We start from the raw sequence: 56,816 nt of genomic DNA, 5'->3' as shown, positions 1-56,816 counted from the left end.
GTTTGAATCGAAAGGATGGATGAAGAGATGACTACAAAAGAAGCACTGCTCCCTTCTGGCTGGCCTCGTCCCAAGGGCTATGCGAATGGCGTCGCCGCGAGCGGCCGCATGGTGTTCATCGCCGGCATGATCGGCTGGGATGGGCAGAGCGTCTTTCACACCGACGACTTTGCGGGGCAGGTGCGGCAGGCGCTGCAGAACGTGGTCGACGTGCTGGCGGCGGGCGGCGGCAAGCCGGAGCACATCGTGCGCATGACCTGGTATGTGAAGAACAAGAAGGAATACCTGGCCGAAGGGCGGGAGGTGGGGCAGGCTTACCGGGACGTGATCGGCTCGTTCGACATTGCGATGACGGCGGTGGAGGTGGCCGATCTCATTGAAGATCGGGCGAAGGTGGAGATTGAGTGCACTGCTGTGGTGCCTGGGTGAGAGGGGGGCCTCTCACGGGCTCTCCCTTTTGAGTTTTTTTGCGCTGTTTTTTGCTTGCTTATTTGCTTGCGTTTGCTGGGTGGTTGGGGGCGGAGGCCGGGACTGCCCCCGGCGGGGCAATCACTTTTTGCTTGCGCGCAAAAAGTAATCAAAAACGCGCTTTGAAGTCCTCCGGCGGAACTCGCTGCGTTCCTTCGTCACTCCGCTCGGACAACCGCCGGAAATCAGTTTGGAAGAGGTGGTTGCGGCACTTTGCTTCGCTCGTGCCGGGGTGTTTGTGGAGTTGGGTTGGGCGCAAATGCCCACTGCTCTTTTGAGTGACGTTGATCCAGCAAGCAAATCAAGAATTGCGCAGCGCTGGCACCCCAGCATCTCGCGAAGTCGCGAGATGCGCGGCACGAGCGCAGCGACGTGCCGAACATTCCTCTTGGCTAAACACTGACTCGCGGCGGTTGCCCGAGCGGAGCGACGCAGTCGCGCAGCGAGTTCTGCCGCGGGTATTCAAAACGCATTTTTGGTGACTTTTTGGGCAAGACCAAAAAGTTACTCCGCCGCTGGGCGGAACTCCCGGCCTCTGCCCCTCGCACCGCAGCAACGGCAAAGCCCAAGCCCAAGGAAAACCCACTTCCGCTTTTAGAAGTCGAGCAAACTGAACCCCACCGAGAACACGTTGCGCTTGAAGTTGTAGTCGATCAGGCTATCGCCATAGCCACTGAACAGCGACGCGTGCAGACGCAGATTGCTCTTGCCGCCAAGCCAGCCCTCGCCGAGGGTGTGCATCCAGTCGATGCGCCCCGAGCCCTTGCCGTGGCCGTTGAGGGAGCCGCGAGCGGTGAGGCCCAGATAGTTGCGCTGATTGACGTTCCAGCCCAGACGCAGTTCGCCGCGGCCGATGTAGTTCTGGATGTGCGGATTGTTGTCGTCGTCGGCGCTTTCGCGGATGCGCTTCCAGAGCTTGGCGTCGACCGTCACGCGGTTGGGCAGCTCGAAGCCGGTCATCACGTAGTAGCGGTTCCAGCTGCGCGAGAGCGGGTCGCCCTGGCCGTTGGATTGGTGCGCAAGGCCCACTCCGGTGTAGCGCCAGCGCCAGCCCATGGGCAGCTCGGCGGTGGTGGGGTAGACGTACATGATCTCGGGTTCGTGGTCCGTGTTGCGGAACGGGCGGGAGATCTTGGAGTTGAACAGCTGCCACGAGGATTGCTGCGTGTAGCCGAGCCAGAGCGAGTCGCGGTACTTGGAGTTGCCGCGGGTGAGCAGGCCCGACGCGAGCTTGGTGCGCACCGAGAACTGCAGGCGCATTTCCTGCTTTTGGTACTGGCGCTCGAAGCTGGCGCTGTTGACCGGGTTGCCCGACGTGGGCTGGCGGTTGATCTCGTCGGCACCCGAGGCCATGACGGAGACCGGGCGGTAGCCGCGGAAGCTGAAGGCGCCGCAGTCGGTGCCTTCCTCGAGTTCCCAGAAGCGCGAGACTTCGGAGAACGATGCGTCCCGGCAGCCGCCGTTGGGCTGGACTGCGGGTTGCGCTTCGGCGGTGAGCTCGGCGGGTGGGCGCAATGTGCCTTGAGCTTGAGCCTGGGCTTGTGCGCCGCTTGCGGGCGCGCTCGATGTCGCGACGGCGTTTTCGGGCGCGGCCGGGCCGATGCTGTCGGCCGCTGGCTGGGCCTTGGCCCATTGGTCGAAGCAGGCAAGACGCGCGGCGCCATCGGACTGCGCGGTGCATTGACGCCAGGCGGATTCGGAGGTGTCGCTGGATTGGGCCTGCGACAGCGCGGGCAGCGAGCCGCACAGCAGGGCTGCAGCGGCGGCGGAGGCACGGAGGATGGTGTGTGACATGCAGGTCATGCGTGAAGGAGGGGTGGGGTGGGCGCGGTGGAGGTGGAGGTCGAGGTCGCTGTGGATGTGGGTGCAGGGGTGAGGGAGGCCAGCCACGCGCCGATGATCATTGTGCGGCGGACTTGCGCATGGTGAACTGGAGGCTGCGGTCGTCGCTGCCCGCCCATTCACCACGGATGAGGCGCGCGCAGCTGCCTTCCGCCACGGTGCCGTACCAGTTGCCGCTGACGCTCTTGCCGTCGCGTGATTCTTCCATGGTGAGCTCGCCCTTGTTCACGTCGCCGACCACGATGGATTTGAACTCCGGCCGCTGGATGCTGCCCTTGACGGTGCCTTCCCATTCGGGATGCCGGCCGAGCTCGATGGTGATCGGGCCGGGCTCGCCGTCCATCTGCACGCTCCAGCGGCCGAGCAGCTCGGGCTGCTCCATCTGCTGCGCGGTCGGGCATGCGGGGCGGGGGCCGTAGGGGCTGGCGCAGGCGGTCAGCAAGGTGGTGGTGATCGCCACGATGGCAAACGTCGTGAAGGAGGCTCTTTGCATGTCGTCCGGTTCAGTCTGATTCGGTGGAGTGTTTCAGGTGTTGGCGTCGGGCGCGATCTGCGCCTTGCGGGCGAATTCTTCGCGCAGCGCACGCAGTTTGGCGCGCGGGTCTTCGCGGGCGGTGGACGCGTCGAGGCCCATCTCCGCGATGAAGCGGCTGGGCTGGGTGGTCACCATGTCGCGGCCCTTCTTGCGGCGCTTGGTCCAGCTCACCGCCAGCGTGCGCTGCGCGCGCGTGATGCCGACGTACATCAGACGGCGCTCCTCCTGCAGGCGCTGCGCGGTCTCGTCGCTGACCTTTTGCTGCTTGCCGTCGTCATCGTCGAGCTTGAACGGCAGCATGCCTTCGGTGACGCCCGCGAGCACCACATGCGGCCACTCGAGTCCCTTGGAGGCGTGCAGCGTGGAGAGCACGACCATGTCCTGCTCCTGTTCGCGCTCGCTGATGGTGGAGAGCAGGGCGATGTTCTTGGTCACTTCGAGCAGGCTCTTGGTCTCGGTCTGCATCGTCGTGCCGGCCGCGTCCTCGATCTTGCCGCCCGCGCGCTGCACCATCCAGTCGCAGAACTCGAGCACGTTGCTCCAGCGCGCGGCGGCCACGGTCTCGCTGTCCTCGCTGTCGTAGAGGTGCTGCTCGTAGCCGATCTCCTTGAGCCAGTCCATCATGAAGGCGCGCGACGCATCCGTGCCCAGGGTGTGGCGGGCGCGGTATTCCAGATCGTTGACGTAGCGGCCGAACTCGAGCAGGCTCTCGTGCGCCTTGCGCGGCAGCATGGCCTCGAGCATGTGGTTGAACAGCGAGCCGAACATGCTGAGCTTGTGCTGCGCCGAGAACTCTCCGAGCTTGCCGAGCGTGGTGTGGCCGATGCCGCGCTTGGGCGTGGTGATGGCGCGCAGGAACGCGGGGTCGTCGTCGCTGTTGATCCACAGGCGGAACCAGGCGCACAGGTCCTTGATCTCCGCGCGGTCGAAGAAGCTCGTGCCGCCCGAGACCTTGTAGGGAATGTTGGCCTTGCGCAGGGCCTTCTCGATGGGCTTGGCCTGGTGGTTGGCGCGGTAGAGCACCGCAAAATCCTTCCAGGCGGGCTGCGGATTGTGGGAGGCGCGCAGGCTCTGGATGCGGGCGACGGTGCGCTCGGCCTCATGCTCCTCGGTGTCACAGTCGACGATCCGCACCGGCTCGCCTTCGCCGAGTTCCGAGAACAGCGTCTTCGGAAACAGTTTGGGATTGGGCTGGATCACGTTGTTGGCCGCGCGCAGGATGGCCGAGGTCGAGCGGTAGTTCTGCTCGAGCTTGATGAGCTTGAGGTTCGGGTAGTCGATGGGCAGCTTTTTCAGGTTGTCCAGCGTCGCTCCGCGCCAGCCGTAGATGGACTGGTCGTCGTCACCCACGGCAGTGAAGTGCGCGCGCTCGCCGACCAGCATCTTGAGCAGCTCGTACTGCGTGGCGTTCGTGTCCTGGTACTCGTCCACCAGCACGTGGCCGAGCAGCCGCTGCCACTTCTCGCGCACTTCCGGGTGGTGCTTGAGCAGGCGCATCGGCATGCCGATGAGGTCGTCGAAATCCACGCTCTGGTAGGCGGTGAGCCGCTCCTCGTAGCGCTGCATGATGAGCGCGATGCTGCGGTCGTTGTCGTCCTGCGCCATGGCGAGGGCCTTGCGGGCGTCCCAGCCATTGTTCTTCCAGCCGCTGATGGTCCATTGCCACTGGCGCGCGGTCGCCACGTCGGTGGTGCCGCCCGCGCAGTCCTTGAGGATGCCCGTCACGTCGTCCTGGTCAAGGATGCTGAACTGCGGCTTCAAGCCGAGCGCATGCCCGTCCTCGCGCACCATGCGCACACCCAGCGCGTGGAAGGTGCAGACCAGCACGTCCTTGGCCTGTCTGCCGATCAGCCCGGTGGCGCGCTCGCGCATTTCGGCGGCGGCCTTGTTCGTGAAAGTGATGGCGGCAATGCGCTTGGGTGCGAGACCGTTCTCGATGAGCTTGCCGATCTTGTGCGTGATCACCCGTGTTTTGCCCGAGCCGGCACCGGCCAGCACGAGGCAGGGACCTTCGGTGTAGTGGACGGCTTGGAGCTGAGCCAGATTGAGTCCAGCGGACATGGTGAGGGCGATGCAAGGGAAATGAGGGAGAAATGCCGCAGACGCGAGGCGAGAGGCCTTGTCTGCGGCTGCGGATTGGAGCGGTGAATCATAGCGATCAGCGCAAGTCCCTGTTGCTCACGAAATCGGTAGTAATTCTCAATAACTAAACCCCGTTTGATGCAAGCGTCTTTACCACGCGGTAAGAAACATTGGGTAACATTCATCGCCGCGCAGATCGTGCAATCGGGCTAGGCACGGAACAAGCCTCGCAAAACGGCATCCAACCAGTCAATTTGCGACTGTAGGCTGTGGAATTTGCCGACGAATGGATGTCTATTCCTTGCTTTATGGGCCTTCTTCTAGCGAAATCATTGGGGTTGCAATGATTTTGATGGCGCATAAATGGTAAACAAACGTCAGCTACACGTAAGACAGTGGCAACGAGGTGTTAGCGGGTATTAATGAAGCTTACATCGTCGATATAATTTTTTCATTGCCACGGTTTACGGGTGGAACAAGAAATGAAACAAAACATTGCAGGGGTAGCTCCAGATCTCCTTGCTCCGGCGTATCTGGATAGATTCGTCGCTCTTTTCGGAGTCGCTGCGCGCAAGTCGCTGATCGAGTGGGAACGTGCGTCCACCGGTGAGGCGCAGCTTGCGCTGCTGGATGCTTCTTCTCGCGGCGAGGTTGTGCCGGCCTCCACGCCGTGCGTGATCTACATCGGTCAGTCTTCGAGCGTCGCCGAGAAGTCGCGGGCCGGACGCTGGGTGTCGCATCTGCCGGCGGAATTCACGGTCTCGGATCTCATTGACGCGCTCGATCGCGCGGCGGTGTTTCTGATGGACTGGACCGCGCGCCAGAAGATGGCTGCGGCCAAGGTGGCCGCCGTCGTGGAAGCCGCGGCTCCTGCGGAACAGGACGGCCCGGACGATCAGTACCAGCTCACGAGCTGGGTGTCGCTTGATGCGCCCTACAACACGGGTGCGTGCGTGCGCGCCATGGCGCTGCTCACGCGCGCGCCCATCAATATTCGCCAGCTCTGCGGACACAGCGGGCTCGATCAGGACACCGCGCGTGCGCTGATCACCAGCCTCAACCGCCGTGGCGTGCTGCGCCACACGGCCCACAAGACGGCTGTGGCGATGTCCAGCAACGCGGCTCAGGAGCAGGTCAATCGTGGCCGCCCTGTGCGCGTGGGGCTGATCCAGCGCCTGACGCGCTGGGTTCGAATCGGAGGTCGAAACTAAGTGGTAATGGATTCTCTTCCCCGAATCGCTCTCGTAGGGGCGATGGGTATCGGCAAGACGACGGCGCTGCGCTCCCTGTGCGGCGACAAGATGGTTTCTTCGGATGTGGTGAACCTGGACCGCGCAAGCAATGCCAAGGAGTTCACCACGGTCGGCACGGAGTTCGGTGAAATCGACCTCGGCGACGGCGAGCGCGTGCAGGTCTGCGGTTGCCCCGGGCAGGAGCGCTTTTCCTTCGTGCGCCAATGGATTCTTTCGGTTTCCATGGGCATCTTCATCATGGTGGACGTCAACGACCCGGCCGCCGTGCAGGAGGCGACGTATCTGCTTCAGGGCGTCGCCGCACTGGAGCAGCAGCCCGTGGTGCTGATTCTCAACGCCCGCCCGGCACCTGCCGCGGCGGTCGACGTGTTTGCCGCCGCGCTCACCAAGGCGGGGCATGGCGTGGTGCCGGTGTTGCAGGCCGACCCGCGCGACCGCAATCAAATGCTCGACGCCATCGGTGTGCTGGCGTCGATGTTGTCTCTGCAAAGTGAGGAATGATGAGCAAAGCGTCCACCGTGGTCCCTCCGCTGGTAGCGGTAACGGGACGGCAGATTCTTGACAGTGTTTTCACCCCCTTCCCGGAAATTCAGATCGCGCTGCTGTCCACGCCTGACGGCTTCGTGATCGCCTCCCATGGCGATCTGCACGACAAGGATGGCTCGCAGATGGCCGCCATGGCGGGCTCCATGATGGCCATGGCGCGTGCCGTGGCCGCTGAGATCGGCCACAGCGGCACGCGTCGCCTGACGTTTGAAACAGACGATGGAACGGCGATCTTTCAGAGCGTTTCCAGCGAGTTTCCTTGCATCCTGTGTCTGGTTGTGAGGAAGGAAGCCGTGCTTGGTCGCGCGCTCTGGGCGGTCGCTGAAGCTAGTTCACAAATGGCTGAGCGTTTGCACGTTTGACATGGATCAGAAAGTATGCAAACGTTACACCACTCGAATCATTTCTGAGTTGAGCGTTTGAATTTGTGATGGTTTGAGTGAGTTTGAGTGTCCCGAGCGCAAGGAGTGAGGGCACGGCCCGGTGCGCATGGATCCCATTTCTGAAGTATCTGTACAAAGAGGTAAAACACATGGCTAGCATTCAAGAATCTCTGTCCCAACTCATGACGATCGACGGCGCACAGTGCGCTGCGGTGGTCGACAGCGGCAGCGGCATGTTGCTGGGCAGCATCGGCTCCGGCGTTGACCTGGAACTGGCTGCTGCGGGCAATACCGAAGTGGTCCGAGCCAAGCTCAAGACCATGAAGTCGCTGAACCTGAACGACCGCATCGACGACATCCTGATCACCCTGGGCAAGGCCTATCACATCATTCGTCCGCTGCAAAAGCACGAAGGTCTCTTCGTCTACCTGGTGCTGGACAAGTCCAAGTCCAATTTGGCGCTGGCCCGCCGCAAGGTGCAGGACGTCGAGCAGGCGCTGGCCGTCTGAACGGACGCCTTGCCAGAGGCGCTTTCCGCCTTTGCCCGCACCCGCGTTGGTTGCACGATGCGGGCAGAGAACGCAGCCATCGCTGTACACATTTCCCGGTTTGAACGCATTGAGCAGAGGACCGGATTTTGGAACCCGCGCCAGACAGCGCGGGTTTTTTCATTTTCCGGCCCGTGGTTCGGCTGCGCGCACGCGAAAGTCCGGCTGCGGCGACAATGCATCGCATCGTGCTGTCTGTCTTTTCCGTCACCTTTCCCTTCTTCGCTCTGGTGCTGTGCGGCTTTCTGGCCACGCGCGGCAAGGTGCTGCCGCTGTCGGCCATCAGCGGGCTCAATACCTTCGTCCTGTACTTCGCGCTGCCGTGCATGCTGTATCGCTTTGGCGCGCAAACACCGATCCGCCAGCTGCTCGACCCGGCCGTCGCGGGCGTCTACCTGCTGTGCGGCCTGATCCTCGTCGCCGCCACCATCGCCCTCACCAAGCGCGGCAACATCGGCTGGAACGACGCTGCCTTCGGCGCCCTGGTCGTGGCCTTCCCGAACACCGGCTTCATGGGCGTGCCGTTGTTAGTCGCGCTGCTAGGCGACCAGAGCGCCGGCCCGGTGATTCTCACCATGGCCATCGACATGATCATCACCACCTCCCTGTGCATAGCGCTGTCGCGCCTCGACGGCGCCGACGCGCAGGGCGCAGCCACGGCCGTCAAGAACGCCCTGCGCGGCATGGCGACCAATCCCATGCCTTGGTCGATTGCCCTGGGCGCGCTGGCCTCGGCGGTCGGCTGGCAACTCCCAGCCCCGGTGGACAAAACCATCGCCATGCTCGCCGGTGCCGCCTCTCCCGTGGCCCTGTTCACGATCGGCGCGGTGCTTGCCCGTTCACAGATGAACGCGCACGAGCAGGTGCCCGCATCGCAATACGTGCCGCTCGCGTTGGCCAAGCTGCTCGTGCATCCGCTGCTGATCTGGCTGGTGTGCCAGGCGGCGATTGCGCTTGGCGTGGCGCTCTCGCCGTTCACGGTGACGGTGCTGGTGTTGCTGGCGGCGTTGCCCAGTGCCAGCAATGTGGCGTTGTTGGTGGAGCGGTTTGGGGCGCACGGGGGGCGGGTGGCGCGGGTCATCCTTGTGTCGACGGTGTTGGCGTTTGTTTCTTTTTCTTTGGCTGTGGCTTTGATGGCCTGATTTTTGGGGTTTTTTGGGCTTTTCTCTTTGTTTGAGGGCGGAGGCCGGGACTGCCCCCGGCGGGGCAATCACTTTTTGCTTGCGCGCAAAAAGTAATCCAAAACGCGCTTTGAAGTCCTCCGGTGGAACTCGCTTTGCGCTGCGCGCTCCGCTCGGACAACCGCCGGAAATCAGTTTGAAGAGGAATGTGCGGCACGTCGCTGCGCTTGTGCCGGGGTGATCGCAGAGTTGGGTTGGGCACTACATGCCCGCTGCTCTTTTGAAGGACGTTGATCCCGCAAGCAAATCAAAAATCGCGCAGCGCTGGCACCCCAGCATCTCGCGAAGTCGCGAGATGCCCGGCACGAGCGCAGCGACGTGCCGCAAATACCTCTTATTGAAGCACTGACTCGCGGCGGTTGTTCGAACGGAGCGACGCAGGAGCGAAGTGAGTTCTGCCGCGGGTATTGAAAAACGCATTTTTGGTAACTTTTTGGGCAAGACCAAAAAGTTACTCCGCCGCCGGGCGGAACTCCCGGCCTCCGCCACCAACGCCCCTGCAGAAGCAAGAAAAGGAGAGGGAGTTCAATACTCCCAGAACATGCGTTGCAGTTCTGACGTACTCACCCCCTTGGTCAACGCCAACATAGTCAAAATACGCGCCTTCTCAGGCCGCATATCATGCGCCACCACCCAGTCGTACTTGTCATCCGGCTGCTCCGCGTTGCGGAGGACAAAGCCGTACGGCACACGCGACGAGCGCACGATCAGCACGCCCTTGCCGCGCGCGTCCTGCAGCGGTTTGACCATGCGGTCGGCCACCGAGCCGTTGCCGGTGCCGGCGTGGACGATCGCCTTGGCGCCCGCGTCGACCAGCGCGTTGACCGTCGTTGGCTGGACGCTGCCGTAGGCATAGACGATGTCGACCTGAGGCAGCTTGTCGATGCTGTCGATGTTGAATTCCGATTGCGTCGTGTGGCGCTTGGCGGGGGCTCGGAACCAGTAGTTCCTGCCTTCGACGACCATGCCGAGCGGACCCCATTGGCTGGTGAATGCGCCGGTCTTGATGTTGATGTCCTTGTTCACGTCGCGCGCGGTCTGGATTTCGTCGTTCATGGTGACGAAGACGCCCTTGCCCTTGGAGTCCTTGGCGCCCGCGACGCTCACGGCGTTGACCAGGTTCAGCGCGCCGTCGGCGGACAGCGCGGTGCCGGGGCGCATGGAGCCGACCACCACGATGGGCTTGTCGGTCTGCACCGTGAGGCTGAGGAAATAGGCGGTCTCGGCCAGCGTATCGGTGCCGTGCGTGATGACGATGCCGTCCACGTCGCCCTGCTTGGCAAGGGCGGACACGCGCTTGGCCAGGGTCAGCAGGTTGTCGTTGGTGAAGCTTTCCGAGGCGATCTGGAAGACCTGCTCGCCCTTGACGTTGGCGACGTTGGCGAGCTCGGGCAGGCCGGCCAGCAGTTTGTCCACAGGCACCTTGGCGGCGGAGTAGGTGGCGCTGTTCATCGCCGATGCGCCGGCACCGGCGATCGTGCCGCCGGTGGCGAGCACCACGACGTTGGGCTTGGCGGCCTTGGCTGCGGCGGCGGTGGCTGCCGAGGATGCCCCGGACGAGGCGTCCTGCGCGAAGCTCGCCGACGGCAGCGTGGCGAGGCTGCCCAGAAGGGAGACAGCAACGGCAACGGCAGCGGCGGAAACGGATTTGCGAAACGATTGGATAACCATGTTTGCTCCAGAAAAGGGGAAGACGCGGCACCTGACATGCGTGGAGGACCGTGCGGACCTTGCGGGCCGTGCGCCGCGAGCCTCGGACGATGCGCCCGGCGGCGCGGGCGCAGCAATGGTGCATACCCTGACGCATCCTCGTCCCCAAACGATGCTCCACTCCATCCACCGAGGGGGATTCCGAGGGAGCGCGCAGTCCGGATCCGAGCGGGTGAACTGTTGCGGGCTCGCATCATTTGTCAGCGCAAGGAGCGCGGCGGAAGCAGGAGTCATGTGCAAGTGCACATTCCTTCGGCATGATTGCTTTGATCTATTAATTGTTTAATTTTGGTTGCAATTTTTGCACCGGTCCTGGGAGAGGGAGAGCAATGGACAATCTGGTTTATCCGCGCGAGAAAACGCTGGGCAGGATCACGCTGGTGCTGGGCATCATCGTCTGGATTCTGCTGATCGTGGGCACCCTGGGCGTGGCCCTGATCTACGTGCTGTTCGGCTTCATCGGCTATCTGTTCGCCCAGTCGGCGCTGATCGCCTGGCTGCGCGGCACCGGCGTGAGGCTGTCCGAGGAGCAGTTGCCGGTGCTCTACGCGCAGTACATCGCCTGCTGCGACAAGCTGGGCATCAAGGAGCCGCCAGAGGCCTATCTGCTGCAGGGCGACGGCATGATGAACGCCTTCGCGACGCGCTTTCTCGGGCGCGAGTTCGTGATCGTGCTGTCGGACACCGTGGACGCGATGAACGACCTGCCCGATGGCGTGAACTTCTATTTCGGCCACGAACTCGGTCACATCAAGCAGGGCCACCTGACCGGCCACATCTGGCGTGCGCCGGTGCTGTGGCTGCCGCTGATCGGTGCGGCCTATGCGCGCGCCAAGGAATACACCTGCGACATGCATGGCCGCGCCTGCTGCACCTCCGCCGAAGTGGCCGCGCGTGCGATGTCGGTGCTGGCTGCGGGCTCCGACAAGTGGCGCCACGTGAATCTGGTGACCTACGCGCGCCAGACCATGACCAACCGCGGCTTCTTCGCCGATCTGCACGAGCTGATCAGCGGCTACCCGTGGCTCACCAAGCGCGTGGCGCGCATTCTCAACCCCGAGATCAAGATGCCGGGCCGCAACCCGTTTTCGTACGTCTTCGCGTTCTTCATCCCCTATGCCGGACGTGTGGGCGGCGGAGCGGCAGGGCTGGTGATCCTGATGATGATCGTCGCCGTGATCGGCATGGCCGCCGCAGCGGCGATCCCCGCCTATCACGAGTACCGGGGACGCGCCGAACTGACCAGCGAATGGACGAATTCCACGGCCGCCCGCATGGCGCTCGGCGAGTACTACATCAGCAAGGAAGAAGTGCCCGACACGCTCGAAGACGCGGGCATCTCCGACAGCCAGGCAGCAGGTTTCGACTACGACTCCAACTCCATGAGCCTGAGCAAGACAACCTCCCTCGGCACCTTCACGCTCGTGCCATCCGAACAGGACGGCGAGGTGCTGTGGCACTGCTACGGCGAAGGCAAGCGCATCCAGAAGGCGCTGCCCAAGAGCTGCAAGCCGGAAGGCGAGGAAGAGTGACGCGATGATTGCACCGCTCGCTGTGAGAGAGGCCGCCTAGCCATGGGATACAACCGCGCGCAGCCCGGCAATCGCCGACAGCCTGGAGCGTCGCAGGACGATATTGCCGCGTGCGAGGTGTTGGTCGGGCTGTCATTGCCGCAGTGGTTGCGCAGTCGCCTTGCCGACGAAAACGGTTGGGAAGTTGATGACCGGCTCGGTGCAACGCGGGATACTTGGCGGTTTTTACCGGTACTTGATCGCAGTGACCGCAAGCGCCGTTCGCGCACCGCCGAAGACATTGGCTGGCATACGCAACAACTGCGCAAGTGCGCCGACCTGCCGCAGGGCGCAGTGGTCGTCGCGCGAGCGTGGTCTCCTGCCAAGCGGCTGATCCTGCTGCCTGATCCTGAGCAGCCGCAGCGATTGGGCGCCGCACTGTGGTCACAGAATGGCGAAGCCATGCCACTGCCGACGCCCGTCGATCCGGCAGCTTTGGGCAGGCAACCTGAACCTGGCGCCGGGTCGCGATTGAGGCCACGCAGTGAGTTGCCGGTGTTTCGGTATCACCCCGATCCGGTAGCGAGTGGTTCGATCGAGCAAAACAATACATTGGTCTGTCCTTGCTGCGAAATGCGAACGGGCTGGGTCTACGTGAGTGAGCCTTACGGTCCGGGCAGGCAGCCTCCCCATCTGTGCCCCTGGTGCATTGCGGACGGTAGCGCAGCACGCAAGTACGGCTCCTCGTTCGCTGGCGATATCGAAGGTGTCGTTCCTCCTGCGGTCGCGCAGGAAGTGGACCGCTGCACGCCGGGATTCATCGCCTGGCAGACGGAACGTTGGCTCACGCATTGCGGAGATGCGGCGGCATTCATCGGCCCCGTGGGGTGGGATACTCTTCAGCAATTTCCTGATGCCCAAGCCTCGGTCCTGAACGACGGTTGCAGCGAGTCAACGTTGCCGCTCATCACCAGAGAGGGTGATCTGACGGCCTATCTGTTCAAATGCCTGCATTGCGGCACGCATCTGGCCTATGCCGACGCGTGCTGATGCGTTGCAAGGTCCGACATTCGACTGGGCGGACATTTTCTTCAGGAAGTCAGGAGGCTGTGCATGACGCAACCGATCTCGGCCGAGGCCTTTCACGCTCGCATCTGGGAGATTCTGGAGCCGGTCGATTCGACCTGCTTTGAAGTCGTGGCGGCGCCGGCGCCCAGTGCGCAGGCGGTGGCGGCACTGGAGGCGTCCGTCGGCTTTCCGTTGCCACCGGCGTTTGCCGGGTTCTGTCAGCGCAACAACGGTCTGTGCGTGATGGCAAGGGATGAATTCTGGCCGCAGGCCAAGGAGTTCGCCGTGGGCCCCGCATGGACGTTCTGGCGCGGGCTGGTGCTGTTGGGTATCGACGCGCCGGACCTGCCGGAATGGGCCTCGATCTCGGCGCAGCACAAGCGGCTCGTGGAAGACGAAGTGACCACGGTGATTCCGCTGTTGAAGATCGTTGGGGACGGCAACCGTGTCTGGGGCATGGACTCTGCAGGCGTCATGGTGGAGGTCCTGGATTTTGAGGATCCGACACCTCTGACGGGCGATCTTCTGGAGATCTATGCCGAGCAGATCACGGAGCTCATCCAGCGCCAGCAGGACATGATGCAGCGCATCGCCAAGCGCTGAGTCGCTGTCGCAATCTCGCCGCAATGGCATGGCAATGACATCGCATTTGCATCGCAGTCACATGGCAATCGGCAGCGCATCTCAGTTTGATTTCAAATTTTCCCGAGGAGCTATGACATGACCGTCGAACGACAGGATCCCGCCATGCGGCAAGCCATTCAGCGCGCGCAGCAGAGCTTTCCCTTTTTCTGGCGCGAGCTGTCCTGGGAGTATCGGCGCATCATTCCGGGGCTGGAGTTCGCGGCCATCAAGCTGCCGTTTGCGGTGAGCGCTGAGGCGCAGGCCACGCAGGGCGCGCCCGCGGTGGAGCACATGTGGGTGGGCGACGTGCAGTTCGACGGGCATATGCTGAGCGGTTCGCTGCTCAACGATGCGAATTTCATTCCCGAACTGCAGAGCGGCGCGGATGTGTCTGCACCGCTGGCCGATCTGGAGGACTGGATGTACACGAGCACGGGCGTGCTTTGCGGCGGCTTCACCGTGCAGGCGATCCGCGCGGCCATGTCCCCGGCGGAGCGGGCCGAGCATGACGCGGCCTGGGGGCAGCCGTTTCCCGATCCTGCGCTCTGCAACATCACGCCGTATGAAGTGCCCGCGCCCAAACCGCCCAGCGGTCTGAGCCGCCTTTGGAAGAAGGCCGCCGCCCCCGGCGGGCTGCCGTTTGATGAGGCGCTGAAGCAGGTGCGCGAGAAGGAGCACCCGATGAGCGAGAACATGCGCGAGCGCTATGCCTCGGATTTGGAGCAGCAGCCCGACATGGTCAACGCGGTGCTGGACGATGGCTGGACGCTGCTGCAGCGCGACGCGCTCGCGGGCAATCTGGCGCCTGTCCAGGTGCTGCGGCAGCTCGGTGCGGATGCGCACAACCAGCGCACGCCGCAGGGCGACAGCGCGCTCGATCTGGCGCAGCGCATGGGGTGGACGCGCGTGGTCGAGGCGCTGCGCTGAGGTGGGTGGCTGAAGGTTTTCAGATGGCCTGCGGATCCACATCGACCAGCCAGCGGATCACGGCCTTGTGCTCCGGGCGTGCGGCGTGCAAGACCTCTTGCCACGCGGCGAGAAAGTGCTGCAGCGCGCTGCGGTTGGTGCTCTCGATGAGCATCTGGGCGCGCTCCACATTGGCCACGCGCTGCACCGCCATCGGCACGGGCGGGAACAGAAAGACGTGCTCGATGCCGGGCAACTGCCGCTCGCGCGCGGCCTCGCTCACCGCGTTCAGAAAAGCCTGCGCGGCCTCCTGGGTGCGCGCATCCGCCCGCACCAGCGCCTGATAGGCAAAGGGCGGCATGCCCGCGTCGGCGCGCTCCTGCAGCTGCTCGGAGGCGAAGCGCGGATAGTCGTGTTTGCGCAGCGCGGCGTAGAGACTGTGCTCGGCGTGCCAGGTCTGTATCCACATCTCGGGCGGATTGCCACCCTGCGCGGCGACGTAGTGGGCGTCGCGCCCGGCCCGGCCTGCGGCCTGCATGAGCAGCGCGAACAGCCGCTCTGGCGCGCGGAAGTCGCTTGAGAACAGCGCGCCATCGGGCTGCACGGCGGCCACCAGCGTGATGCGGCGAAAGTCGTGCCCCTTGGCGACCATCTGCGTGCCCACGAGCACGTCGACCTCGCCGCTGTGCACGGCGGCGAGTTGCTCTTCCAGCGCGCCCTTGGCCTTGGTGGTGTCGGCGTCGATGCGCGCCACGCGGGCGGCGCGGCGCTCGGGCGTGATCACGTTGCGCAGCAGGGCGGCAAGCTGTTCTTCGAGCTGTTCGGTGCCGCGCCCCATCGGCGAGATGTCCACATTGCCGCAGCTCGGGCAGGCATGGGGCACGCGCTGGGTGAAGCCGCAGTGGTGGCAGCGCAGTGTGCGGTCGATCTTGTGGAACACCTGATGCGCGCTGCAGTGCGGGCAGTCGCTCTTCCAGCCGCAGTCCTTGCAATGCAGCACCGGCGCGAAACCTCTGCGGTTGAGCAGCACGAGGCACTGCTCGCCGCGCTCGACGCGCTCGGTGATCGCCCGCAGCAGAGGCGGCGAGAACACCGCGCCGCGTGGCTGCTGGCTCATGTCGACCAGACGCACGCGCGGCAGCTCGGCCGCACCGATGCGGCTGGGCATGTTGAGCCGCAGATAACGCCCTCCCTGCGGGTCCTGTGCGCTCGGTGGGCGGCTGGCGTGCCAGCTCTCGAGCGATGGCGTGGCGCTGCCCAGAATCACCTTGGCGTTCTGCTCGCGCGCGCGCCACACCGCCAGATCGCGGGCGGAGTAGCGGGCGCCTTCCTGCTGCTTGTAGCTGGCGTCGTGTTCTTCGTCCACGACGATGAGCGCGAGGCCCGGCATGCTCGCGAACACCGCCATGCGGGTGCCGAGCACGATGCGCGCCTCGCCCGTGTGCGCGGCCAGCCAGCTCTTGAGGCGCTGCGGGTTCGTCATGCCGCTGTGCATGGAAACCACGGCCGATTCGCCGTAGATGGGCGCAAAGCGTTCGAGAAAACGCGCTTCCAGCTGGGGCGTGAGATTGATTTCCGGCACCATCACCAGCGCCTGGGCCTGCGGGTTGGCGGCCAGCACCTGTTGCACGCTGTGCAGATAGACCTCGGTCTTGCCGCTGCCCGTGCTGCCGTAGAGCAGGAACGGACCGGGCTCGCTCGCGATCTGCCGGGTGGCCTGCCACTGTTCGTCGGACAACTGAAGCGATGGCGGCGCGGAGGACTCGTTCGCGCTCTGGTCGGCGTGTCTGTCGGCGCTCTTGTCCGCCTTGGCCTTGCGCTTGATGCGCCGCGCCATCTGCTCGGGCGTCAGGTCGCGCAGTTGTGGAGGCAGGGCGGCCAGCGCCACCTCGCCGAGGGCGCGCTGGTAGTAGCGCGCGGTGAAGGCCGTCAGCCGTCGCCAGCTTTCGTTCAATGGCGTGATGCCGCCCAGCACCCCGGTGATGGCGCGCGCCCGCACGCCCTCAGGCAGGGTGGTCGTGCTGCCCGCAGGGGCGTCCCAGACCACGCCGAGGACTTCGCGGCGACCGAGCGGCACGCGCACCAGCGTGCCCGGCACGAGCTGCACCGGGCTCAGGTAGGACAGCGGCTCCGACACGCTGCTGTGCGCGGGCGTGGCCACCGCGACCCAGAGCGCGTGGTGCGCGGGCGTGTCAGGGGCGAGGGAGGGGTTGTCGTCTGCTGTCTCGATGGTCATGAGGCCGTCATTGCGGGAGCGCGGCGGCGGGAGGTCGCCGTCCGGAATCGCAGGGGTCGATCATGCGCCATTTCAGGGGCGCCATGGTGGAAACACCGATTTTCCACAATCGAAAGTCAATTCTGTGGATAAGTTTGTTAACTACTGGCGAGCGGTTTCCATTGCGCTCAATTGTCAGGTGCTGCGTATACACGTTGACACCAATTGAGAAGTCAAAAAACATCAATGAAATCAAGCGTCTGTATGGGGTTGCAAGCATGGCGTCCAGATGCGTTGAGGCCCTTCGCGCAACCCGTCTCGCTCGCCCAAACATGTGCACAACTGCGATGTCAAGGCCTGTGGAAGCTTGAAAACTGTGCTAGCGGACGCGGATGAATCGGGATTTTGCTTTCGATTTAAGCGCTAAGTGGTTGATTTTTGGTGGAAAAGCAGTCGTACTTCGAATTTCTGTGGATAACTTTGTTGATATCGAAGCTTGGGCCCTTGCTGGGCGTGGCTATGGCGTCGATTGAGGGAGGTTTCGAGGCGACTTGGAAAAGAAAAAAGCTGTTGAAAATCAACAGCTTGAAAAGTCATCCGAAGGTGGCATCCGGGCCTGTGCAGATTGGTGCAACAAGTTGTTTTTAAAACTCCGTACCACGAAATTTGTGCATAAGTACATGACCGGACGCACGAAGCGCCCGGTTCTGTGGCAGGAATCAGCCTGCCTTTGCGAGGGCGGACTGGCGCATCGCGCGGGAATGGCCGTGCACGGCCTCCACGAGCGCGGCGACATGCTCCGGCGGCGTGAACTGGCTGATGCCGTGGCCCAGATTGAAGATATGCGTCGGGCCGGTGGTGGACTTGTCCACATGGGGCGTGCCGAAGCTCTCGAGCACCGCCTTGACCTGCGTGGCGATCTGCGCGGGTGGCGCAAACAGCACGTTCGGGTCGATGTTGCCCTGCAGCGCCTTGCTGTCGCCGACGATGGCGCGTGCCTTGCCGAGGTTGGCGGTCCAGTCCAGACCCAGCACCTCGCAGTCCAGCGGCTTCATGTCGTCAAGCCAGATGCCGCCGCCCTTGGTGAACACGATGCGCGGCACGTCCGTGCCGTCCACGCCGGTGCGCTTCAATTGCGAGAGCACGCGCTTGGTGTAGCTGAGGCTGAACTCCTGAAATGCCCCGTCGGCGAGCACGCCGCCCCAGCTGTCGAAGATCATCACGGCCTGCGCGCCCGCGTCGATCTGGGCGTTGAGGTACGCAGCCACGCTGTCCGCGTTGATCTCGAGGATGCGGTGCATCAGGTCGGGGCGCGAATACATCAGTGACTTGACCGTGCGGTAGTCGTCGCTGCCCTTGCCCTCGACCATGTAGCAGGCCAGCGTCCAGGGGCTGCCCGAGAAGCCGATCAGCGGCACGCGACCCTTGAGCGCGTGGCGGATGCTGGTGACGGCGTCAAACACATAGCGCAGCTTGTCCATGTCCGGCACGGCGAGCTCGGCCACGGCGGCCTCGTCGCGCACGACCTTGGCAAAGCGCGGGCCTTCGCCCTCGGCGAACGACAGGCCAAGGCCCATGGCGTCAGGAACGGTCAGGATGTCGGAAAACAGAATCGCCGCGTCGAGCGGGAAGCGTTCCAGCGGCTGCAGCGTCACCTCGGTCGCATAGTCGACATTGGTGGCCAGACCCATGAAGCTGCCTGCCTTGGCGCGCGTCGCCTTGTACTCCGGCAGGTAGCGGCCGGCCTGGCGCATCAGCCACAGCGGGGTGTAGTCGGTGGCCTGACGACGGCAGGCACGCAGGAACTGGTCGTTGGAGAGGGAAGGAAAACTCATGCGGGGATTGTCGCAGGGTGTGACGGCCATGGGGCGCGAATGCCCCGCGCACCGGCATTCAGATCATGAAAGTCTTGACTACAGTCATGTCCTCCGGTCACTGACACGAGGCAGGCATCTGTTCCGATCCGTCCGGCCCCGATGTGGGGGCACAGTGGGAACTCATTCATTCAACAATGAATTCAACTCGACAAAGGAGCTCGACATGAAGAAGGAACAAGTCACCGGCCGCGTGGAAGAAGCCAAGGGCGCGATCAAGGAAACCGTGGGCAAGGTCACGGGCAACACCAAGATGCAGGTGGAAGGCAACATTGAAAAGAACCTGGGCAAGGCAGAAGCCGCCGCCGGGGATCTGGCCAACAAGGTCGAGAAAACCTTGAAGAAGTGATTGCAGCACACCAAGCCCGCCGAGCGATGAGCACGGCGGGCTTTTTTCATTGAGAAGTCAGGTGGGAGCGCGAACGCTTCGCAGACGCTGGACGAAGTCGCTGCACGGTTCGCCGGGAACGGCTCCAAGCGCACGCGCTGCCGCGTTCACATGCTGGATCACGCCGTCCTCCAGCGTGCTCTGCGCATCGCCGATGCGCGCGCTGGTGTGGCTCACGGTGCAGGCCGCCAGTTGATGCAGCTGCAGCAGCGCCAGGCCGGCGATGCCGGCGTCGTCCTTGCCAATCCCCGCATCATTGAACACGCTGAGCAGCGGCCGCGCCGCCACCGCATAGCGTGCGGCGGACAGGCCACCGTGCGATCCGCTGACGGCGATGCAGCCTGCGTCGAGCACATTCAATTCGGTGATCGAGTGCACCACGCGAAGCGTTGGTGCGACGGGGCTGCTGTCTGGGTTCATGCGGATGTGTTCCTGCGGTTTGCCGGTTCAGCGCTGTGATCGGGTCAGCGCCTGATCAATGTCCCAGAGGATGTCCTCCACATCCTCGATGCCCACCGACAACCGCACCATGTCGGGCGACACGCCTGCCTTCTGCAGCTCTTCTTGCGTCAGTTGCCGGTGCGTGGTCGATGCCGGATGAATCACCAGCGTCTTCGCGTCGCCGATGTTGGCGAGATGGCTCAGGAACTCGCAGGCGTCGATGAACTTCTCGCCCGCCGCCGCGCCGCCCTTCACGCCGAACGTGAGAATGCCCGAGGCACCCGGTTGCCCGTCCACGCTGCGGAACTGCTTTTTCGCCAATTCAAACCAAGGCGAATCGGCAAGACCCGGATAGTTCACCCACGCGACCAGCGGATGCGCCTGCAGAAACTGCGCCACCTTCAGCGTGTTGCGGCAGTGCTCGCGCATGCGCAGATGCAGCGTCTCCGCGCCCTGCAGCAGCTGCCAGGCGTTCATCGGCGAGAGCACGCCGCCAAAGGTGCGGTTGACTTCCATGCGCGCCTTCATGGTGTAGCCGAAGTCGCCGAAGGTCTCGTAGAACTTGACGCCGTGATAGGCGCGGCTGGGCTCCACCATCTCGGGGAACTTGCCATTGTCCCATGGAAATTTTCCGCCCTCGACGATCACGCCGCCCATCGTCGTGCCGTGGCCACCGATGTATTTGGTGGCGCTGTGCACCACGATGTCCGCGCCGAACGCGAGCGGGTTGCACAGGTACGGGCTGGCGACGGTGTTGTCGATCACGAGCGGCACGCCGTGCGCGTGGGCCACTTTTGCAATCGCGGCGATGTCGATCACGTTGACGAGCGGATTGCCGATGGTCTCCGCGTAGACGGCGCGCGTGTTGGGCTGCATCGCGCGCGTGAAATTGTCGGGGTCGGCAGGGTCGACGAAGGTGGTCGTGATGCCCATGCGCGCAAAGCCCACACCGAGCTGGCCGACCGTGCCGCCGTACAGCGTGCTGGCCGCGACGATGTGGTCGCCATTTTTCAGAATCGCGAGCAGCGCCGCCATCTGCGCGGCCATGCCGCTCGCGCAGGCCATCGCGGCGCGGCCGTTTTCAAGGCTCGCGATGCGTTCCTCAAACACCGCGACCGTCGGGTTGCTGATGCGGCTGTAGACGTTGCCGAAGGTCTGCAGATTGAACAGGCTCGATGCGTGCTCTGCGTTGTCGAAAACGAAGCTGGTGGTCTGGTGGATCGGCGTGGCGCGCGCGCCGGTCACGGGATCGGGCTGCGCGCCCGCGTGGATGGCTCGCGTGCCGAAGCCGAATTCGCGGTCGCCGTTCTGATGTGTGGAATCTGTCATGGAGAGCTGGCTGTTCGATCAATACGGCAGTTGTTGAAGACGCTTGGCGGAGATGACCTTGGTGTTCACGCCCATCCAGCCGAGTCCGCCGAACAGACGCGCGTGTTCGATCTTCACGCAGCGGTTCTGAATCACCTGCAAGCCTGCCGCCTCGGCCTTCAGGCCCGCAGGTTCATTGAAAACGCCGAGCTGCAGCCACAGGCATTTCGCGCCGATGGCGATGGCCTCGTCGGCAATGGGCGGGATGTCCTCGCTCTTGCGAAAGCAATCCACCATGTCGATCTTCACGCTCTGCAGGTGCAGCGCGGCAGCCGCTTCTGTGACGCTCGCGTAGGCCTTCTCGCCAAGGATCTCGCCGCCTTCCTTGGCCACCAGCGGGTTCACGGGAATGATGCGAAATCCATGCGCCTGCATGTACTTGGCGGCGAAGTGGCTGGGACGATTCCATTGCGGTGACAGGCCCACAACGGCAAGGGTATGGCAGCGCGCTAGCACATCGCGCAGCGTGCTGACGGTATCGGGAGTTTGAAGCATGATGGCCCGAGTGTAGGGCGCGCAGGAGTCTGTATGTATCGGGTGCGTTACCGAGATGGAACCATCGAGCCACGACCGTTACTCATTGTCTGAGCGGGCATGCGTGTGGATGCGTCGTGCCTTGTGCTACGAGAGGACCAAGAGGAGGCAGCAATGATGAGGAACATGTGGCGATGGTTGACCGCGCTGTGCGTGGTCGCGCTGATGACGGCGTGCGGAGGGGGGGGCGGATCGGGTTCCGGCGAAAAAGCGAAGACCACGATGATGGTCTACCTTGTGGCATCGAATCTGGAAGAGTCCGGGGTTGAAGATCTGGAAAACATGCTGAAGGCGCGCGCCAGCAACGATGTGAACGTGGTGCTGGAAATCGGTGGCGGCGAAACCGCGGGCACCTTCGCGGGTATCGACATGACGCGCTTGAGCCGCTATCACCTGCAGCCCAAGAGCGGTGGCAATGGCTGGTCGATCGAACGGCTGCCGGAGTCGCAACAGCCGGCGCAGACAGCGATGAACCAGCCGGATACGCTGCGCGATTTCATCCGTTGGGCTGCAGAGCAATACCCGGCGCAGCAATACGCATTGACGCTGTGGGACCACGGCGGTGGCCCGGTGCATGGCTTTGGTCAGGACGACGCGCTGGGTGGCGGCAAGATCATGCCGCTCAACGACATCGTCTCGGCGATCAAGCAGGCCGGTGTGCATTTCGAGTTGATTGGCTTTGATGCCTGCCTGATGGCGAGTGTGGAAGTGGCCTCGATGCTCGCGCCGCATGCGAACTATCTGGTGGCTTCGGAAGAGGTCACCACGGGGTGGCAATGGACCGATGTGGTGAATCACATGGTCGATCACCCCTCCTCAACGGGCGCCGATCTGGGCAAGGCCATTGTCGAGAGCTACAAGACGTTCGACAGAACGGGCAAGCTGAGTTTCACCGCCTACTCGGTCACCGATCTGCAGCGCGTGAATGCGTTGGTCGCGGTGCTGGAGAAGGCCTCGGCCAGCCTGCAGCAGTCGTTGCAGAACGGTGGACTGAATGCATGGTGGACGATCGCGCTGGCGCGCCGTGAAGCCGAAGATTTTCAATCCAACATCTTCAGCACCACGTCCGATCTGGTGGATGCGAAATCGCTGGTGCACGAGCTGGGCGACGTCAACATGCTCTCGTCCGCGCTGGTGTCAGAGTTCGACGCGGCGCTGGCTGCGGCAGTAGTGCATCTGGACGGTGGCGAAGATGATGCGAGCGGTCTGATGATGTATTTCCCGCGCTACTCCATGCTGAACACAGAGATGCAGGAGAAGTTCAGCGGTCTCGCTTTCGCGGGCAGCAACTACCGCGCGTTCGTCAATGCCTATATGAACTTTGCGCGCAGCAGCGATCTGCCGAGTGTGAAGGTGTCCGATACGGTGATGGCAGAGGGGGTGGCAACAGCCGATGTGAGCGTGAGCGTGGGGCAGACCAAGGCGGCAGCAGATGCATCGAAGCGCGGTTTCGACCTCGGCTATTCGGTGTTGATCAAGGACGGCGTGGCGCTGGCCATGCGCGAGGCAGAGGTGCAGGGCAATCAAGTGAGGCTGGAGGACAGCCAACGTTGGCCGACGCTCAACGGGCAACTCGTGACGTTGCTGCCGGAGGACAGCGACGCAGGCAAGACGTTCATGATTCCCATCGCCTACCAGCCGGAAGGGGCGTCGCGCATACTCACTGGATCGCTGTATGCCATTCAGGAGGACGATGGCGGGCTGCATGTTCGCTTTGCCACGCTGTCGCAAAACGCCGCCGGAACGGGCATGTTGGAGGTCGAGCCGGGTCTGGAGCTCTATCCGCTGCGCTTCAACTATCTGACCAACACGCTTGTCAAAACCGAGAAGCCACTGGTTGTGCCCGAAGGCGACTGGATCGTGCAGAGCACCACGATTGCCGAGCCCGGTTATGTGATGCATCTCGGCGTGACAGATCTGACAGGCACGCTGCAATGGTCGGTAAACGGTGTGAATCTGCAGTGAGTCTCCGAGAGCTTGTTGACGATCTCCACACAGTCTTGCAGGCGCGGCCTCGGGCGGTCTGCCGCGTTGCAAATCCTCGCAATGGCACGAGCCATTGCTGCGGTTTGCGCCTTGCAGCCCATCCCGATCCGCACCCTGCAAGCCTCGCGATGAGATCGTAAACACGCTCTGAGCACTCAAACGAAGCACCGCGAACCGCGCTGGCTCCTTGTCAAGGGGCGGCGCGGTTCGCTTTTGTGTGTCTGGGTCGCGTAAAACGCCGATGCTGAGCATTGTGCGATTCAAAGAAAAACCGCCTCGTTGCAGCGAGGCGTTTGGTGATTGGCAGATAAGGAGATGGGTAAGGATGCCGATCAGCGATCAGTTGGACGATTGAAGGCGCCGCGTGAGTGCGCTCACCAGTTCGGCTTGTGACTCCAGCTCGAAGAGTGTCACATTGGTCGGACCGGCGGACATCCAGCTTGGCCGCGTAGTGTTGGGCGGAAGGAAAGTGATGTTGTCATCATCGTCTTCCCCATCCACCGGCAGCGCATTCACGGGGCGGTTCTGATCCGCAACGCGGTGAGCTGCGTCGTCCCCCTTTCAAATCGAATTTGCACTACGCCACTTGCGAGCCAGCCGAGGCTGGCCTGAAGCGCGTATTGCGGCGCCTCTTTTCGGTGTGAAAGTTGCGGCTCAAGCTCATGTCGCCCTCATCCGCGTCGCTGAAATTGTTCCAGAAATTGGCCAGTGGGTCGTCGATTGCCTTGGATGTGCGGGATTGCACTTGTGCGATGTCTTCGGTGCTTGCGAATTTTTGGAAACGCCCTGCGGGCCCTCACGCACGACCATGCGATCGCGGCGCGCTGCGCCTGGCGTTGTGAACGGCCGGATCGACGGCGGCCAGCGCGAGCAAAGGATTCATCCTCGCACGCTGCACAACGGCGGTCATGGCGACCACGCCAATCGGGGCGCTTTATGCAGTGGACGACCTCAATAAAAAACCGCCTCGTTGCGGCGAGGCGGTCAGTAGTTCATTGCCAATGGCGGATCAGCTTGAAGTTTTGAGGCGGTTGCTCAGTTCCTTCACCAACGCGGTCTGAGCCTCCAAATCCGCGAACAGGACGTTGATGGGCCTGTTGGTACTCGGGCGGACCCCGGGAGTTCCTCCCGTACCGACATTCGGCCCGAATGTGACGTTGTTGTCGTCATCTTCCTCGATGGGGTCAGGGGTGACGACGGGGATGCGCCCGGGTTTCAGGGGCTTGAAGCTGAATTCCTCTTCTCCGATCGGTGAAGCGCCCCTGCCGATGTTGGGTCTGAACGTGTCGTTGTCTTCTTCCTCGATGGGGGCAGGGGGGATGAAGGGCATGCGCCCGGGTTTCAGGGGAAGATCGAAGATGAGTTCCTCTTCTTCGATCGGTGAAGCGCCCCTGCCGGTGTTGGGTCCGAATGTGACGTTGTCATCGTCGTCTTCTTCGGACAGCAGGCTTGGGGCAGCGCTTGCCGTTTTTGCCGTGCTGTCCAGCTTATCGTAGTTTGGCGGGTGTATAGGTGCGTGCCGAGGGCCGAGTTGTCTATCGGGCACACGCATGGCCGTGTCGTAGTCATTGGCGATGGCTCGCTTGCTGATTTCGACGAAATCGTTCAGCTTGGCCATTGCCTTGTCGCGCTCGGGGCCTTCTGGCATTTTTTGGATATCACGGCGAATGTCGTTCGCCGTTCCCCCGAGATACTGCTCGCTGGAACGGCGAACGTACGTGAGTGCATCTTTCTTGGAGTTGAACATCTGCCCCAAACTCATACCGTCTTCGTTCGTATCACTGAAGTCGTTCCAGAAATTGGCCAGTTGGTCATCGATGGCCGTGCCTTCTGTGGAGGCGATTTCCGCCTTGGCGACCAGACCCTGGAGCTGATTCAGCGCTCCCTTTAGTTCTTCGCCCATGCGCTGACTGAGCAGCGCCTCGGACGCGATGGTGACTCTGGGTTTGTTGCTGGTGCCGCTGACGCCGGTGCTGTCGGCGGGCTGCAGCGTGCCATAGGTTGGTGTGGAGATGGACATGCTCATGATGATGCGCTCCTTGGGTGAAAGAAGAATGGATCGAGGCGCTCAGATCATCTGGCGCGTGCGGCGTGCCTGGGTGGCCGCGGGATTGGACGATGGCTTGCTGCCATGCATGCTGCGCGCCTTGATGTCGTCGCGGATGCGCGCCATTTCTGCTTGCACGTTGGCCTCCACCTGCGCGATGTCCTCGGCGCTGAGTTGGCTTTCCAGCTGGGCGCGATGCTCTTGCGGGGAGCCTTGGCCGCTGTGTGCGTGGGCTGATGCAGCGGCATCGAGCACCTGCTGTGCGTCGGCGATGATCTGCCGGGCTTCGTTCAGTATTTCGTCGGAACGGGTTTGCTGATTCACGTCTGGCTCCTTGAAGTGCATCAATGCTTGAAAGGTGATTCAGACTGGTGAGTAACGCGAAGGCCGTCCGGGTTCCGAAATTTCAGAAAATGTTGGAATACGGCCGCTGCCCGTGTTTGCGCTCACATGCGCACTGTCCATCGCAAAGCACAAGGTGTGCCAACGGCTGACGGTGATCGATCAGCGCCGTGCCCATGCCGCTGCGCTCATGCAGCAATGGCCGTGCGCTGCGGGCTGGAGTAGACAGCCACGCGGTCTCGGCCGCCGCGCTTGGCGCGGTACATGGCCGCGTCGGCCGCCTCGACCATGGGTTCCCAGCGCGCGCCGGAGGCGGGCACTTCGGAGTGGATGCCCACGCTCACGGTGACGTTGAGCTTTTCGCCCGAGGGCAGGATCAGGGGCGTGTTGCGGATCGCGCGGGACAGGCGCTGGGCGGCGACCAGCGCCTCGTGCGGCAGCGAGTCGGGCAGCACCAGCACGAATTCCTCCCCGCCGTAGCGCGAAACCACATCCTTGCCGCGCGACTGCTGCTGCAGCACGCGCGCGACGAGCTGGATCACCTGATCGCCCACGAGGTGCCCGTGCAGGTCGTTGACTCGCTTGAAGTGGTCAATGTCCATGACCATCACCGACAGCGGCTTGTCATTGCGCGCGGCGGTTTCGATGGCCTGGGTCAAGCCGCGGACCAGCGCGGCGCGGTTGTTCAGCTGGGTGAGCGGGTCGAGCAGGGCCTTATGCCGCTCGAGTGCGGACTGGCGGTCGCGCAGCATGATGAGAAAGCCGATGGAGCTCACCACGAGCTTGAGAAACAGCACCAGACACAGTGCCCACATGGCGATCAGGCTGGCGAGCGGCATGTCAGCGCTCATCTCGGGGGCAGGGCGGTCCTTGATGAAGACCAGAGGCACGATCGCCAGGATCTGGCCGAAGACGGATGCGGTGACCAGCGTCCAGCCGATGCCGGGCGTGTTCGGGCGTATGCGGTAGAGCACCTGCAGCGTGGACGCTGTCTGCAGCACGGTGATGACGGTCTGCATGCGGTTGAAGCCGGGCAGGTCGCTGGGCAGGTAGATGACGGCCAGCATCATCGAGCCCGCCACCGGCAGCAGCATCGTCGCCCAGTCGCGCGGCCAGTGGGTGCTCTGGCGAAAGCGCTGCAGCGCGATGGTGAAGGCCGCGATCGCGACGCTGATGAGGATCTTGGCGGTGACCTGCAGAAACGTCACGCCGAGCTTGCTCTGCAGCGCGAAGCAGGTGTAGGCGAGGCCGCACATCAGCGTGCTGAGCACCGCCTGCGACATGCCCTGGCGCCAGTGCTGGCGGCCGAGAATCCACATCACCCACGACACGGTGAACGCGGCCAGCGCGGTCATGCCGAAGGCGGTGAGGAAGTCGGGCCGGAAGGAGTTCATCTGCAACAATTTGTTTGTCGATGCAGTTTAGCTTTTAACGGGAACCTTGCCTATGCAGGCTCCGCCGCGCCCCCGTGGAATGAGGGTGCAGTGCGGTTTTGCCAACAGGGGCGCGTCCTCGCTTCAGCAGGCGGCTTGCTGCCTGTGCTTCAGGTGCCAGCCCCAGAGCAGACCCGCCACGGCCGCGCAGGCCGAGCCGAGCAGCACGCCGAGCTTGGCCTCGTTCAGCTGCGCCGCGTCGGCGAATGCGAGCGTGGCGATGAAGATCGCCATGGTGAAGCCGATGCCTGCGAGCAGCCCTGCCAGCAGCAGGTGCGACCAGCCCATGCCCGCTGGCAGCACGCACAGCCGCAGGCGCACCGCGAGCCAGCTCACCAGCAGCACGCCGACGGGCTTGCCGAGCAGCAGGGCGAGCGCCACCGCGAGCATCAGCGGCTGTCCTGACGAGGGCTCTGCCGCATCCACCGGCGCAGCCTCGCCCAGCAGCGTCACGCCCGCATTGGCCAGTGCGAACAACGGCATGATGGCGAACGTCACCCAAGGATGCAGCGACGCGGCCACGCGCTCGACGGGCGCGGCGCTTTCGCGGCCCGCGAGCATGTGGACCGGGGTGATCAGGCCGAGCAGCACGCCCGCGAGCGTCGGGTGCGCGCCGGTCTGCCAGATGCCCCACCACAGCAGGGCACCGGGCAGCACGTAGAACCAGGCGCGACGGATGCCGAGCGACTGCAGGCCGTAGACCCCGAGCAGGCCAAGCGCCGCAAACGCCAGCATTTCCCACTGCAGGCTGCCCGAGTAGAACAGCGCGATGATGAGCACCGCGACGAGGTCGTCGATGATCGCGAGCGTCAGCAGAAACACGCGCAGTGCAGGCGGAAGACCGCGTCCAAGCAGCGCGAGCACGCCGACGGCGAAGGCGATGTCGGTGGCGGTGGGAATCGCCCAGCCGTTGCTGAAACCGCCCGCAGGCACGAGCGCCAGATAGGCCAGGGCGGGCACGGCCACGCCGCCGAGCGCGGCGAGCATGGGCAGCAGCGCCTGGCGCGGATCGGCGAGCGCACCGTTGTGCAGCTCGCGCCGGATCTCCATGCCGACGATGAGAAAGAACACCGTCATCAGCACGTCGTTGACCCAGAAGTGCAGGCTTTGGGAGAACTGCAGCGGGCCCAGCGAAAAGCCGAGATCCGCGTGCCAGAGCGCGTGGTACGACGCCTGCGCGGGAGAGTTGGCCCAGACGAGCGCAGCGGCGGCGGCCAGAAGCAGCACCACGCCGCCAGCGGCGTCGGAATGCATGATGCGGGCGAGTCTTGCCGCGATGTGGTCGGTAACGGAAAGAAGGGCGGGCGTGCGCGAAGCCGCAGGCCCGCGGGAGACGTGCTGGGTCATGACAAGGACAGGTCTGGCCCACGGCAAACGTGCCATGGATCCCGATGTGCGCTGGCGGCCCGACCAGCGCTGAACAAACCTGCCCCGACGCACCATTGCGCCGCGAGCACCCGGTCGCCATTTTAAAGGAGGCAGGGGGCGGCTGGTGCGCAATCCCCTGCGATCTCGCCTTCAATGGTCGGCAATGCGCGCGATCCGGTGCTCATCCGGCATCAGGTTGCGTGCGCCGGCTTGTCGGAAATGCACTGCGCGAACAGTCCCACCGACGAGAAACCCACCACGAACACCGCGAACACATAGGCGGCGGTCGCCAGACCCAGACTGGTGCTGAAACCCCAGCGCATGGCGCTGCAGGCGAGTTCTGCGTTGGGGTAGAGCACGTCGCAGCGACCGGCCGATGGCATGTGCACATACCAGGTGACGGCGATGAGCATCAGCACCAGCACGAAGAAGCCGTTGCGCATGCGGTGATGCGGCGACTGGTGCAGCATGAACAGCAGCATCAGCGGAATCGTGGCTCCCCAGACGAACATCATCATCCAGCTGACGATGGGAATGTTGACCAGCATTTGCTGCAGCCAGGCCATTTTGGGCATGGCGTCGACGGCACCCAGAACGTCCCACACGAAGGGCAGAACGAAGCCCGCCACCGCAAGACTGGCCAGCGCGATCGCCAGCAGCAGGTTGCGGCTGCGCTGCGAGGGATGTCGGATCGGATTGTGCGATGAAGTTGCAAGCATGGCCCATCTCCTGTGCGCTACAGGGCGGGCAGTGGCCACTCATGTCAGGGTGCACCTGTGCTGTGACTCATCCGAAGGTTGACGCGGCCGCTGCGACGCCGTGTGAGGTGTGGATGCAAGTCCCCTCGGACGGCTTCAGTCTAAAACATTGTCAACCGAAGCGCTTGTAGGCCAAACGCTCTCGGCACGGGGGTTAACCCGCGGGGGCCGACATCACAGCGCGGCGAGGGCGGACTGCACCTCGCTCTTGCTGAGCAGTTCGGTCAGCACGACGGGGGCTTTGCCGGGGGCATAGAGCACGTAGACCGGCACGCCGCTGCGGCCCAGCTCGCGCAGCGCGGCGGTGATCTGTGGGTCGCGGCGGGTCCAGTCGGCACGCAGCAGCGCCACCTTCTTGTCGGCGAAATCGCGGATCAAGTCGGCATCGGCGAGCGTGGTGGTCTTGTTGTACTGGCAGGTCACGCACCATGCGGCGGTGAAGTCCACGAACACCGGCTGGCCCTGCGCGACGAGCTGCTCCGGCAGGCCGCTCTGCCATGCGCGCCAGGACTGCGCGTCGCCGGTTCCGCCAGATTCGGCGGCCACGGCGGAGGGCTCCGGCAGCATTTGCGTGACGCGCGGGGCCCATGTCCAGAGCATCACCGCAAGCACCAGCAATGAGATCGGCGCGAGGATGCGGCGGCTCGTGCCTTGCAGCGAGAACAGCGCCCAGATCGTCATCGCGAGCGCCACCAGCAGCCCCAGCAGCGCGGCCGCGCCGTTGATGCCGCTTTGCTGGCCCAGCACCCAGACCAGCCAGACGACGGTCGCGAACATCGGGAAGGCCATGAGGCGGCGCAGCGTGTCCATCCATGCGCCGGGACGCGGCATGGCGCGCGCGACGGCAGGAATCCAGCTCGCAAGCAGATACGGCAGCGCCAGACCCAGGCCCAGTGCCGCGAAGATCGTCAGCGCCTGGAGCGCGGGCAGCGTGGCCGTCAGGCCCAGTGATGCGCCCATGAACGGCGCGGTGCAGGGCGACGCCACGGCCACGGCCAGCACGCCGGTGAGAAACGAATCGGCCACCGGATGGCGCGCCTGCAGGCTCGCCACCGACGAGGGCAGCAGGCTGCGGAATTCGAACATGCCCGCGAGGTTCAGACCAATGACAGTGAATAGCGCCGCCAGCGCCGCCACCACGCCCGGCGACTGCAACTGAAAGCCCCAGCCCACGGCCTCGCCCGCCGCGCGCAGGCCGAGCATCAGTCCGCCCAGCGCGAGGAAGGAAACGATCACGCCGGCAGTGTAGGCCAGCCCGCTCACGCGATGCGCGCGGCGGTCCTGCGAGTGCTGCGCAAAGCCGATCACCTTGATCGCCAGCACCGGAAACACGCAGGGCATGAGATTGAGGATCAGACCTCCCAGCAGCGCTCCGAACAAGGCGGCCAGCCATATGCCGGCGGGCGCCGGGGTGACGGCCGTCGGCGTCGCGGAAAACGCGGCCTCTGCGTCGCCCCCCAACTGCGCATTCGCCTTGAGCGCGGCTTCGAGCGCCGGGGAGATGGTGGCCGCCGCTGCAGTCTTCGGCCAACCACCGTCCACCGGCAGTTCCGCGCGCCAACCCTTGCCGTCGCTCGCCAGCACCACGGGCATGGGCGATGGGCTTTCGCTGCGCTGCTTGGACAGCGGCACGCGCGCGCTCCACACGTCGCCATCCCATTGCTGCTCGATTTCGGCGGCGGTCTCGATCACTGCCTCGGTTTCGGGGAAAAAGGCCAGCGTCTTGCCCTTGAGCTCGCCGGGCAGCCCGGCCACACGCACGTTGATCGCGTCGCCATCGACCTTCACGGAGCCCTTGGCGCTGGCGTCGGCGGAGAGATTCTGGGGATGGGCTTTGGCGGCCGCATCAAACGCGGCGGAGTTCAGCGCCGTCGTGCCCTGCACCGGCACCTGCAGCGTGAACGTGCCCTCTTCGGGAATGCATTCCTTGCGGCAGACCAGCCAGGTGGCGTTCACCTGGAAGGTCGCGTCCTTGGCGAGCGGGCCAGGGTTGAAGGTGCTGGCCACCGTCATCGGCACCGGCAGCAGCACTGTGCCCTCGTAGCCGTAGTTGGCAAGCGTGCCCAGCGGAATCTTGTGCGGCACCGGCCAGGCGATCTCGCCCGCGTCAATGCCCTCGGGCAGCTTCCATTCGATCTGCGTGGGCAGGCCCGAGTCGCCGGGGTTCTTCCAGTAGGTATGCCATTCGGGCTGGTGGGTGATCTGCAGCCCCAGCCACAGCGGCTTGCCGGAACCGATGCCGTCGGGCGCCTGGGCGATCAGCTCGGCCTGCACATGGGGCGTGGTCACCGTGCTGCTGCCCAGAATGCCGCCGCTGCTGGACTTCAACTGGATCTGTGCGGACGCGCCGAAAGACGCGGCACCGGCAGCTACGAAAAGAAGAGTGGGCAGCCAGCGCTGCGTGCGTTTGAATGACATGACCTTGGATGTGAGCCTGCGGCCCGGCTTAGGTTCCCTGATGGGCGCTTTGCTGACCGTGCGACGGAGTGATTGTCGCGGCCCGATGTCGCCATGTTAGTGGTTTGTACCAAGTGCGGGATGCTGCATTGCAACAACCCTTTCGCCTCCACAGAGTGAGAGCCGTTGTCTCTCATCGTCCTATACGCATCTCGAATGCTTGCATTGCGTATTGCAATTGGACTTTGCCCAAGCGCACTGGCAATGATGCACGCGGTCCCAATCAGCCAACTCAGGAGATGAACCTTATGAACGGTGTATCGCGTCGGAGTGTTTTGCGTACGGGAGCAGCGGCGGCGGGCGCGCTGTCGTTCGGCCTGCCACAGTGGTCCATGGCTTCAGGCAAGTATCCGGACAAGCCCGTGCGGGTGATCGTGCCGTTCCCGGCAGGGGGCACGACCGACGTGGTCGCGCGCCTCATCCTGCAGAAGCTCGGCGAGGCCATGGGCCAGTCGTTCATCGTGGAGAACAAGGGCGGTGCGAACGGCGCCATCGGCTCCGAATTCGTCGCGCGCGCCGCGCCCGACGGCTACACGCTGCTGTTCAACACTGCCGGTGCCCAGACGCTCACGCCGGTGATCAGCAAGGCCAACTACGAGGCGCTCTCGAGCTTTGAGCCCATCGGGCTGGTGTGTGACGTCGGCTTCGTCGTCATCGCGCGCAAGGACCTGCCGGCGAACAACATGCAGGAACTCATCGCGCTCGCCAAAAAGACCGACAAGCCGCTCTCCGCGTCCTCGGGCAGCAGCATGATCTCGCTGGTGACCGAGCAGTTCAAGCGCGTCGTCAACGCGCCCGCCGTGATCAACGCGCAGTACAAGGGCACCAGCCCGCAGATGCAGGCCGTGGTGGCGGGCGAGGTGGATTTCTCGTTCGACTCCTTCGTCTCCGTCGAAATGATCAAGGCCGGCAAAGTGAAGGCGCTCGGCGTGATCCTGCCGCAGCGCGCCGAATCGTTCCCGCAGGTTCCGACGCTCAAGGAGTCGGGCATCACGGGCATGGAGTTCGGTTCGTGGGCGGGCATGCTCGCCCCCAAGGGCACACCCAAGCCCATCGTCGACGAACTGGCGGGGCAGCTCGCCAAGATAGTGAAGATGCCGGACGTGATCGCCAAGCTGAAGTCTTACGACTACGTGCCGCGTTTCGAGAACCCCGAAGAATTCGGCAGGCACATCCAGAGCGACACCGAGCGCTGGAAACGCATCGTCAAGGAAACAGGGTTCAAGATCGAGTGACGTTGGCGCCGCGCGCTGGCCCGGGCGCCAGCATGCGCGCCTTGCGCCAGTTGCCGAGCCGGTAGTACGCCATGGTCATCACCATGGAGCAAAGCGCGCTGATCGGAAAGCTCCACCAGATCGCGTCGGCGCCCCACAGGGGCTGCAGGAAATGCGCGAGCGGCACGCGGATGCCCCACATGGCGATGGCCAGGATGATGAGCGGCGGCATCACCGCGCCGGTGGAGCGGATCACGCCCGCGAGCACGAAGGTGACGCCGAAGAACAGGAACGAGCCGATGGCGATGTGGTTCAAGTGGCGTGCGGTCTCGATGGCCTCGCTGCCCACGGGAAGAAACCAGCCCATCATGAAGCGGTCGGCCATCACGATGATGAGAATCAGCGCGCCGGTCATCACGAGGTTGCAGAACACGCCCGCGCGGGCGGTGGCCTCGACCCGGTCCCACAGGTGCGCGCCGACGTTCTGCGCGGCCATCGAAGAGCAGGCCGCGCCGATGGCCATGGCGGGCATCTGCACATAGGTCCAGAGCTGCAGCGCCGCGCCGTAGGCCGACGCGGTGTGCACGCCGTAGGCGTTCACCATGGAGATCATCGCGATCATCGCGAGCGAGATCATCAGGATCTGCGCGCCCATCGGCAGGCCTTTGGTGACGAGCGCGCGCAGGATGGTGAAGTCGGGCCGGAACAGCGCGAGCTCGTGGCTGCCTATCCACAGCGGATGGCTGCGCAACCGCAGCCAGACCAGCATGAGCGCGAATCCGATGGCGTTGGCGATCAGCGTGGCGAGCGCCGCGCCGGTCATGCCGAGCTTGGGCACCGGTCCCCAGCCGAAGATCAGCAGCGGGTTGAGCGCGGTGTCGAGGATCACCACCAGCAACAGAAACCAGAACGGCGTCTTGGTGTCACCCGCCCCGCGCAGCACGGCCGAGACGAACGCGAACAGATAGAGCAGCGGAATCGCGAGAAAGATCACCTGCAGATAGGCTTCAGCGAGCGGCAGCGCGTCGGTGGGCGTGCCCATCCATTCCATGAGCCGGCGCGCGAGCGGCCAGCCCACGGCGGCGATCACCACGGACGCCGCACCGAAAAAGGTGGCGCTGGTGCCCAGCACCCGCTTGGCCTGCGCCACGTCGTGCGCGCCCATGGCCTGACCGACAAGGATGGTGGCCGCCATGCCCACGCCGAATATCATGCCGATCAGTGCGAACATCACGTTGTTGGCATTGGCCGTGGCGGTGAGCGCGGCCTCGCCGAGAAAGCGGCCGATCCACATCGCGTTGATCGAGCCGTTGAGCGACTGCAGCACATTGCCCGCCAGAATCGGCAGCGAGAAGATGAACAGCGTGCTGACGATGGGGCCCTTGGTGAGGTCGCGCGTGGGCGTGCGTGCGGAAGGGCGATCCGCTGCGGGATTCTGGGCGCCGTGGGGGCTGGGCTCGCTGGACACTGGAGAGGACATGGGCGCTGAGTTTGTGGCCGGAACGGCTTGGAGTCTGCCAGACAAAGGCGCGATCCGGCAGCGTCACGCCAATCCCGGACGCTTCCTGCCACAATGGACGCCAGATCCGGGCTGCGGCCTGCTTGCGCTTTTTTCGACCTCCCGTCATGACATCTTCCAGTTCCACCACCTCCGGCAATTCTTGGCCCTCGCGGCACTGGGCCGAAGTGAGCGCGCATGATTTCGCCGCTGCGCAAACCAATGGCCTGGCCGCGCAGACCATTGCCGTGCTGCCGGTAGCGGCCGTGGAGCAGCATGGCCCGCATCTGCCGCTCAGCGTGGACGCGACGCTGCTTGAAGGCGTGATCGCCGCCGCGCTGCCGCAGATCGACGCGCGGATTCCGGTGCTGTTTCTGCCGCCGCAGAACATCGGCTTCAGCACCGAGCACACCAGCTATCCGGGCACGCTCACGCTGTCGCCCGCCACGCTGATCGCGCTGTGGACCGAGCTGGGCGCCTGCGTGGCGCGCGCCGGCATCCGCAAGCTTCTGCTGCTCAACGGCCATGGCGGACAGGTCAGCGTGATGGACATCGTCGCGCGCGAGCTGCGCGTGCGGCATGGCCTCATGGTCTACAGCAGCAGCTGGTTCAGCCTGCCGTTGCCCGACGAGGTGAGCGCGCAGTTCAGCGCGCACGAGCACCGCTTCGGCATCCATGCCGGACAGATCGAGACCTCGATGATGCTGCATCTCGCGCCCGAAACGGTGCATATGGAGCGTGCCGAAAATTGGCGTTCGACCTCGCAAGACCGGTCCGAGCAATTCGAGATTCTCGGCAATGGCCGCAGCGCCAAGATGGGCTGGGCCATCGAGGATTACAACGCCAGCGGCGCGGTCGGCGATGCCGCCGCAGCCAGTGCCGACAAGGGCGCGCGCGTGGTGCAGGCCGCCGGAGCAGCGCTCGCCCGATTGCTCGGGGAACTGCATGCGCTGCAGTCACCCGTGCCCCGTTGATCACTTTCCATTCTTGAATTTCAGACCATGAGCCTCACCGTCGACATCCCCGCCTATCCCGCCGAACCCGAGCACATGATCTTCGGCCTGCCCATGCCCATGGCGCGCGCCTTTGCGTTGAAGGGCGAGGCCATCGGCAACGACCGCGCGCGCGTGCGCATGCCGCATCAGGAGCAGTTCACCAACAGCCGCGGCGACATGCACGGCGGCGCCATCGCGACGCTGCTCGACGTGGGGCTGTCGGCCGCCGCGCGTGCGCATGATCCGGGGCGCTATGGCGTGATCACCGTGGACCTGACTATCCACTACATCGCGCCCGCAGCGGGAGACGTGATCTGCACGGCGGTCTGCGAGAAGCGTGGGCGGAGCCTGAGCTTCGTGCGCGGCGAGCTTTTCAATGACGCGGGCGAACTGCTCGGCATGGCGACCGGCACGTTCAAGCTCGTGGAGCGCAATCCCGGTTGAGGCTTCTGGCAAACGCCATCAAGCGTAAGTGATCCAATCACGGTGCGCATCGGAATCCAGGTGCGCGAGCGAGTTGAAGGTCTGCAGCATCAGGCGTCTGGGGCTGATGCTGAACTCGGTCACCGCGCTGTTGCGGATGCGCATGTTCAGCGCGATCATCATTTCGGCGGGCGTGGATAGCACCTCGCTCATGGCGGTGGCGATGGGGCCGCCGCTCGAAACCAGCAGCACGTTGCGGCCCACATGCTGATCGCGCACCTGTTCGAGCACGCCGCGCACGCCGCCTGAAAACTCGTCCCAGCCCGGCATGCCGACAGGCGTGATGGTGCCGCTCATCCACTGCGCGAGCGCATCGCAGAGCAGTCGGAAATGCTGCTTGTAGAGCTCGGGCGTGTGCACCTCGGGGCGCGGCCCGGGGCGGACTGCGGCGATCAGCGCGTGGCTGTCGTACTCGTTGAGCGCCGGCGTGACCAGCGGCTCGCAATCCATCTGCATGCCTTGGCAGATGGCGTCCAGCGTCTGCGCATGGCGTTGCAGCGAGCCTCGAATCACGGCATCAAATTGCATGCCGCGCTCGCGCCAGTATTCACCCAGACGCACGCACTGCTCGACGCCGCGCGCGCTCAGCTGATCATAGTTTTCCGCACCAAACGAAGCCTGTCCGTGACGTACAAGATATAGCGTTCCCATGGCGCGAATTGTGTGCGCATGAAGCGATGGAGGCTGTCGCTGGGGGGACTCGCAGGCACACCCTCGCACATCACTTCGCGCGAGCCATTTCCGCTGACGGCAGCAGGCCTCTGGCCTGCAGTTGCCCGAACCATTTGCGGAACATGTCTTCGGTGTCGATGCAGCCGTTGAAGCCCGCCTGCCGGATCTTCACCGAGCTCATGATCACGGGGGGCAGCGGTCCTTCCTTGCCGTGGTTCATCTGGAAGTCTGCGTACACCGCGCCTTGTCCGATGAAGGCCGCGAGATCGCGCGGCGCCTTGAGGCTGTACCTGTCGACGAGGGCTTCCCACGCCTTCTGTTCGCCGGGCACGGTGGCGCCGAGGGATTGCGGCTCGGGTGCGCTCACCTGCATGCCGAGGGCGTCGGCGATGGCGGGCCAGACGTTCTGCCAGGTGAACACGTCGCCGTTGTCGAGGTTGAAGGTTTCGTTGCGTGCGTTCGGCGACGTGGCGGCCCATGCGCAGGCCTGGGCGATCAGGTCTGCGTCGATGGCCTGGTTCACGCGCTCCGGACCGCCGGGGTAGGCGAGCGCGAGGCCGCGTTCGTGCCGAAGCCAGGCGTACACGCCGATGGCGGGGATCGGGTTCATGTTGCTGCCCATCGCGTCGCCGAAGACGATGCGCGGGCGGAAGATGCTGAAGTGCCAGCGCGTGGATTTCGCCTGGCGCTCGCGCAGAAAATCTTCCTGCAGCCAGTAGAAGTTCTCGTGATCATCGCGTGGCCAGCGTTCGCGTGCGGGCACGGCGATGCGGGGGTGGATGTGCACGCCATAGGCCTTGCCGCCCTGCATGATGCTCACATGCGCGAGGGCGCTGCCCGCGCGGTCCAGCGGCTCGACCACGTTGCGCAGCATGTCGAGGTTGGTGCGCATCTGGTCCTGATCGCGCCAGCCGCCGACGAGGCCGCCGGGCTGCTCATAGACCGCCGCGTAGATCACGTGCGTGATGTCGTCGCGTGTGCCAAGCGCAGCATCGCAGGCCGCGCGATCCTGCAGATCGAGCTGCAGCGACTGCGCACCCGGCGGCAGATCCGTGAGCTGTCGGCGTGCCACGCCGATCACGTTCCAGTCGGGCAGCGCGGCGAAGTGGCGCAGGCACGCCTGGCCGACCACGCCGCTCGCGCCCACGACCAGCGCGGTCTTTTGGTTGAGTGCCTTCATCGGTGTTGACTCCTGACTCATCCGCTCACGTCACTTCTTGACCATCGGGCACTTGGATTGAGCCAACGGCAGAAAGGCCTTGTCGCCGGGCACCGTCGCGACCAGCTTGAAGTAGTCCCACGGATACTTGGATTCCGCTGGTGACTTCACCTGGAAGAGGTACATGTCGTGGACCATGCGACCGTCCTCGCGGATGCGGCCGTTCTTGGCGAAGAAGTCGTTGATCGGCGTGGATTTCATCTGCGTCATCACCTTCGCCGTGTCGTCGGTCTTGGCCGCCTGCACCGCCTTGAGGTAGTGCATGGTGGAGGAGTAGGCACCGGCCTGGCTCATGTTGGGCATCTTCTTCATCTTGGCGAAGTAGCGCTTGGAGAAGGCGCGCGTCTCGTCGTTCATGTCCCAATAGAAGCCCTCGGTCAGCATCAGGCCCGATGCGGTCTTGAGGCCGAGCGCATGCACGTCGGTGATGTACATGAGCAGGCCGGCGAGCGTCTGCTTGCTGCTGCCGCCGAGCAGCCCGAACTCGCGCGCCGCCTTCACCGAATTCACCGTGTCCGCGCCGGCGTTGGCAAGGCCGATGATCTGTGCCTTGCTCTGCTGCGCGGTCATCATGAACGAGGCGAAATCGGTGGCGGCGATCGGGTGCTTGGCGGCGCCCAGCACCTTGCCGCCGTTGGCGTTGACGACCTTGCTCGCCTCTTCCTGCAGGCTGTTGCCGAAGGCGTAGTCGGCGGTCAGAAAGAACCAGTCCTTGCCGCCGCGCTGCGTGATCGCGCTGGCCGTCACATTGGCAAGCGCGTAGGTGTCATACACATAGTGCACGGTGCTGGGCATGCACAGGTCGTTGGTCAGGCGGTCGATGCCCGGGCCGTTGAAGACGATGACCTTGTTTTTCTGCTTGGCGACTTCGAGCACGGCGAGCGCCGGTGCCGACACCGCCACGTCCATCAGCGCATCGACCTTGCCGGTGTCGAACCATTCACGCGCCTTGCTGGCAGCGATGTCTGCCTTGTTCTGGTGGTCTGCCGTCACCAGCTCGATCTTCTTGCCGAGCACCTTGCCGCCGAAGTCGTCGATGGCCATCTGCACGGCAGTGACGGTGCCGGGCCCGGTGATGTCGGCGAACGGCCCCGCGAGATCGGAGATCACGCCAAGGCGGATCACGTCGTCGGAAATCTGCGCGTCCTGTGCGTGCGAAAGCGTGACGGTGCCCAGCAGCGCGGCGGCACAGGCGAGCTGGCAGGCACGGTGAATGGCGGACGAGGCTGGGCGTGGAAGCGCGGAATGGTGCGTGGGCATGGTCATGGTTTGTCTCCTGATTTTGTGAGTGTTGAATGTCGGAAGCGTTGGTTCAGATCGTCGCGATGGGCGTGACCGGCGAGCCGACGGCGCCTGGCAGGCGCAGCGGCGGCGCGGTCAGCAGGAAGCGCGTGCGGCCCAGCGCGTGCAGCGCGTCCGCGAGCTCCTGGAGGTGCCAGAGCTCGCCGAGCGGAATGCCGAGCTTGAACAAACAGTGTTCATGCAGCGGCAGCAGGGGGTAGCGCGAACCGTCGGTTGGCACGTTGCGTGGTGGATGGCGCTCGACCGCGTAGTTGTCGGCCACCAGCGCGGTGAGGCCGCTCTCGGTGATCCACTGCAGCAGGCGCGGGTCGCTGCCGTCGAGCGCGGCGCAGCTTGCATGCAGTTTGTGCGGGTCGGGCTGGCGGTTCATGGACAGCACCAGCTCCGCGAAGCCGGTGCGCAGCAGCACCATGTCGCCGGGCTCGACGCTCGCGCCGGTCACCGACATCGCGTGCATGAGCTGCTCGTAGCCGATGTCCTGAAACGCCGTGCCGAACACGCGCGCGATGTCGATTAGCACCGCGCGGCCCTGCATGCCCTTGACCGCGAGGTTCTCGATGCCGAGGCGTGTCGCCACGCTCTCGTCGGCGGGGCGGCCCGCGCAGCACATGGGCTGGTAGCGCGCGGTGGAAGACGGCAGGCCGTGATCGACGGGGCCGAGCACATGTTCATGCCCGCGATATCCGTTGTAGTAGGTAATGCGCGGCTCACCCGTGCCATCGACATCGAACAGCGATCCCACATGCGCGAACGAATCCCACTGCGTGGAGTACTGCAGCGACAGCAGCACCTGATCGTCGCTCACCACGTCGCTGGCGCCGGGGTGGACGTGGCCGAGAGGAAAGTTCAGGTAGTCGATGTCGTCGCGCTTCGTGGGGCGAAGGCGCGGCGGATGGCGGCGCACGTTGAGCGCGTTGCCGCCCGGAAAATCGAGCGGCAGCGAGAGGCAGAAGCTGCGCCCTTCGCGCACTTCGGCAGCGCCCTTGCGGACCTGCTCGGGGCCGATCAGATTGGTGCGGCCGAGTTGGTCATCCGGACCGAAATCGCCCCAGTTCGAGCCTTCGGGGCGCTGTTTCCATCGCATCGCTGTGTCTCCTTCGCCGTTTGCATCGGCGTTTGCGTGCAATGGTGGAAGTGTGCGATGCGTGCGTCAATCTTGAGCGGAAAAGTTTTGACCAGCGAAACCGCTCGCCGGGAAAACCCTTGCGCTGCCACGGCTGGTCTGCCGATGCGGTGTTGCGAGCGTCCACCGAGCGATTCCGGTTTCGACTGGCAAAACAAATGAACAGAGGTTCAGCCCAGTACCTTGGAGAATACTGCCGCATCCACGTTGCCGCCCGAGAGCACGGCGCCCACCGTCTGGCCCTTGAGCTGGTCGCGCTCCTGCATCGCGGCGGCAAACGCGGCTGCGCCCGCGCCCTCGGCCACGTTGTGGGTGTCTTCGAAGATCGCCTTCATCGCGGCGGCAACCTCTTCATCGCTGACCTGCACGACATGGTCGAGGTGCTGCATCAGCACCGACAGCGCGCCCGCGTCGGCAACGCGCACGGCGAGGCCATCCGCAATCTGCGTGCTGACGGGGGCCTCGACCACGCGGCCTGCGGCGATGGAGTCGGCATAGGTCGTGGCACGCGTGCTCACGACGCCCACGAGCCGCACCGGATGACCGAGCGCGAGCTTGGCCGCGACGGCCGAGCAGGCCCCCGAGCCGAGGCCGATCGGCACGTAGGCGACGTCCATCTTCGGTACGGCGCGAAAGAGCTCCCACCACAGCGTGGAGACGCCGCGCAGCAGGTCGGCATGAAAGCTCGGCACCATCAGCGCGCCGTTCTGCGCGGACAGTGCGATCGCGTGCTCGCGCGCTTCCTGAAAATCGTCGCCATGCTCGATCAGCTCGGCACCCAGCGCGCGCATCGCGGCGTTCTTCTCCACCGAGTTGCCATGCGGTACGACGATGGTGCAGGCCACGCCGTTCTTGCGCGCGGCCCACGCGATGCTCTGGCCGTGGTTGCCACGCGTGGCGCTGATCACCGACTTCGGCAACTGCCCGCTTTGAGCGAGCTGTTCGAAGAACGTGAGCCCGCCGCGGATCTTGAACGCACCGACCGGGTTGTGGTTCTCGTGCTTGAGCCAGCAGTCCGTGCCGAGGCGCTCCGACAGCAGCGACCAGCGGTACTGCGGAGTGGCCTGGAATTCCTCGTAGACCGTGCGCGCGGCGGACTCGATGTCCGCGAGGGACGGGAGCGACATGGTGATGTTCATGGGATGGTTCCTGTTCATGCGTTCAGGGTGACGAGCCCGCGCGGTGTGCTGAACGTGGCGCGGAGGGTGCTGGAGGGTGTGTGGGGCGGTGTGGGTGTGACAGCGATCTCTGTCTGGTCCAGATGCGCCGCGGCGAGCGCGCGCTCCAGTGCCGCCGCATCGGCATGCACGAGCTGCAGCGACTGCAGTTGCACGCCGCTCGCGGGAAGGGCGTCGCAGGGGTGCGTTGCGCCCCATTCGATCAGCGTGGGCAGGCAGCCGTCCATCAGGCGCTGGCCGTCGTCGCGCACGGTGATCTGCCATTCGAGCAGGCCGCTGGGCGTGGGGCGGCTGGCCTTGAGGATGCTGCCTCGATCGATCTGCAACTGACTCTTCCACGCGGCATGTGTGCTCGCAAGATCGGGCACGGCGGCCACCCAGTGGATGAGCCGCGGGCCGTCGTTCGCCACCTGCTTGCGCAGCGCGGGATCGTCCATGTCGAACCAGCGCTTGTGCCCGGCGGTGCGCGTGGGAACGGCACCGGGGTTGAGCGCGATGATCTCGAGATAGGCGCGTGGAAACGCAGGGCCCGCGATGTGGATGAGCCGGTTGTGCGTGCCCATGAGCGGGTGCTCGCCACCGGCGTTCGGCGTCACGCCCAGCGTTGCTTCGCACCAGCGCACGCCTTGTTTCAGCGTGTCGGCAAGGACCACGAGATGATCGAGGCGGGCGCGGGTGTCGTTCATCGTCACAGCGTCACCTTGCCCTGGATGAGTGTGTGGCTCGCTCCGCCGACCCAGACCTGGCCTTCGGCATCGCGCGAGATGTGCACACGGCCCTCGCGGTCGATGCAGGTGCCCTGGGCGGCAACGTAGGGGGCCTCGATGTGGCCCGCGTCGATCATCCACTGCGCGAAGCTCGCATTGAAGCTGCCGGTGATCGGGTCTTCGACGGCGGTGGTGGTGGCGTTGAAGAACACGCGCACCTCGATGTCGCTTGCGTCGTCCGCCGTGCTGCGCTCGAACGCGCGCGCTTCGCGGCTCGAGCGGGCGATCAGCGCATCGTTCTGTGGCGCATATTTTGCGGCGAAGCCCACTTCGGTGCACATCGCATAGAGCGCGGCGGTATCGGGCTGCAGCTCCATCACGCGGTCCGGATCGCGCAGCAGCAGTGCCCAGAACACCGGGCCGTTGTCGAGCAGCGCGCAGTCCACGATCTCGTCGCGTTGAAGGCCCATGGCGGCGAGCACGGCGGCCAGCTGTTCTTCGGTGAAGGACTTGCGCGTGGACGATGGCGCGGCAAACGCGAGGGGCGCGGCGGCGTTGCTGTAGTCCACGCGGACCGGCACCAGACCCTTGGCGCATTCCTGGACCACGACGCCCTCGCGCTGCGGCCTGCCGCCGCTGTGCAGCCACGCGTGGCAGGTGCCGAGCGTGGGGTGGCCCGCAAAGGGCAGTTCGTTGCTCGGCGTGAAGATGCGCACGCGGTAGTCGGCACCGGGCTGGGTGGGCGGCAGAAGGAAGCTGGTCTCGGACAGGTTGGTCCAGCGCGCGAATGTCTGCATCTGCGCATCGCTCAGGCCTTCTGCGTCGACGACGACGGCCAGCGGATTGCCTTTGAAGGCGGAAGACGAAAACACATCGACCTGCATGAAACGACGTTCGCGCATAAGTGGGACCTCAACGGTGAAAGAAAAAAGAAGCTGGCTGGTGCGGCGGCGATCCGCTGCTAGCTGACCTGCATGTCGAGCACGCCGCGCGCGCCCGTGCGTTCCACGAGCGACTGGAACCAGCGCTCGATCTGCGGCATCGGTGGGCGTTGCAGCGGCAGCGCGAACCAGCGATGGATTTCACAGCCGATGGGGATGTCGGCCATGGAGAAGTGGTCGCCCGCCATGTAGGCGTTCTTGGCGAGATGCGCCTCGAGCATCGCGAGCAGCGGCACGGTGGCGTTCACCGACCGCACGATGCGTGCATCGTCGCGCTGCTCGGAGGGCGTGCGCAGCAGCTGGATGAAGGCGTCGCGGCCGGCGGGGTTGAAGGTCGTCTGCTGCCAGTCCATCCACTGCTCGGCGACGAAGCGCGCCTTGATGTCGTCTGGATAGAGGCCGCCATGCGCATAGCGGGCGCAGAGATAGCGCACGATGACGTTGGACTCCCAGAGACGGTAGCCGTCCTCGTCCTCGATGAGCGGGACAAGACCGTTGGGGTTGTGGCCGAGGTATTCGGCCTCGCGGACTAGGCCGAACTGGCCGCCGGCGTCGGTGCGCTGCACGGCGAGGTCCAGTTCCTGGGCCGTCCAGATCACCTTCCGAACATTGATCGAAGAAGTCCTGCCCCACAGTCTCAACATATCTTTGCCTCTTGTTTGTGTGCTTGTTCGTTGGTCGTTTGGAGGCGCCAATACAGCCCCTCATGCGTTGTTGCGAAGGCTTGCCGTATGAACATACTGTCTGCGGCTTCGACGCCTAGCCTGAGGGGCTGTCTTGGCGTTGGGGTGGTGGTTCGGTCGCCCGATGTGCTTCATTTGTGAGCTGTCTGGGAGACCGAAATTCACCTGGCTCAGGCCTTGGCGTTCAGCTCTTCCTTGATCGTTTCGGCCAGCGCCGCGATGGCGATGTTGATCTGGTCGACGGTGGCGGTGACGAACGACAGGCGCATGGTGCGCACGTCGGCGTTGTCGGCATAGAACGCGGCGCCGGGGACGAAGGCGACGTTGCGGTCGACGGCCTTGGGCAGGAGCTTGGCGGTGTCGATGCCTTCGGGCAGGCGCAGCCACAGGAACATGCCGCCCTTGGGTCGGTTCCACTTCACGTCGAGGCCGGCCATTTCGCGTTCGAGAGCGGCCACCATGGCTTCGCATTGCGCCTTGTAGAGCGTGCGGATCTCGGGCACGTGGCGATCGAGGAAACCGCCCTTCATCACTTCGGCGACGAGGCGCTGGTTGAAGCTCGGGGTGTGCAGGTCAGCGGCCTGCTTGGCCTGCAGCAGCTTGGGATAGATGTTCTTGGGTGCGACCACGAAGCCCAGACGCAGGCCGGGGGCCAGCACCTTGGAGAACGAGCCCATGTAGATGCCGCCTTCGGGGTTGCGCGCGGTGAGCGGCAGCGGGGGCTGCTCGTCGAACCACAGATCGCCGTAGGGGTTGTCTTCGACCAATGGAATGCCGAGTTCCTGCGCCTTGGCGACCAGCGCCGCGCGGCGCGCTTCGGTCATCGTGCGGCCCGTGGGGTTCTGGAAGTTGGGCAGCAGGTACATGAAGCGCGCCTTGTCGGCGCCGGAGCCGGCTTTGGCGACGAAGTCCGCGACGATCGGGCCTTCCTCATCGCTTGCGACCGAGACCACGTTGGGCTCCATCGGCGAGAACGCCTGCAGCGCGCCGAGGTAGGTGGGCGTTTCCACGAGGATGCGGCTGCCCGAGTCGATCAGCACCTTGCCGAGCAGGTCCAGCGCCTGCTGCGAGCCGGTGGTGATCAGCACCTGGTCGGGGCTGATGTCCCAGGGCAGGAAATCGGCAATCGCCTCGCGCAGCGGGATGTAGCCTTCGCTCGCGGCGTATTGCAGGGCGGATGCGCCGTCGTTGTTGAGGATGCTGGCAGCGGCTTCGGCAAACGCGCTGATCGGGAAGGTCTTGGGCGAGGGCAGGCCGCCGGCCAGGCTGATGATGCCGGGCTTTTCGGTCACTTTGAGGATTTCCCGGATCACCGAGGGATTCATCTTTTCGGCGCGTGCGGCCAGAGTCCATTGAGTCATGATGCTTGCTTCTTGCGTGTGCAGCCGGCTTGCGGCGCGCGGCTGTGGGGGAAAACGTTGTGGGATGAATGAAGGCCATGCCCGGGTGCGGGCGTGAGCGCTATTTTCGCTGCGGTTGCCCTCTCCGGGGGCGAATGCAGGTTTTCGGGGGGCTTGCTGCGCGAGTTCATGTGCCGAGCATCCAGTACGCGGTGAGCACCAGAATCAGGGCCATCAGGCGGTTGAACCACAACAGGCGTCGCCCGGTGGCGAGCCAGTTGCGCAGCAGCGCGCCGATGGAGGCGTAGAGCAGATTGCTGGTGAAAGCGTAGCTCGCCATCACCGGCAGAACGATGGCCAGACGCTGCACGCCGTCGTCGCGGCCGATGATCCAGCCGCCGACGATGGTCAGCGCGAGCATCCAGGCCTTGATGTTGACGAACTGCAGCGCCGCGCCTTGCCAGAATCCGATGTGCATGCGCGAGGCGTCGGCCTCGGAGAGCTTGCCGCTGCCGCTGAGCTTGAAGGCCAGCCACAGCAGATAGGCGACGCCGATGATCTTCACGCCCCAGCGCAGCGCGGGCACCGCGAGAAGCACGGCACCGAGGCCCGCCGCGCAGAGCAGCAGCAGCGCGCACCAGCCCACCGGCACCGCGCACACGAAGCGCATTGCCGGACGAATGCCGCGATTGGCCGCGAGCGCGGCCGAGAGCGTGGTGTTCGGGCCGGGCGTGAAGCTCATGGCCGTGGCGAGAACCAGCAGTGCGGTGAATTCGGCGAAGGGCATTGCAATTCGGTGGGTGAAGGGAATGGCTTGGGATTCACTGTAGGATAAAAACCATTACAGTGCCAATACAGTTTGCTCTACAAATTCACGATCTGTATTGGAGATTTGGCCGATACAGATCGCATACTTGGCGGAACGGGGCAGACGCGGCGGATCGACCATACCGCCGGTTCGCCACGTTGCCGCAATGCATTACACCGCCATGGCCCTTACCCGCACACCCGATCAGACCCTTACCGACCAGTTGGCCGAGCGCTTCGCCGAGCGCATTCGCACCCGCCTGCTGCCAGCGGGCGCCAAGCTCCCCTCGGTGCGCGCCTGCGCCCATCAGCAGGGGGTGAGCGCCTATACGGTCGTGGCCGCATATGACAAACTGCTCGCTCAGGGGCTGGTCGATGCGCGCCGCCAGCGCGGCTTCTTCGTGCGCGACGTGCTGCAGAAGAGCCCGGCCGCGTCGCCCGGGTCATCGCCGGTGGTCGACGAGGGCCTTGCAGCGGCGGTGAACCCGGTCGCACCGCTCGGCGTGCGGCCGCCGCGCTCGTCGGGCTCGCTCATCAATGCCACTTCGCTGATGCGCGGCATGTTCTATCAGGCGTCGAACAAGCCGCAACCGGGCTCGGGCGTGCTGCCGGTGCAGTGGCTGGAGGAGGCGCGCTTCATGCCCGCCGCGGTGCGCAAGATCACCACCATCGAGACGCTGCGTGCAGGCTCGCTGAGCTACGGCGAGCCGCTCGGCGATTCGGGGCTGCGCTCGGTGCTGGCGCAGCGGCTGGCGGACATCAACATCTCGGCGACGCCCAACCAGATCATGACGACCGTGGGCGCGACGCATGCGCTCGACATCGTGAGCCGCACGCTGCTCAAGGCTGGCGATCCGGTGATGGTTGAGGAGCCCGGCTGGTCGCTCGAATATGCGCGGCTCGACGCGCTCGGCATGCGGGTGCTGCCCGTGCCGCGCGGCCCGGAAGGGCCCGATCTCGAGGTGATGGCGCACTATTGCGAAACCTACGCGCCCAAGCTCTACGTGAGCGTGAGCGTGCTGCACAACCCCACGGGCTACAGCCTCTCGCCGGGCAGCGCGCACCAGATCCTGCAGTTGGCCGAGCGCTTCAACTTCTACGTCGTCGAGGACGACACTTACGGCCATATCGCTCCCGCGCACGCCACGCGCCTGTCGAGCCTGGACGGGCTGCAGCGCACCATCTACGTGAACGGCTTCGCCAAGATACTCGCGCCCAACTGGCGCATCGGCTACCTGGCCACGCCGCCCGAGCTGGTTGAGCGGCTCCTCGACACCAAGCTGCTGTCCACCCTCACCACGCCGAGCATTCTGGAGAAGGCGCTGGCGCTGTGCATAGAGCAGGGCCAGCTGCGCCGTCACGCGGAGCGCATGCGGCTGCGCATCGCCACGGCGCGCGCGCGCAGCGTGCAACTGGCGCTGGAGGCGGGCTGCACGTTCGTGGCCGAGCCCAGCGGCATGTTCGGCTGGGTGGAGACCGGCGTGGACACCGACATGCTCGCCCAGCGCATGCTCGACGAGGGCTACCTCATCGCGCCCGGCGCGCTGTTCCACGCCACGCGCAGGCCGTGTACGCTCATGCGGATCAATTTTGCGAACACGCTGGATCCCCAGTTCTGGAAGGTCTGGAAGCGGGTGGTCGCGGAAAGCTCGTTGCGTGGCTGACACCCGGGCTGGGGAAACTCCGAATCGATTCAGATTCGATTTTCAATTTTTGCAAACAAAGTGAATTAAAAATAACAAATTGATCCACTTCGTTTGGCTTCGGAAAATCGTTGGCTGATGGATCGCTCCCAAGGAGTGGTGGCTTGCGTTGGGGGCGGTGGGCCGTTCCATGGAGTCAGGAATGAAGGTCTGTATGTATTAACAGTTACGCAAGGTCGATAATTTGCGATAGTGAGAAGTCGGTATCATCCCATTTACATATTGAAATGCTGGCGGTACTGTCGCCAGCAAGGTGTTCGCGCATGGGAGTCGACGCTGGCTCGCCGCGCCGCGCCGATTGGCGCAAGGTGGTGGCCTCAGCACATGGAGAAACAATGCAATCTACGCTGACTAGCTCTGGTGAACCTGCAGTCCCCGTTTCGGTGATGACGGTGGCGGAGCTGCAGGATTCGCTGTTGATGGTGATGCACGATCTCCACCGCCTGGAAGGGCTTCTCGGCGACGCGACCGACAACCTGCTGCAGCGCTTCGGCGAGGCTGACGGCCTGCTGAGCGACGATGTGGTGATGCAGTCCGAGCGCCTCGAAAAGGCACGCGTCGCGCTGCGCAGCGCGGTCACCGAACTGCAGTTCCACGACATGGCGACACAGCTGATCACCCACACGACCAAGGTCGTGCGCTCCTGCGCCTTCCAGCTCGGCGCCGAAGCCATGGGCTCTGCGGACGAGGCGGCAGCCCTCCACGACGTGGCGCCCCAACGCCCCAATCCGGTGACGCAGAGCGAAATGGCTGCGGGCTCCATCGAGCTGTTCTGATCTCTGGATGAGAAGAGTCCGACTCCGCACCATTCCACGCTCAACGGCCCCCGTTCCATTGCACCCATAAAGTTAGATAAAGGTTCCACTCCCATGCCATCCATTCTTGCTGTTGATGACTCGCCTTCCATGCGCAAAATGGTGTCGTTCACGCTGACCGGCGCGGGCTACCACGTCGTGGAGGCGGTCGATGGGCAGGATGCGCTCGAGAAGGCCGAGGGTCAGGACATCGACCTCGTGCTGGCCGACCAGAACATGCCGCGCCTTGACGGCATCGGCCTCACGCGCAAGCTGCGCGAGCACCCCAAGTTCAAGACGACGCCGATTCTGATCCTGACCACCGAGTCGAGCGAGCAGATGAAGCAGGCCGGACGCGCAGCCGGCGCCACCGGCTGGCTGGTCAAGCCGTTCGATCCCAATCGTCTGATCGAAGTGATTCAGAAGGTTCTGCGCTGAGGCACGGGCCGCAGCCTCACAGCAGTCCACTTGGAGAACAGCATGGCCGACACCCACCCAGAAGGCGCGGGCGCGGGCGCACCAGCACCCTTCGATCTCAGTCAGTTCTACCAGATCTTCTTTGACGAGGCGGTCGAGAACCTCGAGCAGATGGAGCACATGCTGCTGCATGTCGATCTGGCCAACGCCAACGACGAGCAGCTCAACGCTATCTTCCGCTGCGCGCACTCCATCAAGGGGGGCGCTGCGACCTTCGGCTTCACCGACATCGCCGAGCTCACCCACCAGATGGAATCGCTGCTCGACCGCGTGCGTCGACGCGAGCTCTCGCTGTCGCCCGATCTGGTCGATGTGCTGCTGGATGCCGCCGACCTGTCGCGCGAGCTGCTCACGCGCCACCAGGACGGCGAGACCAGCGAGCCGCCATCGACCGCAGCGCTGGTGCGCCGCATCAGCGAGCTGGTGAGTGGGCGTCTGCAATCGACGGCTGCAGCAGCCGCTGCCGGCGCCGCAGTTGCGGGGGGCGTACCCTCGGGTGTGGCGAGCGAGTATGGCCTTTTCGAGCCGCAAGTCGCGCGGGATGAGCAGCAACCACTGCGCAGACTGGCGCTGCGCATCGGCCCGATGCAGACCGCCGAGGCGGCGGACGAGGTGGCCGATCTGCTGTGCAGCATGCCCAACGTGGCGCAGATCGACGAACTGCCGGTGCTCCAGGCCAATGTGCGTGCGCTGATCGTCGAAACGCGCCTGACCGATGACGAACTGCGCGATCTGCTGGCCTTCCATCTGTCGGACGAGCAGCTGGGGATCGATCAGGAGGAGATCATCGCGGGGCCGGATTCCGCGTTGCATTCCGACGTTGCCGATTCGCAGCCGCCGGAGGTGATGGAGGACGAGTTCTTCGGCCTCTTCAGCGGCGCGCCGGGACTGCCGGTCGAACTGATGGTCGAGCCCGAAGTCAGTCCGCAGAGCACGGCTCAGGCCGGCAAGCCCGTGGGCGGTGGGTTCGAGCACAAGGTCAACACGACCTCCCACGTGGAAGCGGCGACGATCCGCGTGGCCGTCAGCAAGGTGGACCAGCTCATCAATCTGGTGGGCGAACTGGTGATCACCCAGGCCATGCTCGCGCAGAACAGCCTGGGGCTGGATACGCGACTGCACCAGCAGTTGCTCACCGGGTTGGCGGACCTTGAGCGCAACACGCGCGAGCTGCAGGAGTCGGTCATGTCGATCCGCATGATCCCGATGTCGGTGGTGTTCAACCGCTTTCCGCGCATGCTGCGCGATCTGGCCTTCAAGTGCGGCAAGAACGTCGAGCTGGTCACGCAGGGCGAAGCGACGGAGCTCGACAAGAGCATGGTCGAGAAGATCACCGATCCACTCACGCACCTGGTGCGCAACAGCTGCGACCACGGCATCGAGACGCCGGTCGAGCGCGTCGCCGCGGGCAAGCCGGAACACGGCACGATCACGCTGTCGGCCTCGCATCAGGGCGGCTCCATCATGATCGAGGTGCATGACGACGGGCGCGGCCTCTCGCGCGAGAAGATTCTGCGCAAGGCGCACGAGCGCGGCCTTCCAGTATCGGACGAGATGAGCGATCAGGATGTCTGGGGACTGGTGTTCGAGCCGGGCTTCTCGACGGCCGATGTGGTCACCGACGTCTCCGGGCGCGGCGTGGGAATGGATGTGGTCAAGCGCAGCATCGCGGCGCTGGGCGGCAGCGTGGAGATCGATTCGGCCGAAGGCTACGGCACGCGCATCTCGGTGCGACTGCCGCTCACGCTCGCCATCATGGATGGCATGTCGGTCGCGGTGGGCGACGAGGTCTACATCCTGCCGCTGTCCTCGGTGGTGGAGTCCTTCCAGGTTTCCGCGGACCATGTGAACACGGTCGCGCAGGGCTCGCCGCTGGTGAAGGTGCGCGACGAATACATGCCGGTGGTCGAGCTCGACAAGTTGTTTGACGTGCCGCGCAGCGCATCGGCATTGGCGCGCCATGCGGACATCATGGTCGTGGTGGAAGTGGAGGACAGCCGAGTCGCGCTGCGCGTGGACGAGCTGCTCGGTCAGCATCAGGTGGTGGTCAAGAATCTCGAGACCAACTATCGCAAGATTCCGAATGTGTCGGGCGCCACGATTCTGGGAGACGGCTCGGTGGCGCTGATTCTCGATGCAACGTCCATCGTGCGCCGGGCGTGCGGAACGCGCGCTTCGCTCGCGAGCGATCTGGGAGAGCTGGTATGAACGACGCGGCCATGCAGGCGCTGGGCGCTGCGGCGCAGGGCAAGGAATATCTCACGTTCCGCATTGCCGAAGAGGAGTACGGAATCGACATCCTCAAGGTGCGCGAGATCCGGCGCTACGAAGCGCCCACGCGCATCGCGAGAACGCCTGCGTTCATCAAGGGCGTGGTCAATCTGCGAGGCACCATCGTGCCCATCGTCGATCTGCGCATGAAGCTGCACCGGAGCAGCGCGCCGCACTACGGCGACTTCACGGTGGTGATCATTCTGAACCTGCTCGACCGCGTGGTCGGCGTGGTCGTCGATTCGGTGAGCGACGTGCTGCATCTGAAGAGCGACGAGATCAGCAACGTGCCCGAATTCGACAGCGCCATCGACCACGAATGCATCGAAGGTCTGGGCAGTGTGGCCCAGCGCATGCTGATCCTGCTGGACATCGAGAAGCTGATGTCCAGCGTCGACATGGGGCTGGTCCCCGCAGACGCGTGAGCGCACTGGCAACAGCACGATGACATCAGCGCTTGCCTCCCTTCATCCCGACGAACCTCCAGTCGTGCGGCGTCGCCGCGCACCGGCGGCGGACCTGACTGCGGACGGCATGCCCGACGGAGATATCGGCGAGCGCGAGTTTCTCTGGACGGCGCAGGACTTCGATCGCATCCGCACGCTGATCCGCGCGCGCGCTGGCATCCATCTGCATGGCGGCAAACAGGCGATGGCATACAGCCGCGTCGCGCGCCGACTGCGTGAAACCGGCCACAAGAGTTTCCACGACTATCTGAACTGGCTGGAGCTGCGACCAGACCACGAGGAGTGGCAGGAGTTCGTGAATGTGCTGACCACGAACCTCACGGCCTTCTTCCGCGAACCGCACCATTTCGAGATGCTGGCCACCTGGTTGGCGCAGCATCCGAACGGTCCCTGGCATGTCTGGAGCTGCGCGGCGTCGACGGGCGAGGAGCCATACTCCATCGTGATGACGGCCCACGAGACGCTTGGCCCGCAAGCCGCGCGCTTCAAGGTGCTGGCGAGCGACATCGATTCGCGCGTGCTGAAGCGGGCAGCGGAGGGCGTGTTTCGTGACGATCACCTGAAGGGCCTGAGCGAGGAGCGGCTGCACCGTTTCTTTCTGCGTGGCACCGGGGTGAATGCGGGGCTGGTGCGCGTGCGCCCTGCTCTGCAGCAGGCAGTGGAGTTTCAGCACATCAATCTGATCGACGCGGACTGGCCTTTCCAGCAGCCGCTTGACGTGGTGTTCTGCCGCAACGTGATGATCTACTTCGACGCGGAAACCCAGCGCGGAGTGCTCGAGCGATTGCACGCGGTGATGCGACCCGGTGGTCTGCTCTTCGTGGGGCATGCCGAACATTTCAGCGACGCGCGCGACCTGTTCGTGCTGCGCGGAAAGACGGTGTACGAGCGTCTATGAAAACCCATTCGAGGATCGCCGTGGACGCGGCATCGAGGACCGGGCCATGAACACCGAAGTGGCGCAATCAACACTGCGTGCGCGCGGCCCGCTGGACGTGTCGCTGGAGCAGCTCAAGGCGCGTCCCGTGGCGCCGGGGCAGGCCGCGTTCTTCTTTTTCGACAACCATTTCCAGCACAACGCGGTCAAGGTGCTGCCGGGTGAATATTTCGTGACCAATGAGAACGTGATGCTGATCACCGTGCTCGGCTCCTGCATCTCCGCCTGTCTGTGGGACAGCCGCGCGGGCGTGGGGGGCATGAACCACTTCATGCTGCCGGTGGGAGACTCGACGGATCTGTCGGGGCGCTACGGCTCGTACGCGATGGAGCTGCTGATCAACGAGATGATGAAGCTCGGCGCGCGTCGCGAATTCATTCAGGCCAAGATCTTCGGCGGCGCGCAGGTGATCCATGGGTTCACCAACATGAACGTGGGGGAGCGCAATACGGGGTTCGTGCGCGAGTATCTGCGCACCGAGCGCATTCCCGTCGTGTCCGAAGACGTGCTCGACATCCATCCGCGCAAGGTCGTGTTCTTCGGCACGTCCGGCAAGGCGATGGTCAAGCGTCTGGCCCACACGCACCAGGAACAACTGGCGGCGCTCGAGGCGCGTGGCAACGCGGCTTCGGTGGTGCGCGCCACGCGTGGTGGTTCCGTGGATCTCTTTGGTCAACGGAAGGGCTGAGCAGATGTCGGGCAAATGCCGGGTGCTGGTGGTCGATGATTCGGCACTGGTGAGAAACCTGCTCAAGGAAATCATCAACCGACAGGCGGACATGGAGTGCGTGGGCGCGGCCAACGACGCGTTGGCGGCGCGCGAGATGATCCGCGATCTCAATCCCGATGTGGTCACGCTCGACGTGGAGATGCCGCATATGGACGGCATCGATTTTCTCGGTCGTCTGATGCGTTTGCGGCCCATGCCGGTGCTGATGATTTCAACGCTCACCGAACATGGCGCGGATGTCACGATGCGCGCGCTTGAGCTCGGCGCTGTGGACTTCGTCGCCAAACCGCGCCTTGGCATCGAGAACGGTCTGCTCGAGCTGGCGCAGCAGATCGTTGAGAAGATTCGCGTCGCCGCGCAAGCGAAGGTCAAGCGTCTGCCGTCTCTGTCGCTCGAGTCTGGCAGGCGGCTGCGTGCGATCAGGACGCCAGAGCGCGAGCGGCCATTGCAGAACACGCAGCCGCTGCGGATTGCGTCGTCGCTGCTGAGCGACAAGCTGATCTGCATCGGCGCATCCACCGGCGGGACCGAAGCGGTGCGCGAGGTGCTGGCCTGCATGCCGAGCGATGCGCCGCCCGTCGTCATCGTGCAGCACATGCCGGCAGGCTTCACGGCCAGCTTCGCCGCGCGTCTCAACGAGCTCAGCACCGTGACGGTGACCGAGGCCATGCATGGCGAGCCGCTCCTGCCGGGCCATGCCTACATCGCGCCGGGTGGCAAGCACTTTGCCGTGGCACGGCGCGTGGGGCGCTACGTCGCGTCGATCTTCGATGGCGAGACGGTCAACCGGCACAAGCCATCCGTCGATGTGCTGTTCCGCTCGGCTGCCGCTGCCGCGGGGCCCAATGCCATCGGCATCATGCTTACCGGCATGGGCAGCGACGGCGCGTCCGCGATGCGCGTGATGAAGGAGGCGGGCAGCTACAACTTCGCCCAGGATCAGGCCACCTGCGTGGTCTTCGGCATGCCGCGGGAAGCCATCGCGCATGGCGCGGTGGATGCCGTCCTGCCGCTGCCCCAGATCGGACCGGCCGTGCTGGCAAGGCTGCTCAAGAGCGTGGGGCCGGGCCCGTTGCTCGATGAGCCGCCGTACTGAGTCGCCGTATTGACCAGCGCGGCCCGCCGGCGCATCAGGCCGAGAGTTCGGACCAACGCTCCAGCGCGTGCATCAGCAGCTCTTCGATTTCGCCATCGCGCACATTCAGTGCTGCGGCGCGTGCGGCATCGCGTGAGTAGATCGTGCCATCCGCGAGTTCGGTCTGAATCGACTTCTGCTCGGTCTCCAGTGCATCGATCTGGGCGGGCAGCTGGTCCAGCTCGCGCTGCTCCTTGTAGCTGAGTTTGCGTTTCTGGGCGGGAGGGGCGGCGCGCGTGCCGTTGTCCGCCGGGCTGGCTTCTTCCTTGCGCGCTTCCTTCTTTGGAGCCGCAGCAGCGGCGGCGAGGTCACGGCGGCGGCGTGACTGCGTCAGCCAGTCTTCCACGCTGCCCTCGTACTCCGTCCACACGCCCGCATCTTCGTAGGCGATGGTGCTGGTCACCACGTTGTCGAGAAACTGCCGGTCATGGCTCACGAGGAACACGGTGCCGTCATAGCTTTGCAGCAGCTCTTCGAGCAGTTCCAGCGTGTCGATGTCGAGGTCGTTGGTCGGCTCGTCGAGCACCAGCACGTTGGCGGGACGTGCGAACAGGCGCGCGAGCAGCAGCCGGTTGCGCTCGCCACCGGACAGCGATCGCACGGGAGAGTGGGCGCGCGCGGGGGAGAACAGAAAGTCGCTCAGATAGCTCTTCACATGCTTGCGCTGGTTGCCGATCTCGATCCATTCGCTGCCGGGGCTGATGAAGTCTTCGAGCGTCGCATCCAGATTGACGGACTGGCGCATTTGGTCGAAATAGGCGATCTGCAGATTGTTGCCGCGGCGCACTTTGCCAGAGTCGGGCTCGAGCTCGCCCAGAATCATGCGCAGCAGCGTCGTTTTGCCGGCGCCGTTGGGGCCGATCAGTCCGACCTTGTCGCCGCGCAGAATGGTGCCGGTGAAATTTTTGACGATCTGCTTTTCGCCGAAGGCCAGACTCACGTCGGTCAGCTCGGCAATGATCTTGCCTTGGTAACCGTTCTGCGAGCCCGAAGCGATATCCATGTTCACGCTGCCCAGCGCGTCGCGACGCGCTTCGCGCTTGGCGCGCATGTTCTCCAGGCGCGTGATGCGGCCCTGAGCGCGCGTGCGGCGTGCTTCCACACCCTTGCGAATCCAGATTTCCTCTTGCGCGAGCAGCTTGTCGGCCTTGGCGTTGATGACGGCCTCCTGCGCGAGCTGCTCTTCCTTCTGCGTCACATAGGCCGCGAAGTTGCCGGGATAGGAACGCAGCTGCCCCCGATCGAGTTCCACGATGCGTGTCGCCACGCGATCCAGAAACGCCCGGTCATGGGTGATGGTGACGAGGCTGCCCTTGAAATCGATCAGCAGTTCTTCAAGCCATGTGATGGAGTCGAGGTCCAGATGGTTGGTGGGCTCGTCAAGCAGCAGCACGTCGGGCTTGGCAACGAGCGCGCGAGCCAGGGCGACGCGCTTCTTCGTGCCGCCGGACAAGGTCGAGATGCGCGCGGTCGCATCGAGATGCAGCCGGTGCAGCGTCTCTTCCACGCGCTGCTCCCAGTTCCAGCCGTCATGTGCTTCGATTTTGGTTTGCAGCGCATCCAGATCGACATCCGCAGCGCCGGAGAGATATTGCTCGCGCCACTCCACCACATTGCCCAGACCTTCGGAGGCGACCTCGAAAATGGTGGACTCCGGATTCAGATCCGGCTCCTGCGCCACATAGGTGGAGCGCAGGCCCTGTTGAACATGCAGCTTGCCGTCGTCCGCCTTGGCCATGCCGGCCAGAATCTTGAGCAACGAGGATTTGCCCGCGCCGTTGCGGCCGATCAGGCCGACGCGCTCGGAGTTCTCCAGCGCGAAATCCGCATGGTCGAGCAGGGCAACATGACCAAAAGCCAGTTGCGCATCTAGTAGTGTGATGAGTGCCATGGGACGGGATTATCCGCACCTGCGAGCGGCCCTCTATATATGGAGCCTATGCAGCCCCTCGGGAAATGCCTTTGCTCAGAGGGGCAGGGCGGCATGCAGATGGACAGATTTCGTAAAAAAACTATCAAACTCACAAATTTCAGGGAAAACCCGGACTACAATCACTCCATCGCTTCAACAAGCAGTCACATTGCAAGTCGCCGAAAGGCGGATTGCAGGCAGCAAGAGAAGCGGTTGAAAAAAGTTCTCTAAACTTCCCGGTTGGTTCAAAAATCGGTATAGAATAGAGGGCTTCGCTACCAAGAGGTGGTTGCTGGTGATTCGGTGATGACTCTGGGTGGTGAGAAAAAAGAAATCTTGGATTTCTTCTTCTGGGTCGCA

The 56,816-nt window shown here is 64.3% G+C and carries 51 protein-coding genes; 23 read left to right on the top strand and 28 right to left on the bottom strand.

From position 1 onward, the window contains the following. Window positions 1–27: 27 nt before the first annotated feature. A complete protein-coding gene (locus tag ISG32_RS25255) occupies window positions 28–429 on the top strand; it encodes a RidA family protein (RefSeq protein ID WP_194773778.1) in 402 nt (133 codons plus the stop codon). 633 nt (window positions 430–1,062) lie between these two features. Here ISG32_RS25255 and ISG32_RS25250 read toward each other — a convergent pair. The 3 genes from ISG32_RS25250 to ISG32_RS25240 all read right to left on the bottom strand — a co-directional run bounded on the left by ISG32_RS25250 (window position 1,063) and on the right by ISG32_RS25240 (window position 4,906). Next, window positions 1,063–2,262 carry a phospholipase A gene (locus ISG32_RS25250; protein ID WP_407645094.1) on the bottom strand — a complete coding sequence of 400 codons (1,200 nt, stop codon included), beginning with the start codon at window positions 2,260–2,262 and terminating at the stop codon, window positions 1,063–1,065. A 106-nt stretch (window positions 2,263–2,368) separates the two neighbouring features. Beyond that, window positions 2,369–2,803 (bottom strand): hypothetical protein, encoded by a 435-nt coding sequence (locus ISG32_RS25245; protein WP_194773776.1) that lies wholly within the window; start codon window positions 2,801–2,803, stop codon window positions 2,369–2,371. A gap of 33 nt (window positions 2,804–2,836) precedes the next feature. Then, on the bottom strand, window positions 2,837–4,906 hold the full coding sequence (locus ISG32_RS25240) for an ATP-dependent helicase (RefSeq protein WP_194773775.1): 2,070 nt from the start codon (window positions 4,904–4,906) through the stop codon (window positions 2,837–2,839). 503 nt (window positions 4,907–5,409) lie between these two features. Between ISG32_RS25240 and ISG32_RS25235 the strand changes: the two genes are divergently transcribed. The 5 genes from ISG32_RS25235 to ISG32_RS25215 all read left to right on the top strand — a co-directional run bounded on the left by ISG32_RS25235 (window position 5,410) and on the right by ISG32_RS25215 (window position 8,799). Beyond that, window positions 5,410–6,138: a hypothetical protein gene (locus tag ISG32_RS25235; RefSeq protein ID WP_194773774.1), complete on the top strand. Its 729-nt coding sequence runs from the start codon at window positions 5,410–5,412 to the stop codon at window positions 6,136–6,138. 6 nt (window positions 6,139–6,144) lie between these two features. Next, window positions 6,145–6,681, top strand: a complete 537-nt coding sequence (locus tag ISG32_RS25230) for a GTP-binding protein (RefSeq protein WP_194773773.1) — start codon at window positions 6,145–6,147, stop codon at window positions 6,679–6,681. Next, window positions 6,681–7,088 carry a roadblock/LC7 domain-containing protein gene (locus ISG32_RS25225; RefSeq protein WP_228530110.1) on the top strand — a complete coding sequence of 136 codons (408 nt, stop codon included), beginning with the start codon at window positions 6,681–6,683 and terminating at the stop codon, window positions 7,086–7,088. Before ISG32_RS25230 ends, ISG32_RS25225 begins: the two co-directional genes overlap by 1 nt. A 170-nt stretch (window positions 7,089–7,258) precedes the next feature. Beyond that, window positions 7,259–7,618 carry a hypothetical protein gene (locus ISG32_RS25220; RefSeq protein WP_194773771.1) on the top strand — a complete coding sequence of 120 codons (360 nt, stop codon included), beginning with the start codon at window positions 7,259–7,261 and terminating at the stop codon, window positions 7,616–7,618. 227 nt (window positions 7,619–7,845) lie between these two features. Further along, a complete protein-coding gene (locus ISG32_RS25215) occupies window positions 7,846–8,799 on the top strand; it encodes an AEC family transporter (protein ID WP_194773770.1) in 954 nt (317 codons plus the stop codon). Between the two features lie 564 nt (window positions 8,800–9,363). On the opposite strand, the gene ISG32_RS25210 is transcribed toward ISG32_RS25215, so the two are convergent. After that, window positions 9,364–10,509: an asparaginase gene (locus ISG32_RS25210; RefSeq protein WP_194773769.1), complete on the bottom strand. Its 1,146-nt coding sequence runs from the start codon at window positions 10,507–10,509 to the stop codon at window positions 9,364–9,366. A gap of 368 nt (window positions 10,510–10,877) precedes the next feature. Between ISG32_RS25210 and ISG32_RS25205 the strand changes: the two genes are divergently transcribed. The 4 genes from ISG32_RS25205 to ISG32_RS25190 all read left to right on the top strand — a co-directional run bounded on the left by ISG32_RS25205 (window position 10,878) and on the right by ISG32_RS25190 (window position 14,678). Next, window positions 10,878–12,080, top strand: a complete 1,203-nt coding sequence (locus ISG32_RS25205) for a M48 family metallopeptidase (protein ID WP_194773768.1) — start codon at window positions 10,878–10,880, stop codon at window positions 12,078–12,080. 42 nt (window positions 12,081–12,122) lie between these two features. Further along, window positions 12,123–13,109 carry a CbrC family protein gene (locus ISG32_RS27695; protein ID WP_228530109.1) on the top strand — a complete coding sequence of 329 codons (987 nt, stop codon included), beginning with the start codon at window positions 12,123–12,125 and terminating at the stop codon, window positions 13,107–13,109. A gap of 63 nt (window positions 13,110–13,172) precedes the next feature. Then, a complete protein-coding gene (locus ISG32_RS25195; RefSeq protein WP_194773767.1) occupies window positions 13,173–13,730 on the top strand; it encodes an SMI1/KNR4 family protein in 558 nt (185 codons plus the stop codon). Between the two features lie 117 nt (window positions 13,731–13,847). Beyond that, a complete protein-coding gene (locus ISG32_RS25190) occupies window positions 13,848–14,678 on the top strand; it encodes a DUF2314 domain-containing protein (protein ID WP_194773766.1) in 831 nt (276 codons plus the stop codon). A gap of 19 nt (window positions 14,679–14,697) precedes the next feature. Here the strand turns inward: ISG32_RS25190 and priA are convergent, their stop codons facing one another. After that, window positions 14,698–16,893 (bottom strand): replication restart helicase PriA, encoded by a 2,196-nt coding sequence (priA, locus tag ISG32_RS25185; RefSeq protein ID WP_194773765.1) that lies wholly within the window; start codon window positions 16,891–16,893, stop codon window positions 14,698–14,700. A 698-nt stretch (window positions 16,894–17,591) separates the two neighbouring features. Further along, on the bottom strand, window positions 17,592–18,707 hold the full coding sequence (gene hemE, locus ISG32_RS25180) for a uroporphyrinogen decarboxylase (RefSeq protein WP_194773764.1): 1,116 nt from the start codon (window positions 18,705–18,707) through the stop codon (window positions 17,592–17,594). Between the two features lie 205 nt (window positions 18,708–18,912). Here hemE and ISG32_RS25175 point away from each other — a divergent pair, with 205 nt between their 5' ends. Beyond that, window positions 18,913–19,095: a CsbD family protein gene (locus ISG32_RS25175; protein WP_194773763.1), complete on the top strand. Its 183-nt coding sequence runs from the start codon at window positions 18,913–18,915 to the stop codon at window positions 19,093–19,095. A gap of 57 nt (window positions 19,096–19,152) precedes the next feature. Here the strand turns inward: ISG32_RS25175 and ISG32_RS25170 are convergent, their stop codons facing one another. The 3 genes from ISG32_RS25170 to ISG32_RS25160 are packed head-to-tail and all read right to left on the bottom strand — an operon-like array spanning window position 19,153 to window position 21,438. Beyond that, window positions 19,153–19,554: a hypothetical protein gene (locus ISG32_RS25170; RefSeq protein WP_194773762.1), complete on the bottom strand. Its 402-nt coding sequence runs from the start codon at window positions 19,552–19,554 to the stop codon at window positions 19,153–19,155. A gap of 27 nt (window positions 19,555–19,581) precedes the next feature. After that, window positions 19,582–20,904 (bottom strand): O-acetylhomoserine aminocarboxypropyltransferase/cysteine synthase family protein, encoded by a 1,323-nt coding sequence (locus tag ISG32_RS25165; protein WP_194773761.1) that lies wholly within the window; start codon window positions 20,902–20,904, stop codon window positions 19,582–19,584. A gap of 18 nt (window positions 20,905–20,922) precedes the next feature. Then, window positions 20,923–21,438, bottom strand: coding sequence for a CoA-binding protein (locus ISG32_RS25160; RefSeq protein WP_194773760.1), 516 nt, complete (start codon window positions 21,436–21,438; stop codon window positions 20,923–20,925). A gap of 153 nt (window positions 21,439–21,591) precedes the next feature. Between ISG32_RS25160 and ISG32_RS25155 the strand changes: the two genes are divergently transcribed. Next, window positions 21,592–23,442, top strand: coding sequence for a clostripain-related cysteine peptidase (locus tag ISG32_RS25155; RefSeq protein ID WP_194773759.1), 1,851 nt, complete (start codon window positions 21,592–21,594; stop codon window positions 23,440–23,442). Window positions 23,443–24,472: 1,030 nt separating this feature from the next. Here ISG32_RS25155 and ISG32_RS25150 read toward each other — a convergent pair. From ISG32_RS25150 to ISG32_RS25125, 6 genes are all read right to left on the bottom strand, one after another. After that, window positions 24,473–25,489, bottom strand: coding sequence for a hypothetical protein (locus ISG32_RS25150; protein ID WP_194773758.1), 1,017 nt, complete (start codon window positions 25,487–25,489; stop codon window positions 24,473–24,475). 42 nt (window positions 25,490–25,531) lie between these two features. Next, window positions 25,532–25,834 carry a hypothetical protein gene (locus ISG32_RS25145; RefSeq protein ID WP_194773757.1) on the bottom strand — a complete coding sequence of 101 codons (303 nt, stop codon included), beginning with the start codon at window positions 25,832–25,834 and terminating at the stop codon, window positions 25,532–25,534. Window positions 25,835–26,040: 206 nt separating this feature from the next. Continuing rightward, complete coding sequence (locus ISG32_RS25140; protein WP_194773756.1) at window positions 26,041–27,246, bottom strand: GGDEF domain-containing protein; 1,206 nt, start codon at window positions 27,244–27,246, stop codon at window positions 26,041–26,043. 123 nt (window positions 27,247–27,369) lie between these two features. Then, a complete protein-coding gene (gene nhaA, locus ISG32_RS25135; RefSeq protein WP_194773755.1) occupies window positions 27,370–28,632 on the bottom strand; it encodes a Na+/H+ antiporter NhaA in 1,263 nt (420 codons plus the stop codon). Window positions 28,633–28,844: 212 nt separating this feature from the next. Then, window positions 28,845–29,372, bottom strand: a complete 528-nt coding sequence (locus tag ISG32_RS25130; RefSeq protein ID WP_194773754.1) for a hypothetical protein — start codon at window positions 29,370–29,372, stop codon at window positions 28,845–28,847. Window positions 29,373–29,585: 213 nt separating this feature from the next. After that, window positions 29,586–31,829, bottom strand: coding sequence for a protein-disulfide reductase DsbD family protein (locus tag ISG32_RS25125; protein ID WP_194773753.1), 2,244 nt, complete (start codon window positions 31,827–31,829; stop codon window positions 29,586–29,588). Between the two features lie 287 nt (window positions 31,830–32,116). Between ISG32_RS25125 and ISG32_RS25120 the strand changes: the two genes are divergently transcribed. Then, window positions 32,117–33,103 carry a Bug family tripartite tricarboxylate transporter substrate binding protein gene (locus ISG32_RS25120; RefSeq protein WP_194773752.1) on the top strand — a complete coding sequence of 329 codons (987 nt, stop codon included), beginning with the start codon at window positions 32,117–32,119 and terminating at the stop codon, window positions 33,101–33,103. Here the strand turns inward: ISG32_RS25120 and ISG32_RS25115 are convergent. Next, window positions 33,090–34,562, bottom strand: a complete 1,473-nt coding sequence (locus tag ISG32_RS25115; RefSeq protein ID WP_194773751.1) for an MATE family efflux transporter — start codon at window positions 34,560–34,562, stop codon at window positions 33,090–33,092. The two genes, ISG32_RS25120 and ISG32_RS25115, sit on opposite strands and share 14 nt — an antisense overlap. 146 nt (window positions 34,563–34,708) lie before the next feature. Between ISG32_RS25115 and ISG32_RS25110 the strand changes: the two genes are divergently transcribed. Then, the gene (locus tag ISG32_RS25110) at window positions 34,709–35,554 is read left to right on the top strand and encodes a creatininase family protein (RefSeq protein WP_194773750.1); all 846 of its coding nucleotides are present in this window, start codon (window positions 34,709–34,711) and stop codon (window positions 35,552–35,554) included. A gap of 27 nt (window positions 35,555–35,581) precedes the next feature. Beyond that, window positions 35,582–36,019, top strand: a complete 438-nt coding sequence (locus ISG32_RS25105; protein WP_194773749.1) for a PaaI family thioesterase — start codon at window positions 35,582–35,584, stop codon at window positions 36,017–36,019. An 18-nt stretch (window positions 36,020–36,037) separates the two neighbouring features. Here the strand turns inward: ISG32_RS25105 and ISG32_RS25100 are convergent, their stop codons facing one another. The 10 genes from ISG32_RS25100 to ISG32_RS25055 all read right to left on the bottom strand — a co-directional run bounded on the left by ISG32_RS25100 (window position 36,038) and on the right by ISG32_RS25055 (window position 46,010). Then, entirely contained in the window at window positions 36,038–36,709 is a 672-nt protein-coding gene (locus tag ISG32_RS25100) for a histidine phosphatase family protein (protein ID WP_194773748.1), read from the bottom strand. 70 nt (window positions 36,710–36,779) lie between these two features. After that, window positions 36,780–37,910 carry an SDR family oxidoreductase gene (locus ISG32_RS25095; protein ID WP_194773747.1) on the bottom strand — a complete coding sequence of 377 codons (1,131 nt, stop codon included), beginning with the start codon at window positions 37,908–37,910 and terminating at the stop codon, window positions 36,780–36,782. Window positions 37,911–37,940: 30 nt separating this feature from the next. Next, entirely contained in the window at window positions 37,941–39,209 is a 1,269-nt protein-coding gene (locus tag ISG32_RS25090; protein ID WP_194773817.1) for an ABC transporter substrate-binding protein, read from the bottom strand. A 52-nt stretch (window positions 39,210–39,261) separates the two neighbouring features. Then, window positions 39,262–40,335, bottom strand: a complete 1,074-nt coding sequence (locus ISG32_RS25085; protein WP_194773746.1) for a cyclase family protein — start codon at window positions 40,333–40,335, stop codon at window positions 39,262–39,264. Window positions 40,336–40,544: 209 nt separating this feature from the next. After that, window positions 40,545–41,513, bottom strand: coding sequence for a threonine dehydratase (locus tag ISG32_RS25080; protein WP_194773745.1), 969 nt, complete (start codon window positions 41,511–41,513; stop codon window positions 40,545–40,547). Window positions 41,514–41,527: 14 nt separating this feature from the next. Next, window positions 41,528–42,238, bottom strand: a complete 711-nt coding sequence (locus ISG32_RS25075) for a VOC family protein (RefSeq protein ID WP_194773744.1) — start codon at window positions 42,236–42,238, stop codon at window positions 41,528–41,530. A gap of 2 nt (window positions 42,239–42,240) precedes the next feature. Beyond that, the gene (locus ISG32_RS25070) at window positions 42,241–43,161 is read right to left on the bottom strand and encodes a PhzF family phenazine biosynthesis protein (protein WP_194773743.1); all 921 of its coding nucleotides are present in this window, start codon (window positions 43,159–43,161) and stop codon (window positions 42,241–42,243) included. 59 nt (window positions 43,162–43,220) lie between these two features. Then, entirely contained in the window at window positions 43,221–43,844 is a 624-nt protein-coding gene (locus ISG32_RS25065) for a glutathione S-transferase family protein (protein WP_194773742.1), read from the bottom strand. A gap of 209 nt (window positions 43,845–44,053) precedes the next feature. Further along, complete coding sequence (locus tag ISG32_RS25060) at window positions 44,054–45,244, bottom strand: aminotransferase-like domain-containing protein (RefSeq protein WP_194773741.1); 1,191 nt, start codon at window positions 45,242–45,244, stop codon at window positions 44,054–44,056. A gap of 166 nt (window positions 45,245–45,410) precedes the next feature. Further along, a complete protein-coding gene (locus ISG32_RS25055) occupies window positions 45,411–46,010 on the bottom strand; it encodes a LysE family translocator (RefSeq protein WP_194773740.1) in 600 nt (199 codons plus the stop codon). A gap of 202 nt (window positions 46,011–46,212) precedes the next feature. Here ISG32_RS25055 and ISG32_RS25050 point away from each other — a divergent pair, with 202 nt between their 5' ends. The 8 genes from ISG32_RS25050 (at window position 46,213) to ISG32_RS25015 (ending at window position 54,505) form a co-directional block, all read left to right on the top strand. After that, on the top strand, window positions 46,213–47,694 hold the full coding sequence (locus ISG32_RS25050; RefSeq protein WP_194773739.1) for an aminotransferase-like domain-containing protein: 1,482 nt from the start codon (window positions 46,213–46,215) through the stop codon (window positions 47,692–47,694). Window positions 47,695–48,068: 374 nt separating this feature from the next. Then, window positions 48,069–48,509 carry a hypothetical protein gene (locus ISG32_RS25045; protein WP_194773738.1) on the top strand — a complete coding sequence of 147 codons (441 nt, stop codon included), beginning with the start codon at window positions 48,069–48,071 and terminating at the stop codon, window positions 48,507–48,509. Between the two features lie 93 nt (window positions 48,510–48,602). Then, the gene (locus tag ISG32_RS25040; RefSeq protein WP_194773737.1) at window positions 48,603–48,965 is read left to right on the top strand and encodes a response regulator; all 363 of its coding nucleotides are present in this window, start codon (window positions 48,603–48,605) and stop codon (window positions 48,963–48,965) included. Window positions 48,966–49,007: 42 nt separating this feature from the next. Then, window positions 49,008–51,212 (top strand): chemotaxis protein CheW, encoded by a 2,205-nt coding sequence (locus tag ISG32_RS25035; protein ID WP_194773736.1) that lies wholly within the window; start codon window positions 49,008–49,010, stop codon window positions 51,210–51,212. Continuing rightward, complete coding sequence (locus ISG32_RS25030; RefSeq protein WP_194773735.1) at window positions 51,209–51,700, top strand: chemotaxis protein CheW; 492 nt, start codon at window positions 51,209–51,211, stop codon at window positions 51,698–51,700. Before ISG32_RS25035 ends, ISG32_RS25030 begins: the two co-directional genes overlap by 4 nt. 19 nt (window positions 51,701–51,719) lie before the next feature. Next, on the top strand, window positions 51,720–52,640 hold the full coding sequence (locus tag ISG32_RS25025; RefSeq protein ID WP_407645093.1) for a CheR family methyltransferase: 921 nt from the start codon (window positions 51,720–51,722) through the stop codon (window positions 52,638–52,640). Between the two features lie 46 nt (window positions 52,641–52,686). After that, on the top strand, window positions 52,687–53,367 hold the full coding sequence (cheD, locus tag ISG32_RS25020) for a chemoreceptor glutamine deamidase CheD (protein WP_194773734.1): 681 nt from the start codon (window positions 52,687–52,689) through the stop codon (window positions 53,365–53,367). A 4-nt stretch (window positions 53,368–53,371) separates the two neighbouring features. After that, window positions 53,372–54,505 carry a protein-glutamate methylesterase/protein-glutamine glutaminase gene (locus ISG32_RS25015; RefSeq protein ID WP_194773733.1) on the top strand — a complete coding sequence of 378 codons (1,134 nt, stop codon included), beginning with the start codon at window positions 53,372–53,374 and terminating at the stop codon, window positions 54,503–54,505. A gap of 34 nt (window positions 54,506–54,539) precedes the next feature. Here ISG32_RS25015 and ISG32_RS25010 read toward each other — a convergent pair whose 3' ends face one another. Together ISG32_RS25010 and ISG32_RS27690 are read right to left on the bottom strand one after the other, a co-directional pair. Next, entirely contained in the window at window positions 54,540–56,435 is a 1,896-nt protein-coding gene (locus ISG32_RS25010; RefSeq protein WP_194773732.1) for an ATP-binding cassette domain-containing protein, read from the bottom strand. Between the two features lie 174 nt (window positions 56,436–56,609). Continuing rightward, on the bottom strand, window positions 56,610–56,816 hold a 207-nt coding region (locus tag ISG32_RS27690), incomplete at its 5' end, for a hypothetical protein (protein ID WP_228530107.1).

The sequence above is a fragment of the Diaphorobacter caeni genome (assembly GCF_015354245.1).
Classification (GTDB): domain Bacteria; phylum Pseudomonadota; class Gammaproteobacteria; order Burkholderiales; family Burkholderiaceae_C; genus Diaphorobacter_A; species Diaphorobacter_A caeni.
The sequence above is the reverse complement of the archived record's forward strand: the minus strand, read 5'-3'. Positions and strand labels throughout refer to the sequence as shown.

Coding starts and splice junctions, on each gene's coding strand:
- ISG32_RS25255 (WP_194773778.1), top strand. CDS start 28: ATGACTACAAAAGAAGCACTGCTCCCTTCTGGCTGGCCTCGTCCCAAG.
- ISG32_RS25250 (WP_407645094.1), bottom strand. CDS start 2,262: ATGTCACACACCATCCTCCGTGCCTCCGCCGCCGCTGCAGCCCTGCTG.
- ISG32_RS25245 (WP_194773776.1), bottom strand. CDS start 2,803: ATGCAAAGAGCCTCCTTCACGACGTTTGCCATCGTGGCGATCACCACC.
- ISG32_RS25240 (WP_194773775.1), bottom strand. CDS start 4,906: ATGTCCGCTGGACTCAATCTGGCTCAGCTCCAAGCCGTCCACTACACC.
- ISG32_RS25235 (WP_194773774.1), top strand. CDS start 5,410: ATGAAACAAAACATTGCAGGGGTAGCTCCAGATCTCCTTGCTCCGGCG.
- ISG32_RS25230 (WP_194773773.1), top strand. CDS start 6,145: ATGGATTCTCTTCCCCGAATCGCTCTCGTAGGGGCGATGGGTATCGGC.
- ISG32_RS25225 (WP_228530110.1), top strand. CDS start 6,681: ATGAGCAAAGCGTCCACCGTGGTCCCTCCGCTGGTAGCGGTAACGGGA.
- ISG32_RS25220 (WP_194773771.1), top strand. CDS start 7,259: ATGGCTAGCATTCAAGAATCTCTGTCCCAACTCATGACGATCGACGGC.
- ISG32_RS25210 (WP_194773769.1), bottom strand. CDS start 10,509: ATGGTTATCCAATCGTTTCGCAAATCCGTTTCCGCCGCTGCCGTTGCC.
- ISG32_RS25205 (WP_194773768.1), top strand. CDS start 10,878: ATGGACAATCTGGTTTATCCGCGCGAGAAAACGCTGGGCAGGATCACG.
- ISG32_RS27695 (WP_228530109.1), top strand. CDS start 12,123: ATGGGATACAACCGCGCGCAGCCCGGCAATCGCCGACAGCCTGGAGCG.
- ISG32_RS25195 (WP_194773767.1), top strand. CDS start 13,173: ATGACGCAACCGATCTCGGCCGAGGCCTTTCACGCTCGCATCTGGGAG.
- ISG32_RS25190 (WP_194773766.1), top strand. CDS start 13,848: ATGACCGTCGAACGACAGGATCCCGCCATGCGGCAAGCCATTCAGCGC.
- priA (WP_194773765.1), bottom strand. CDS start 16,893: ATGACCATCGAGACAGCAGACGACAACCCCTCCCTCGCCCCTGACACG.
- hemE (WP_194773764.1), bottom strand. CDS start 18,707: ATGAGTTTTCCTTCCCTCTCCAACGACCAGTTCCTGCGTGCCTGCCGT.
- ISG32_RS25175 (WP_194773763.1), top strand. CDS start 18,913: ATGAAGAAGGAACAAGTCACCGGCCGCGTGGAAGAAGCCAAGGGCGCG.
- ISG32_RS25170 (WP_194773762.1), bottom strand. CDS start 19,554: ATGAACCCAGACAGCAGCCCCGTCGCACCAACGCTTCGCGTGGTGCAC.
- ISG32_RS25165 (WP_194773761.1), bottom strand. CDS start 20,904: ATGACAGATTCCACACATCAGAACGGCGACCGCGAATTCGGCTTCGGC.
- ISG32_RS25160 (WP_194773760.1), bottom strand. CDS start 21,438: ATGCTTCAAACTCCCGATACCGTCAGCACGCTGCGCGATGTGCTAGCG.
- ISG32_RS25155 (WP_194773759.1), top strand. CDS start 21,592: ATGATGAGGAACATGTGGCGATGGTTGACCGCGCTGTGCGTGGTCGCG.
- ISG32_RS25150 (WP_194773758.1), bottom strand. CDS start 25,489: ATGAGCATGTCCATCTCCACACCAACCTATGGCACGCTGCAGCCCGCC.
- ISG32_RS25140 (WP_194773756.1), bottom strand. CDS start 27,246: ATGAACTCCTTCCGGCCCGACTTCCTCACCGCCTTCGGCATGACCGCG.
- nhaA (WP_194773755.1), bottom strand. CDS start 28,632: ATGACCCAGCACGTCTCCCGCGGGCCTGCGGCTTCGCGCACGCCCGCC.
- ISG32_RS25130 (WP_194773754.1), bottom strand. CDS start 29,372: ATGCTTGCAACTTCATCGCACAATCCGATCCGACATCCCTCGCAGCGC.
- ISG32_RS25125 (WP_194773753.1), bottom strand. CDS start 31,829: ATGTCATTCAAACGCACGCAGCGCTGGCTGCCCACTCTTCTTTTCGTA.
- ISG32_RS25120 (WP_194773752.1), top strand. CDS start 32,117: ATGAACGGTGTATCGCGTCGGAGTGTTTTGCGTACGGGAGCAGCGGCG.
- ISG32_RS25115 (WP_194773751.1), bottom strand. CDS start 34,562: ATGTCCTCTCCAGTGTCCAGCGAGCCCAGCCCCCACGGCGCCCAGAAT.
- ISG32_RS25110 (WP_194773750.1), top strand. CDS start 34,709: ATGACATCTTCCAGTTCCACCACCTCCGGCAATTCTTGGCCCTCGCGG.
- ISG32_RS25105 (WP_194773749.1), top strand. CDS start 35,582: ATGAGCCTCACCGTCGACATCCCCGCCTATCCCGCCGAACCCGAGCAC.
- ISG32_RS25100 (WP_194773748.1), bottom strand. CDS start 36,709: ATGGGAACGCTATATCTTGTACGTCACGGACAGGCTTCGTTTGGTGCG.
- ISG32_RS25095 (WP_194773747.1), bottom strand. CDS start 37,910: ATGAAGGCACTCAACCAAAAGACCGCGCTGGTCGTGGGCGCGAGCGGC.
- ISG32_RS25090 (WP_194773817.1), bottom strand. CDS start 39,209: ATGCCCACGCACCATTCCGCGCTTCCACGCCCAGCCTCGTCCGCCATT.
- ISG32_RS25085 (WP_194773746.1), bottom strand. CDS start 40,335: ATGCGATGGAAACAGCGCCCCGAAGGCTCGAACTGGGGCGATTTCGGT.
- ISG32_RS25080 (WP_194773745.1), bottom strand. CDS start 41,513: ATGAACATCACCATGTCGCTCCCGTCCCTCGCGGACATCGAGTCCGCC.
- ISG32_RS25075 (WP_194773744.1), bottom strand. CDS start 42,238: ATGAACGACACCCGCGCCCGCCTCGATCATCTCGTGGTCCTTGCCGAC.
- ISG32_RS25070 (WP_194773743.1), bottom strand. CDS start 43,161: ATGCGCGAACGTCGTTTCATGCAGGTCGATGTGTTTTCGTCTTCCGCC.
- ISG32_RS25065 (WP_194773742.1), bottom strand. CDS start 43,844: ATGTTGAGACTGTGGGGCAGGACTTCTTCGATCAATGTTCGGAAGGTG.
- ISG32_RS25060 (WP_194773741.1), bottom strand. CDS start 45,244: ATGACTCAATGGACTCTGGCCGCACGCGCCGAAAAGATGAATCCCTCG.
- ISG32_RS25055 (WP_194773740.1), bottom strand. CDS start 46,010: ATGCCCTTCGCCGAATTCACCGCACTGCTGGTTCTCGCCACGGCCATG.
- ISG32_RS25050 (WP_194773739.1), top strand. CDS start 46,213: ATGGCCCTTACCCGCACACCCGATCAGACCCTTACCGACCAGTTGGCC.
- ISG32_RS25045 (WP_194773738.1), top strand. CDS start 48,069: ATGCAATCTACGCTGACTAGCTCTGGTGAACCTGCAGTCCCCGTTTCG.
- ISG32_RS25040 (WP_194773737.1), top strand. CDS start 48,603: ATGCCATCCATTCTTGCTGTTGATGACTCGCCTTCCATGCGCAAAATG.
- ISG32_RS25035 (WP_194773736.1), top strand. CDS start 49,008: ATGGCCGACACCCACCCAGAAGGCGCGGGCGCGGGCGCACCAGCACCC.
- ISG32_RS25030 (WP_194773735.1), top strand. CDS start 51,209: ATGAACGACGCGGCCATGCAGGCGCTGGGCGCTGCGGCGCAGGGCAAG.
- ISG32_RS25025 (WP_407645093.1), top strand. CDS start 51,720: ATGACATCAGCGCTTGCCTCCCTTCATCCCGACGAACCTCCAGTCGTG.
- cheD (WP_194773734.1), top strand. CDS start 52,687: ATGAACACCGAAGTGGCGCAATCAACACTGCGTGCGCGCGGCCCGCTG.
- ISG32_RS25015 (WP_194773733.1), top strand. CDS start 53,372: ATGTCGGGCAAATGCCGGGTGCTGGTGGTCGATGATTCGGCACTGGTG.
- ISG32_RS25010 (WP_194773732.1), bottom strand. CDS start 56,435: ATGGCACTCATCACACTACTAGATGCGCAACTGGCTTTTGGTCATGTT.